The organism is Vreelandella sp. 2A-K22 (assembly GCF_054065485.1).
On sequence record NZ_JBSUGC010000001.1, the window covers coordinates 399,230 to 455,407 of the forward strand.

Below are 56,178 nucleotides of genomic sequence, written 5' to 3' on the forward strand. Positions count from 1 at the left end.
TTCCGCTTTGCCAATGGCGAGTGGCTCAAGGTGCGCGGGAATTTTCGCACCTGGGCCGGTGCCACGGGGGTAGCGCACAGCAGCAGGACCAGGGTGGTGATAGGCGGCACTGAGCATGGCGCGGCACTCGGCTTCATCCGCCGGGGCCAGAATCACCATGCCGGGCACGCAACGCAGAAAGGAGAGATCCATGCTGCCGTGGTGCGTGGGGCCGTCTTCGCCCACCAGGCCCGCGCGATCAATCGCAAAGGTGACATCCAGGTTCTGTACGGCAACGTCATGAATCAACTGGTCGTAACCGCGCTGCAGAAAGGTGGAGTAAATCGCCACCACGGGTTTCATGCCTTCGCAGGCCATACCCGCCGCGAGCGTTACCGCATGCTGCTCAGCAATCGCCACATCGAAATAGCGCTGAGGGTACTCTTTGGAGAAGCGAATCAGGTCGGAGCCTTCGCGCATGGCGGGGGTAATGCCCATCAGGCGCTTGTCGCTTGCCGCCATATCGCACAGCCAGTCGCCGAACACATTGCAGTATTTTTTCTTAGCGGGTGGCGGGGTAACCACCGGTTTCTTGACTGTCGTCGCGTTGGCTAACGTTTCGGGCTTTTCCAGCTTAGTAATAGCGTGGTAGCCAATCTGATCCGCTTCGGCGGGCAGAAAGCCTTTGCCTTTCACCGTTTTGATATGCAGAAACTGCGGGCCGTCGAGGTCGCGCAGGTTTTCGATCGTATGGGTTAACGCGTCTAGGTCATGGCCATCAATGGGGCCTACGTAGTTAAAACCCATCTCTTCAAATAGCGTGGCGGGGCTGACCATGCCTTTCATGTGCCCTTCAGTGCGCCGGGCAAGTTCCAGGGCGCCGGGCAGGTGCGAAAGCACTTTTTTACTCTCTTCGCGTATTTTCAGGTAGGGCTTGCTGGAGAGCACCCGGGCTAGGTAGGTCGCCATGCCGCCGACGTTCTCGGAAATCGACATCTCGTTGTCGTTGAGCACTACCAATAGATTGGCATTCACGTGGCCAGCGTGGGCGAGGGCTTCAAAGGCCATGCCGGCGGTCAATGCGCCGTCGCCAATAATCGCGCACACGTGACGCTTATCGCCCTGTGCCTTCGCTGCCAGTGCCATACCCAATGCCGCCGAAATCGACGTGCTGGAGTGGCCGACGCCAAAGGTGTCGTACTCGGACTCGGCGCGGCGTGGAAATGCTGCCAGACCGCCGTGCTGGCGAATACTTAGCATGGCCTCGCGGCGGCCGGTGAGAATCTTGTGCGGGTAGGCCTGATGGCCCACGTCCCACACTAGTCGGTCGTGGGGCGTTTGGTAGACATGGTGCAGGGCAACGCTCAGCTCGACCACGCCGAGCCCAGCGCCAAAGTGACCGCCGGAAACACCCACGCTATAGAGCAGGTAGGCGCGTAGCTCGTCGGCCAGTTGGGCGAGCTGGGAGGCATTCATGGCCCGCAGCGCGGCGGGGTGGTCAAAGGAGTCGAGCAGCGGCGTCGTTGGGCGCTCGCGGGGGATTTCGTCGAACAGCTTCATGGGCATCTTTAGTGGTCGCGCTCGATCATGTAGTGGGCTAAGTCGGCCAGCGGTGCAGCACGCTCGCCTAATGGGGCGAGTGCGGCAATGGCCTCGTCAATCAGGCTGTGCGCTTTGCGTTGAGCACCCGCTAACCCCAGCAGGCTGGGGTAGGTGGGCTTGGCGCGTGCGGCATCGGCGCCTGACGTTTTGCCTAGGGTAACGGTATCGCCGGTCACATCTAGGATGTCGTCGTGAATCTGAAAGGCTAGACCAATGGCGCGGGCGTAGCGAGTAAGCGCGTCTAAGCGCGGGTCATCGTCGTCGACGGCTACCAGGCCGCCCAAACGCACTGCAGCGACGATCAGTGCGCCGGTTTTATGGGCGTGCATATGGGCCAGGGCATCGACATCTGGGTGATCGCCGACGGCGTCTAAATCCAGCGCCTGCCCCGCCACCATGCCATCACGGCCAGAGGCGGAGGCCAGGGTGTGCACCAAATGGCTCAGCCGGGGGTGCGCATTGCTGGCCAACACTTCGAAGGCCAGCGCCTGCAGGGCGTCTCCGGCCAGAATCGCACTCGCTTCATCAAAGGCTTTATGCACAGTGGGCTGACCACGACGCAGGTCGTCGTCATCCATGGCTGGAAGATCATCATGGATCAACGAGTAAGCGTGGATTAGCTCAATGGCCGCGGCGGGGGCATCCAGAGCATCGTCTTTAGCACCGAGTGCCTGACCAGCCATATACACCAGTAGCGGTCGCAGGCGTTTGCCGCCGGCCAGCAGGCCATGACGCATTGCCGCCTCGAGGCGTGGCGCTACCGCTGGGCGGTTATCAAACAGCGCCGCTAGGGTGGCATCTACGCGGGCATTGCTGGTCTGACGCAGGGTGGCAAGCTGGCTAGGCTGCATGGCTACCATGGGGGCGTCTCCTTGCTCTCATCCTCGGCCGCATCCTTAGGGTCGTCGGGGCCAGTAAAGGGCGTTACGTTTAAACGTCCTTCGCTATCTTCACTCAGCGCCCGCACCTTGAGTTCGGCGCTATCCAGGCGCTGCTGGGCATCGCGGGTCAGCCGCACGCCCTGTTCAAACGCGGTCAGTGCATCTTCCAATGAGAGCTCGCCTGACTCGAGACGTTCAACGATGGTTTCGAGTTGCTCAACCGTCGCGGCAAAGTCCTGTGGGGGTGATGTCGTGTCACTCATTGGGGGGTGCCTGTAAACCGGTATTTTTAAAATAAGCCCACAGTATACACCGAGGCTGGGGGGCGGCGTCTGCCCTCTTCAATACAGCTTGTTGCGCGACTTGCGATCCATTCATTGTCACCACGCAGACTTTTCATCATTCACACCCGGCCTGAACGATGCGGGCTGTGCTACGATATGCGCCTCCCGTGAACCGATACACGGCGCATGCCGCCGACCATAGAGGTTGATTCAGCCATGGCCAAAACGTCCCTGGACAAGAGCAAGATCAAGATCCTGCTACTCGAGGGCGTCCACCAAAGTGCGGTGGACAATTTTCACACGTCAGGGTACGCCAATATTGAGCACCTGCCGACGTCCCTTGATGAGGATGCGCTGATCGAAAAGATCCGCGATGTTCACTTCATTGGTATTCGTTCCCGCACCCAGTTAACGGAGCGCGTGTTCGAGGCGGCAGAGAAGCTAGTCGGCGTTGGCTGTTTCTGTATCGGCACCAATCAGGTCGATTTAACCGCTGCCCTCACCCGCGGTATCGCGGTATTTAACGCGCCGTACTCCAATACCCGTTCGGTGGCCGAGCTGGTGCTGGCAGAAGCGATTATGCTACTGCGCGGTATCCCAGAGAAAAACGCCCGCGCTCACCAGGGTGGCTGGCTGAAGTCAGCGAAGAACTCCCACGAAGCGCGCGGTAAAACGCTGGGTATCGTTGGCTACGGCAGCATCGGTGCGCAACTTTCGGTGCTGGCCGAATCGCTGGGCTTTAACGTCATTTACTATGATGTCATCGCCAAGCTGGGTATGGGTAATGCAAACCAGGTAGCAAGCCTTGAAGAGCTGCTGGGTCGTTCCGATGTCATTAGCCTGCACGTGCCTGACCTTGCCTCTACCCGCTGGATGATCGGCGCAAAAGAGATCGCTGCCATGAAGCCCGGTGCGATCTTTATTAATGCCTCCCGCGGTAGCGTCGTTGAAATCGAACCGCTTGCCGAAGCGCTTAAAGCGGGCAATCTCAACGGCGCGGCGATTGACGTCTTTCCGGTAGAGCCGAAAGGCAACGAAGAAGAGTTTGAGAGCCCGCTGCGTGGCTTGGAGAATGTGATTCTGACCCCGCATATCGGTGGCTCTACCCTGGAAGCTCAGGAGAATATCGGTATCGAAGTGTCAGAAAAGCTGATTACTTACTCTGATAACGGCACCACCGTGACCTCGGTCAACTTCCCCGAGGTGGCGCTGCCCGCTCACCCGGACAAGCACCGTTTGCTGCATATTCACGATAACGTACCGGGCGTGCTGTCGCAGATTAACCGCGTGCTGTCTGAAAATGACATCAACATCTCCGGTCAATACCTGCAGACCAACGAAAAAGTCGGTTATGTGGTCATTGATGTAGATAAAGCCTACGGCCCCCAGGCGCTGGAAGCATTGAAGCAAGTGGATCACACGCTGAAAATTCGTGCGCTCTACTCGGCGCAAAATAGCTAACGCAATTGGTTAAAAAAATAGCTAACGCAATTGGTTAAATAAGTTGGCTGTAAAAACGGCGCCTCTTGCGAGGCGCCGTTTCGGTTTAGGCAGTTTAGTAGGTTCGGTCTTTAAGCAAGATCAAACAGCAGCACTTCGCCTGCTTCCTTGCCGGTAAGGTTAATCGCCTCATCCGGTTGGAACGCCGCGGCGTCGCCTGCGCTCAGCGTCTCACCGTTAACCTCCATTTCGCCGTTCACTACATGCAGCCAAGCGTAGCGCGAAGGCGGCGCTGTTGCCTGTTCGCCAGCGTTAAACAAGCCTGCGTAAAGGTTCACATCCTGGTTGATGCTCACAGACCCGTCGCGGCCTTCTTCAGAAGCCACTAAACGCCATTGCCCTTGACGCTCAGCGACAGGGAAAGCCTTCTGCTCGTAGCTAGGCTTGATACCGAGCTGCTTGGGTTCAATCCAGATCTGCAGGAAGTGCAGCTCATTCTCCTTGGAGTGATTGAACTCGCTGTGCAGTACCCCGGTGCCCGCCGACATGCGCTGCACATCGCCTGGGCGCATCACCTCGCCATTGCCCATGTTGTCTTTGTGCTCCATTTCACCTTCAAGCACATAGGAGATAATCTCCATATCCCGGTGAGGGTGGGCGCCAAAACCATGGCCGCCCGCTACGCGGTCTTCATTGATCACGCGCAGAGCGCGGAACCCCATATGGTTGCGGTCAACGTAGTTGGCAAAGGAAAAGGTATGGAAAGAACGCAGCCAGCCGTGGTCGGCGTAGCCCCGCTCGTTTGAACGACGAATAATCATGGTGTGCTCCGCAGGTTGCGTGAGATTGAATAATGACAATATACGCCTTACTGACGCCCCGTGGGGTGAAGCTTTCTGCACGTTCCTGTCGAATAAATCGATGTATTAAATGTGATTGCCAGCGCTAAACTTTTGGTTAGCTTTCGAGTAAAATCCTGGCCTCTTCTAACCCGGTCCGCCCTTTGCGAGGGTGACTACCAGGAGTTTTGCATGTCAGTAACTGTTCAAACGCCGCCCATTGTGGTCGCTGCGCTGTACAAATTTGTCACCCTCAATGACTTTGAAGCGCTGCGCGAACCGCTGCGCCAAACCATGCTCGATAACGATGTAAAGGGCACGCTGCTGCTCGCCAAAGAGGGCATTAACGGCACGGTGGCGGGTAGCCGCGAAGGTATCGACGCACTGTTGACTTGGCTGACTGCTGACCCACGCTTGGCTGATATTGATCACAAAGAGTCTTTTTGTGACGAAACGCCGTTCTACCGCACCAAGGTCAAACTCAAAAAAGAAATCGTCACCCTCGGCGTGCCGGATATCGACCCTAACGATACCGTGGGCACTTACGTCGAGCCGGAAAACTGGAACGACATCATTGCCGATCCGGAAGTACTGGTGATCGATACCCGCAATGATTACGAAGTGGCGATTGGCAGCTTCGAGCGGGCGATCGATCCTAAAACCACCACTTTCCGAGAGTTTCCTGAGTACGTGCGCGAGCACTACGACCCGGAAAAACATAAGAAAGTAGCGATGTTCTGCACCGGCGGCATCCGCTGTGAAAAAGCCTCCAGCTTTATGCTTAAAGAAGGCTTTGAAGAGGTCTACCACTTAAAAGGCGGCGTGCTGAACTACCTGGAAAAAGTCCCGGAAGAGCAGTCGCTGTGGCGCGGTGAGTGCTTTGTGTTCGATAACCGGGTCACGGTGCGCCACGACTTAAGCAAAGGCGAGTTCGAGCAGTGCCACGCTTGCCGCATGCCGATCTCCGCCGAGGATATGCAGTCTTCTGCTTACGAGCCAGGGATTAGCTGCCCCCACTGCATCGACTCGTTGCCGGAGAAGACCCGCGCGGCGGCCCGTGAGCGCCAACGCCAAATCGATTTAGCCAAACAGCGCGGCGAGCCGCACCCCTTAGGCCGTGACACCCGCCTAATGAAAAAATGAAGTAGCGCACTTGTAGGTAAGATTTTTAAACAAAAACGTACGTAAAGCTTGTGCGCTAGACTGATGGGCAAAGTGTTACTCAACCTCAGGAGTTCACCATGCCCATCACCACTGATGACCTTTCCACAACGGCCTCCCTCCTACAACGTTTTGACCAGCAAGGCGTCACAACGCTGACGATGAGCGCGCCAGAGCGCTTTAACGCGCTCTCGGAAGCCATGTTGCAAGCGCTTCTCGACGCGTTAGCCGAAATTGCCGACGATAGCAGCGTGCGCTGTGTGGTACTTGCCGCCGAAGGCAAAGCCTTCTGCGCCGGGCATGATCTGAAGCAGATGCGTGCCAACCCCGATAAAGCCTACTATCAAGCGCTGTTTGCCCGCTGTAGCGAAGTGATGCAGGCCATTGTGCACTTGCCTGTGCCGGTCATCGCCAAAGTGCAGGGCATAGCCACCGCTGCGGGCTGCCAACTGGTGGCGAGCTGTGATCTGGCTGTGGCGGCGCGCAGCGCACGCTTTGCTGTTTCCGGTATCAATGTTGGCCTGTTTTGTTCTACTCCAGCGGTAGCGCTTTCCCGCAACGTTGCGCGTAAACACGCCATGGAGATGCTGATTACCGGGGAGTTTATAAGCGCGGATCAAGCCGCTGAGTGGGGGTTGATTAACCGCGTGGCAGATGATGACGCGCTGGACGAAGCAACTGAAGCCCTGACCACCAGTATCTGCGCGAAAAGTGCTGTTGCAGTGCGCACCGGAAAAGCCATGTTTGCCCGTCAGTTGAGCATGCCGCTCGACGAAGCCTACGCCTTTGCCGGGGAAACCATGGCCTGCAATATGTTGGCCGAAGATGTGGGGGAGGGGATTGATGCGTTTATAGCCAAGCGGCTACCGCGCTGGAACCATCGCTGAATGGAATTCGTTTCCGTAAACGCGACAATTGCCATGTTGTCACGTTATCCTGACACCCTTTGTATTTTCAGGGAAGCCGTCGTCAGCAAGGGCGCTTTTAGTAAGTAGTAGGAGCGCTTTTGGGAGCGTCTTTTAGTAGTGCCTATTTGGAGAAAGCCAAGTGAGTGAAGCCAAACGCAGGACGGTCGGTCGTCCGGCGAGTACCGCCAAAGCTAGCGGAGGCCATAGCCAGTCGTTGGTGCGTGGCTTAACGCTGTTGGAGTACCTTGCGGCCAGCCCGCTTGGGTTGGCCCTTTCCGATGTGGCGGAAATGGCCGAGTTGGCGCCCTCTACCACCCACCGCTTGCTGCAAGCCTTGCAGAGTCAGGGGTTTGTGACCCAGGAGAACGAGCAAGGCCTATGGCGCATCGATGTCAAAACCTTCCGTATCGGCAATAGCTTTCTTGAAGCCCGCGACGTGGTGGCCACAAGTCGCCCTTTTCTACGCCGTTTAACCGCTGAGACCGGCGAGACCGCTAATTTGGGCATTCGCGATGGGGTCACGGCGGTATTTTTAGCGCAGCATGAATCACCGCAGATGATGCGTATGATCACCCGCCTAGGCTCCCGCGCGCCGCTGCATGCCTCTGGTGTAGGTAAAGCACTGCTGGCGTGGATGCCCGATGACGAACGTGCGCAATTGCTGGATGGCAGCGAGTTGGCAAGAGTGACCGCCAATACGCTCTATCAATCCGACACACTTCAAATGGAAACGGAGCAGATTCGTGCCCAAGGCTTTGCCTGTGACCGTGAAGAGCATGCCATTGGCCTGCACTGCGTGGCCGCCTGTGTGTTTGATGAGCACGGCACGCCGTTGGCGGCGATCTCAGTGTCTGGCCCGGTGGCGCGCATCCCGGAAGCTCGCTTACTCACCCTGGGGGCGCTGGTTCGCCAAACGGCCGATGAGATAACCCAGCAGTTGGGTGGGCAGGTGCCCCGTTAACGTCGCTCACTGAGTCTATGCTAAGCCTGTTTTTTGTCGCCCTGGTCAGCGCCACGCTGCTTCCCGGTGGGTCTGAAGTGTGGTTAGCGCGGCTGTGGTGTCTCGGTGAGCCGCCTCTGGGGCTGTGGGCGGTGGCCACGGCGGGCAACACTCTCGGCAGCATGATCAACGTGGCGATGGGCCGCTATGCGCGTCAGTTTCAAGATCGCCGCTGGTTTCCGGCCTCGCCACGCAGCTTAGCCCGAGCGGAGCGCTGGTATCATCGCTTTGGCGAGCTAAGCCTGCTGATTTCCTGGGCACCGATTATTGGTGACCCTCTCACTGTACTGGCCGGCGTTTTCCGGCTGCCCTGGTGGCGGGCGCTAGCGTGGATTGTGGTCGCTAAAGGTGTGCGTTACGCGGTGGTGTTACTGCTGGCACAGCAGTGGCTATTACCGCTTTGCCAGTGAAACGCCTTATTAATCAAGTCATGTTAACCTGTACAACTTTTTCACAAGCGGCGCTGGCAGTGTAGAGTGTAAGCAACTTGGGCTGCCTATTATTGGCTTGCGTAAAACTAAGCAGCCGTTAGATTGAACAGAACACTCACCCAAAAGGAGGTTTAGGTGTGAAGCCACTTCGTTTATTACCCTGGCTAGGTGTCTGGCTATTGGCAATGATTGCCTTAATAGCCACGCCAGCAATGGCGCAGAGCGCGCCAAGTGAGTCGGCCAGCGCCGATGGTGCAGCATCCTCTGAAGAAGCAGCGCCTACGTCCTATGAGGCGCTGGCGAACCTGCTAGAGGATGAGCAGTCGCGGCAAGAGTTGATTGAGATGTTGCGCAATCAAGCCTCAGCGCTGCCCAATGGCGTTGCTACCGAACTCTCCCCGGAAGCGGCCGCTCAAGGCAGTGAGATAGCGCCGGAGGATGTCTCGCTGCCACGCCAACTCGCTGAGCTCACCAGTCGTGTGGTAAGCGATGTGGGGGGCCAGTTCGAGCAAGTGGTAGGCATTGTCGGCGGTCTGTTTTCTGGCCAAGAGGCAGACAGTGTCTTTGATATGGCCGCCTTCACCAGTGCGGCGATTAATCTGGGTATGGTGATTGTCGCCACCTTTGCACTGTTTATGATTGTTCGGCGGTTGGCTAAGCCGCTGTTTACCAAAATCAGCGGCTGGTCGCTGAATGGTAAAAATTTAACCCCCGTTTTACGTTTGGTTTTCTGCGTGGCGATTGCGGCAGTCATCGATGTGCTGATTGTCGGCTTGGCCTATGTGGGTGGTAATCTGCTGGCCACCTTTGCGATTGGTGAAGCAGGGGAGCTCTCGACCCGTGCCTCGCTGTTTTTAAATGCGTTCTTGATTATTGAACTGCTCAAAGCCGGTGTGCGGATGCTGTTCTCTTCGCGCTACGAAGGGCTGCGGCTACTGCCTATCTCTGCCCAGGAAGCCTCCTACTGGAACCGTTGGTTAGCGCGGCTGATCGGCATGGTCGGTTATGGCCTGATGGTGGTAGTCCCGCTGGTTAACTTCTATGTGGCGGCCTCGCTGGGTCAAGCGGTCGGTACGCTGATTATGCTGTTGGCGTTTATCTATGCGGTGGTTGTGGTGCTAAGAAACCGCGCCCGTCTGCGCGATAACCTGAACGAGATGGCGGCAAAATCAACGCTGACTGCCAGCCGCGTCTCTCTGCAGCTATTTGCACGTACCTGGCACCTGTTCGCGCTGTTCTATTTCTTGATCGTATTTGTGCTGACGTTAACGCGCCCTGGCGATGCGCTGCCGTTTGTAATGTTTGCCACCTTGAAGTCCCTGGCTGCCATTGTTGTGGGGTTATTGGTCTCCTCGCTTCTTACCCAGACCATTGGCCGTCGGATTACCCTGTCGGACGATCTGCGGCGCAAACTACCGCTGCTTGAAAAGCGCTTGAACAGCTACGTGCCCAATGCGCTTCGCGTGCTGCGCACGATCATTCTGATTGTGGTCATCATGATGGTGCTGAACGCTTGGGGCGCCTTTGACCTAGCTGCCTGGTATGCCTCTGAAGGTGGCGCCGTGCTGGTCGGTAACCTGACCAGTGTTGCGGTGATTTTGATCGTGGCGCTCGCCGTGTGGCTGGGTCTGGCAAGCCTGATCGAGCATAAGCTCAATCCGGAAACCGGCTACGGTGAGCCCTCGGCGCGGGCAAAAACCCTGCTCAGCCTGTTTCGTAATGCCCTGGCAATCGCTATGGTCACGATTACCGGCATGATCGTGCTGTCGGAAATTGGCATTAATATTGGCCCACTGATTGCCGGTGCCGGTGTGCTTGGTCTAGCGATTGGTTTTGGCGCCCAGAAACTGGTGCAGGACGTTATCACCGGGGTGTTTATCCAGGTTGAGAATGCCATGAACACCGGTGACGTGGTGACAGTAGGCGGCGTGACGGGCACCGCCGAGCGGCTCAGTATCCGCTCTGTAGGGATTCGTGATCTATCCGGTACTTATCACATCGTGCCGTTCTCCAGTGTGGATACCGTATCTAACTACATGCGTGAGTACGGCAACCATGTGGGCGAATACGGCATTGGCTATAACGAGAGCATTGACGAAGCCATTGAGCAGCTCAAACTGGCCTTTGAGGATCTCAAAGCCAGCGAAGAGCACGGCAACAAGCTGCTGGCTGATCTCACCGTTGCGGGGGTTACTGCCCTGGCAGATAGCTCTGTAAATATCCGTGTGGTCATTAAAACCACGCCGGGTGATCAGTGGGCCGTCGGCCGTGCCTACAATCGTCTGGTTAAACTGCGCTTTGATGAGGCGGGTATCGAAATACCCTTCCCGCACACCACGCTTTACTTTGGCGATAACAAAAACGGCAACCCACCGCCTGCCCATGTGCGGGTATTGGAGTCGACCGCTAAAGAGAAAAAGGTGGAGGAGTCAGCGGTGGCTACACCGGCTGCTAAGAGCGACACCCAGCAGGACGTGCAGAAGATTAGCGAACCTGACCATCTAAAGCCCGACCACGACGATGTTGATGAAACCTAAACGGTGCTCATCTTAGCATTCAGCGGGGCCGCCTTCGGGCGGCCCCGCTGCATTTGGAGCAGAAGAAATTTTAAAGCCAAGTTCTTAAGTAAAGTTCTTTAAGCCGAGTAATTTTCCGAGTGACGCCCCTCTAGGTTGATTGACTCTCCACCATCGACAAACAGAATCTGCCCCGCTACAAAGGGGTTGTCCAACAAGTAGTGCAGAGCTTGTACAAGGTGGTCGGGGTGCCCCTGGCGCTTGAGCGGAATGCCTTCAATACGCCACTCAATATAGGCGCTAGTGCGCTGGGAAGCGGGCAGTACCACGCCAGGGGCGATGCCGTTAATGCGAATGCGCGGTGCGAACTCCAGTGCCGCCATACGAGTCATCTCCGCTAGGCTCTTTTTCGATAGCAAATAGGCTGCATAGGGATACTGGTGATAGGCCACCTTATTATCGATGATATTGATCACCTGGCCCTCTTGAACGGTTTCGGCAAAGTAACGGGTGAGCAGTAGCGGGGTAAACATATTGACCCTGAACTGTGTCTCCAGCATCGCCAGCTCGGTCGTCGAGATCGGCGCTGGTTCATAGGCAGAGGCGCTGTTCAGCAGCAAATTAAGCCCTGGGAAGCGCTGCTTGGCCGACTGGAGTAAGTCGTTTAAGTCTTCGTTTAAAAAATCGCAGGAAAATATTTCGCACTCCCGCCCTTTAGCGCGGATACCGCTGGCGACCTCTTCGGCCTCTTTGCGGGAGCGATTAACGTGTAGAGCAATATCAAAACCGGCATCAGCCAACGCTTCGGAGAAGAATCGGCCCAAGCGGGTAGCACCGCCGGTTACCAGAGCAGCCTGATGATGCATAAAGCGTTCCCTACTGTTTTATTGGTATAGGAAGACTTTCTGCGTGAGTGTAGCGTTTGTCAATAACTTATACACAGCTTGCACGTGGCACGTGCTTAGAGGTATTGATAGATGAGTCCTGCTTACAGGGCCATTCAAGAAGACGTCACTTTTAACAGGATGTCGCTATGCCACCAACGACGTTGTTTACCAAACAATCTGAAGCGCTCCATGAGTGCTTGATCTCTTTAGGTTCTAACATCGACCCAGACCACTATGTGGCTCAGGCGGTCGATATCATTAACCGTGAGTGCAATCTGTTGGCTCGTTCCAAAACGATTCGCACCCAGCCGGTGGGGTACCAGCAGCAACCCGACTTCCTAAACGCCGCGCTATTGGTGAGCACACCGCTTGAGCGTGAAGCGTTTCGTGCTTACCTCAAAGGGGTGGAAGATCGTCTGGGCCGTGTTCGGGGAGCGATTAAATCGGGGCCACGTACTATGGATCTAGACATTGTGGCTTGGGATGGAGAGGTGGTCGACGACGGTTACTACCTGCACGACTATGTAAAAAAACCTGTTGATGAAGTGCTGGCGAGTAGTGGTCGCAGCCTTGAGCCTCAAAAGTGCTCATGATTTTTGCGTTTAGGCCGATAGTAACGTTGTAGCCGCCATCAATCGGGCGCGCTAACTTCCCTGGAGGCGTGCGTTGCTCAGCCTAAATACCAATGTGATGTCGCTAACCGTGCAGAACAATCTGCGCGGCAGTCAGCAGGCCATGCAGACCGCCATGCAGCGCCTCTCTTCTGGGCTGCGCATCAATAGTGCCAAGGATGACCCTGCCGGCCAGGCGATTGCCAATCGTATGACGGCGCAAATCAAAGGCATGACCCAGGCGATCCGCAACACCAATGATGGCATATCAATGGTGCAGACGGCGGAAGGCTCGCTTAATCAGATTAACGACAACCTGCAGCGCATCCGTGAGCTGAGTGTACAAGCAGCTAACGGCACCAACTCTTCCGACGACCTGGATTCTATCCAAGACGAAATTGATCAACGTTTAGAAGAGATTGAGCGCATCGCCGGGAAAAGTAACTTCAATGGCATTGGACTGTTTAACGACTCTAAATCACTGAACATTCAAGTGGGTGCTAACGTTGGTGATACCATTGCCGTTCGTTTTGAAGCCATGAATTTACAGGGGTTGGGTCTTGATGGCTTGGACGTGACGGAGGATGTCGGCGGGGCGGATAAACCGATAGATAGAGTGGATGAGGCGATCAAGCGGTTAGATCGCCAACGTAGCTATTTGGGGGCGGTGCAAAACCGTTTTGAAAGCGTAATTGATGGCCTCAATAACAGTATTGTTAACACCTCCGCTGCCCAGTCGCGTATTCAGGATGCCGATTATGCTAAGGAAGTCTCCAACCTTGTACGCGCCCAGATCCTGCAGCAGGCAGGCATTGCTATGTTGGTTCAGGCCAACCAGCAGCCGCAGATGATTCTGCGCCTGCTGGAAGGGCTATAAGGTAAGCACTGTAGCGCAGCTCTCTTAATCAATAATGCCCTGTTCCCGTGCCATGGCGTAGGCCGCTTTAGGGCCATCCCACAGTGAGGGCAATAGAATGAACGATACTGGGATGGCGGTTATCACAATAAATTGTTGAAGGGCCGAAATTTGGCCAGCTCCCATATATAACAGCACCGCCGCCATAACCGCCATGGCGATCCCCCAGAAGGCGCGTATATAAGGGCTTGGATCGTCGTGGCCTGCGCCAACAACCGCAATGGCGTAGCTCATCGAGTCACCGGTGGTGGCTACGAATATCGTCGTCAGCACTAAAATGGCTAGCGTCATCCAGGCCCCGCCCGGCAACGCTTGGGCAACCGTCAAGGTGGCGACATCAAACTGGAAGTTATTAAGCGCCTCGCTTAGCTCAATGGCGCCCGTCATTTGGTAGTAAATACCCGACCCGCCGAGCAGGGTAAACCACACGGTGGTGGCAATGGGGGCGAGAACTGCCACTGCGATGATCATCTCGCGGATGCTGCGGCCGCGGGAAATACGCGCCACAAAAATCGCCACCAGCGGGCCAAATCCGATAAACCACGCAAAGAAGAATACCGTCCACCACTGCATCCACCAGGCGGGAGCGGTTTCTGCTGTGATGGTTGCCATGGGGAAGAATTCACTAATATAAACACCCATGCTGGAAAGGTAGCTATTGAATAAAAATAGGCTAGGGCCAAACACCATAATCACGCCGCCCACAGCAAGGGCCAGGAACACGTTGAAACGGCTAAGCATCTGCATCCCTTTATGGACGCCACTCATGGCTGAAAGCACGTACATGCTGGCTAACACCGCTAATATGACCAATTGACTGGCGTAACTATTGGGAAGACCGAACACTTCATGCAGGCCAAAACTGACCTGTGTCGCTAAAAAGCCAATAGGGCCTACCGTACCGGCGACAACCGCGATGACACAGCAGGCATCAATGATTCCACCCAGAGGGCCACGCATTAGCCGCTCTCCCAATAGCGGATAGAGCAGGGTGCGTGGCTGTAACGGCTGGCCTTTCACATAGTGAGCATGGGCCAGCACGATCGCGGTTAGCGATCCCAATACCGCCCAGCCAATGAACCCCCAGTGCATAAACGACTGCCCCAAGGCGTTGGAGACGGCTTCCACCGTACCTGCTTTGCTACTAAAAGCGGGCGGCGTGACGATGAAATGGTAAACCGGCTCCCCGGCGGCAAAAAATACCCCGCCGCCTGCAAGTAACGTACACAAAATAATCGAGAGCCACTTAAACGTGCTCATTTCTGGTGCATCTAAGTTGCCGATTTTGGCTTTTGCTGCGGGTGTGACCGCCAATCCCATCGCAATAAAGAAAGTGAGCAGCAGAAGCAATTGGAAGTAACTACCCAAGGCTAACGCCGTCCAGGCGAAGCCTCTGCTGATGGACTCAGCGACTAGCGTCACGTCGTAAAGTGATAGAGACAAAAAAGCGACGATAAAGCCGATGCTCAAGAGCAGAACAATAGGATCGCCGAGCGAAAGCCGCCCAGAACTGTAAGTGTCAGGGGCTTCGCCGATAGAGGCGGGGTGATTCATGTTAAATACCTTGTAGGGGGGAGGGCCAGCTAAAACAGCAGCCTATTAACACCTTTTGTTAAGCGGCGTAGTGCTGGTTAACGTGCCAAATAACAGGTAAAAAAAAGCGCCATTCAAGGAATGGCGCAAGACAGGAAACTGAGCTTAGTATATCGCCAATTTAGACCAACGTCTAATATGTTTTAACTTGGTGCGTTGCTCAGGGGCAAATGCACCGTTTTGGCCATATAGCGGAGGGCGGCGGCACTTAACTGTCTACCTAATAGCATGAAAATTAAATAAAAAATCAATAATGGCAGTATTGCTGCAATGCTAAAGAATATTTTGTATACAAGGTATGCTCACGATGATGACCTCCACTTCTAAACGCCGTTTTCCCACTGCAACACCAGGTTTTTCTACGGTGCGCCTGCTCACCGGCTGCGCGGCAGCGCTGATGTTAATACCGGCTATCAGTTACGCCGACGATACCCAAATACGTTTTCAGCTGGATTGGCGCTTTGAAGGCCCCTCCGCGCCGTTTTTGATGGCTGAAGAGAAAGGCTACTTCGCCGACGAAGGGTTGGACGTTCAGATTGATTCCGGCAGCGGCTCGGCGGGTGCGATTAATCGCGTGGCGTCCGGGGCCTATGAAATGGGCTTTGGCGATCTTAATGCGCTGGTCGAGTTTCTCGCCGAAAACCCCGATGGCCCCGGTATCCAAGGCGTCTATATCGTCTACGACGGCACCCCCGCGGCGGTGTTTGCCCGCAAAGACCGCGGCATCGAGAGCCCGGCTGATTTAGCCGGTAAAACCATCGCCGCTCCCACCTTCGATACCGGCTACCGCGCCTGGGGCGTGTTTGCCGCGGCTAATAATCTGGACGCCGACGCGGTGGAGTGGCAAAACGTCGACCCTACGCTGCGCGAAACGCTGCTAACCCGGGGCGATGTGGATGCAATCACTGGCTTCTACTTCACCAGCCTGCTCAATCTTGAAGAGCGGGGAATGAGCGAAGACGAGCTGACTATTATGCCGTTCCCAGACTACGGCGTGCCCCTGTACGGCAACGCCATTATCGCTAGTGAATCCTTCGCCGAAGAAAATCCGGAAGCCGTGCAGGGCTTTCTGCGCGCCTTCAACCGCGCCCTGGGCGACACTATTGCCGATCCCGAGGCTGCCATTGAGTATGTTAAAAACCGCGATGGCCTGATCGATGTGGAAATGGAGACTAGGCGCTTAAAACTCGCTCTGGATGGCATCGTCGACACTCCTGAAGTGCGCGAAAATGGCGTGGGCGGAGTGGATGACGAGCGCCTGGCTCAGGCGATTCAACTGGTTGCCGATGCTTACGACCTCACGTCAATTCCTTCGCCCGATCAGGTGTTTAGTTCAAACTACTTACCTGCCCAGGAAGAACGCATGCTGTTTCCGGCCGAGGGCGAATAAGCATGTCGGCAGCATTTGTCACCTTTGATGACGTTAGCCTGGCCTACGATGCGTCGGGTAACGCCATTGAGGATATCAACCTGAGTATCCACGAAGGCGAGTTCGTCGCTTTCGTGGGCCCCTCCGGCTGCGGTAAATCGACCTTTATGAAGCTCTGCACCGGGCTGCATGCGCCTACCACTGGTGCCGTGCAAGTGGATGGAGAACCGGTCACCGGGCCGTTGAAGATCTCCGGCATGGCGTTTCAAAACGCCAACCTGCTGCCCTGGCGCACCACACTGGATAACGTCCTACTGCCGTTGGAGATCGTTAAACCCTACCGCCATCAGTTTCGTAAACGGCGCGAAGAGTTTGTCGGCTGGGCGCGCAAGCTGCTCAAGACCGTGGGGCTTGAAGGCTACGAAGAGCAGTATCCGTGGCAGCTTTCCGGTGGTATGCAGCAGCGGGCATCGATCTGTCGGGCGCTGATTCACCAGCCGCGCCTGCTAATGCTGGATGAACCCTTCGGCGCGCTGGATGCGTTTACCCGCGAGGAGCTGTGGTGCGTGCTACGCGATCTGTGGGAAGCGCAGCGCTTTACAGTGGTACTCGTGACACATGACCTCCGCGAGGCGGCGTTTCTGGCCGATACCGTCTACATCATGAGCCGCCGCCCCGGACGGGTGATTGAGCGCCGTGAAATAGAGTTGCCGCGACCCCGTGCACTGGAAACCACTTACCAAAAACCCTTTATTGATCTGGTTCAGGAGCTGCGGGCTCAAATTGGCGAAGTGCGCAGCACTTAATAAAAGCCCCCAGCACCTGATGAAAGGCGCACTTATGACGAAAAATAATCAGTTAATTGAACGACTGGCGCCGTGGATAGCGGTGGTCGCGTTGGTTGTTATCTGGGAAGTAACGGTGCAGGTGTTTGATGTGCCCAGCTTTATCTTCCCCAGTGCCTTGGAGACGGCCCAGGCGCTGGTAACTTATTCCGGGCCTATCGCCATGCACTCCTGGCAAACCTTCTGGACAACGCTGATTGGCTTTGGATTGGGTGTGGCCGTGGGGCTGGTGTTGGGCTTTATTATCGGCTCGTCACGCTTTCTATATAACGCTTGCTACCCACTGTTAGTCGGCTTTAATGCCATTCCCAAAGTGGCTTTCGTGCCCATCCTGGTTGTCTGGTTTGGGATTGGCTCGGTGCCGGCGATACTCACCGCCTTTTTAATCTGCTTCTTCCCTATTGTGGTGAACGTGGCTACCGGTTTAGCCACGCTGGAGCCTGAGATGGAAGACGTACTGCGAGTGCTGGGCGCGCGGCGTATGGATGTGTTGCTGAAAGTGGGCCTGCCACGCTCGCTGCCGTATTTCTTTGCCTCGCTAAAAGTCGCTATTACTCTGGCGTTTGTAGGCACAGTAGTGTCAGAAACGGTCGCCTCCAATCAGGGCATTGGCTATCTGATGATGAGCGCCGGTTCGCAAATGCGCATGGGGCTGGTCTTTGCCGGGCTGCTGGTGATCAGCGCCATGGCCATGGTGATGTACGAGCTATTTGCCCAACTGGAAAAACGCATGACCGGCTGGGCGCACCGTGGTCAGAATCGCTAGGGCCAGTGCGCAACTCACCAGCGGTAAAGCAGTGAAGCGCTGGTGGTGTTGTCGGTGCGCTCGCTGGTGTCGTCAGGCGGTTGGGAGTTGTGCTTGATTTCATGAGATAAGCGCAGCGACAGCTTTGAATTGAGCCTTGCCGTGAGCGCTGTAAGCGACCGCGACGTGGTATTTTGGTCGGTGTACTCAAACGACATTTCCTGCTGAATATCGGCGTAGTCAGAAAAAAACCATTGATAATCCAACGCTGTATAAGCCACTGCTAACCGATAATCGCCATGTTCGCGTAGTCGGTCATGACGATAGCCTGGCCCTGCCTCCAGCGAAAAAACATGGGTATCGTTCTCTAAAATCTGACGCCCATAGCCACCGATGGCAGAAAGCTGCTGGTCGTAACCGGCAAAGCGATCCTTCTCCCAGCGGGCAAACCCAAACAGATAGTGGGGGCCATCCAGTTCATAGCGTTCGCGTCCTGCGACTAAGTACTGCTCGGCGCTGGTTTTGTCATCCTTGGTGACGTTACGCACTTCACCACGCAGCGAGTAGGTGAAGTTACCGGTAAGCCACGTCAGCAGCGTTTTACCGATCAGCGTCTGGCTATCGGTATTGCCCGAGAGGCGGGTAAAGCCCAGTTCAGCATCGCCACTGAACACGGGCGCATCTTCCTGGGGAGGCGGTGGAGCGTAGAACGGGTTGGCATATGCCACGGTTAGCCATAGCGGCCAGCAGGCCAGCAAGAGTATCCATCTAACGATCGCCACTACATCCCTCCTTGATTTCGGCATTGGGCCATTATATCAGCGAACGATGACTCTGGGGTGACGGCGATTAACGCCGTTGGCTGGCGCGTGCCATAATGGCGCGGTCACGCATTTCGAGTCTACCTATGAGCGCTTCCCGCCCCCGAACGTTAGCCGACCTGCAGCGCTGGCGCCGCACTCGCGCAAGGCGCAGCTGGTATAAACGCAGTTTTCGCCTTCAGGTAATGCTGTTAGTCGGACTACTGTTGGCAGGCATGCTACTGGCGCAGGGCACCTACCTCAATCACCGCAAGGCAGAAATTATTAGCCAGCAGATGGGCGAGCGAGCGCTGGCGGTGGCCAAAACGGTGGCGTCGATGCCGCAAATTATCAACGCCTTTTCAATTCCCGACCCCTCTTTCATTATTCAGCCCCTCGCAGAGCGCGTTCGCCATGAAACGGGCGCGCGCTATGTCGTTGTAGGCAACGCCCAAAGTATTCGCTATTCCCACCCCGTGCCGGAGCGGATTGGGAAGCCAATGGTGGGGGGCGATAATGACCAGGCGCTGATTCATGGCCAATACTATGTATCCGAGGCAACCGGGTCATTGGGCACTGCCATTCGTGGCAAAGCGCCCATTTGGGATGAAGAGGGCAATATCATTGGCCTGGTGTCCGTCGGCTTTATGATGGATCGCGTGGCCATGGACGTAGCCCGCTACAACAGCTTTGGCTGGGCGCTGGTGGCGCTGATGATTTGTCTCGGCTTTGCCGGTGCTTACTGGCTATCGCAGCATCTTAAAAAGGTCATTTTAGGCCTGGAACCCTACGAGATTGCCCGCTTGGCTATGGAGAAAGAGGCCATTTTGCAGTCGATCCATGAGGGCATTCTGGCGGTTAATCGTGAAGGTCATATTACCTTGGTCAACCAGCAGGCGCGGCGCTTTCTCAACCTGGACGATGAGCATGTGCTGCTGGGGCAGCCCATCCGCGAGGTCGTGCCCAATTCGCGGCTATTGGAGGTGCTCCGACGCGGAGAGCAGGAGTTCGACCAGGAGATGTGGCTGGGCGATCACCCGGTAGTGGTCAACCGCGTGCCGATTCTGCACGAAGGCGAGATTGAGGGGGCGGTGGCCACTTTCCGCAGCCGTCGCGAAATTGTCGATCTTTCCCACGCGCTTACCCAAGCCAGCCGTGATGTGGATATGCTGCGTGCCCAGGCCCACGAGTTTTCCAATAAGCTCTATACCATCTCAGGATTACTGCAGTTAGAACGCATCGAGGAAGCCCTCGCGCTGATCCATCAAGAAACCGAGCGCGCCCAGGCGCAGATGAGCTTTTTAATGCGCAACGTGGCCGACGCCGTGCTTAGCGGTACGCTACTGGGTAAACTTACCCGGGCGCGGGAGCTGGGCGTAGCGTTGGAAGTCGATGAGCAAAGCTCGCTCTCCTGCCCGCTAACGCCCACCGGCCAAGAAGTGATGATGAGCGTGGTGGGTAACTTGCTGGACAACGCCTGCCATGCAGCGCTGAATGGGCCGAGTAAAGCGCCCAAAGTACGCCTGTTTTTCACCGATTTGGGCGAGCAGCTGTTGATCGAAGTGGAGGACAACGGGCCCGGAGTTCCTGCCCAGCTCGCCGAATCGATTTTCCAGGAAGGCTTTTCGACCAAAACGGGCAAACACCAGGGCATTGGCCTGGCGCTGGTAGCCAGGCTCTGCCGCCAGCACGGCGGCGCCGTGACTCTGGAAGAGAGTGAACTAGGCGGGGCGTGCTTTATCGCGGTGCTCGATCGCTCGCTCTGCGCGCAGCCAGACCAGCAGCAGTCTCAACAGCGCTCTCAACAACAATTCCAAAGCAGTACCAAAAACAGTGACCACGACAGCTAGGGAGGCAGGCAATGTCTGATGGGCAGTACGGTATTTTGGTCGTTGAAGACGATTTTCGCATTGCCGATATTCACAGGGCCTTTATTGAACAGAGCGATGGCTTTTATGTGGTGGGCATGGCGCGCAATGGCAGTGAGGCCAAAGCCATCATGGCCGAGCAGGCCGCTAGCATCCATTTGATTTTGCTCGATGCCTACCTGCCTGATGTTGAAGGGCTGGAGCTGCTATGGGCGATTCGCCGCGACTATGTGCATGTGGATATCGTCATGGTCACCGCCGCACGAGAAGTGGAAACTATCAGCGAGGCGCTGCGTGGCGGGGTGTTTGACTACCTTATTAAGCCCATTGAAGCCACACGCATGACCCAAATGCTGACCCGCTTTCGTCGCGAGCGTGAAGCCTTGGCCAACCGTGCCGAGATGAATCAGGATGAACTGGACTCCGTGCTGGCGCGCCTGAAGCCCGGCGAGCCGTTGCGTGCTAAAAGCCAAACCCTGCCTAAAGGTATTGATCGGCTGACGCTGCGCCGGGTGATTGATGCCCTGGCCGACGCACCCGACTCGCTCACCGCCATGCAGATGGCACGCATCATGGGGGCCAGTCGCTCAACCGCCCGCCGTTATTTAGAGTTTTTAGTTGCCGAGCAGGCGGTGAGTGCTGAGCTGGGCTATGGTGATGTAGGGCGGCCTGAGCGCCGCTATCGGCTGTTGGAGGCAGCACACGAGTGGCTGGCTTCTCTATAAGCGCATGCTATAAGTAAGTCGGCGTGAACAAAATGAACAAAATGCCCATAAAGAACATTTTGTCTTTTATGCGCACAAGCTTGTCGGTCAGGGGCGTGGTCTTCTAACGTTCGCGGCGTGCAGTCTCACAATAAGAAGCTTTAAACAACAAACTCATCACACAACAAAACTGATACGTGGAGAACGCCATGATTCTCAAGCCTGCCTTTAAATATATAACCCTGCTGGCCCTTCCACTAGCGGCTGTTACAGCCTTCTCTAGCACTGCCGCTGCCTTCGAACCGGAGGGTAAGGTGGAATGTATCGCTCCGTCCGATCCCGGCGGCGGCTGGGACTTTACCTGCCGCAGTGTGGGTAATGTCATGCAGGAGCTTGATCTAGTACCGGCGAATGTACAAACCATCAATATGGCTGGCGCTGGTGGCGGTGTGGCGTTTGCTCATACTATAAGCAAGCGCGCCGGTGACGACCATCTGCTGGTAGCGGCGTCCACGGCTACTACGACTCGTCTGGCTCAAGGACAATTCCCTGGGCTGACTGCCGATCAGGTCAATTGGATCGGTGCTCTAGGTGCGGATTACGGGATTATCGCCGTAGCCGCTGATTCCGAGATCGATGACCTGAATGAATTGATGGACTCACTTAAGGAAGACCCGCGTAGTGTCAAGTTCGCCGGCGGTAGCGCTAAGGGCGGTTGGGATCATCTTAAAGTGTTGATTGCTGCTCAGGCAGCCGATGTCGAGAATCTTCCGCGCATTGCCTACCTTTCGTACAACAATGGTGGTGAAGCGTTAACCCAAGTGATCGGCGGGCACGTAGACGCCTTTACCGGTGATATCACCGAAGCCCAAGGGTTTATGGAGTCTGGCGACTTGCGCGTCCTAGCGGTACTCTCCGAAGAGCGCCTACCGGGAGACCTGTCTGATATCCCCACCGCACGCGAGCAAGGCATCGACGCCCTTGGCCCCAACTGGCGCGGCTTTTATATGCCTGCGGATGTCTCCGAAGAAGCTAAAGCGTATTGGACCGATGCCATGGACACTATTTACCAGAGTGAAGAGTGGCAGAATGTCATGGCTCAAAACGGTTTGATGCCTTTCCACATGACCGCTGGTGAGTTTGAAGAGTTTGTACTCAACCAGATCAGTGACATTGAACAGCTCTCTAAAGATATTGGATTGATTCAGTAATGACTTTCAATGACCGCATCTTTGGGGTCTTGATGATCGTCCTGGCCGTTGCGTACGGCTGGGCCGCGACTCAGTTCCCGGAGCCGTTTGGTGGGGCCGAAGCCGTCGGCCCTGACACTTTTCCGAAATTGCTGGCCGTGGTGCTGGCAATTTCCAGCCTTTATTTGATTGTACGCCCTGATCCCGACAACGCCTGGCCTTGGAGCCGTACGGGTGTCGAGCTAATCATCGCCGTGGTGGTGCTGATCTTTTACGCCATGCTGCTTCAGCCGCTGGGCTTCATTATTAGCACTACGCTTGCCGTGGGAACGCTTTGCTGGCGCATGGGGGCTCGGCCGTTCAATGCTTACATGACCGGGGCAGTCTCGGCAGTAGTCGTGTACTTTCTGTTTAGTTTTGCACTTGATCTCGCCTTACCGCTGGGTCTGTTGTCATTCCTGGAGGTGAACTGATGGAAACTCTAGGTTACCTAATGGATGGTTTTGGCGTTGCTCTGCAACCCCATAACCTGATGTTCGCCTTGCTAGGTGCTTTTCTTGGCACGTTGATCGGCGCTTTGCCGGGGTTAGGCCCTGCCAATGGCGTGGCCATTCTGATACCGCTGGCATTTAGTTTAGGGCTCGCTCCAGAAACGGCTCTGATTATGCTGACGTCAGTGTATGCGGGTGCCATGTACGGTGGGCGTATCTCATCGATTCTGTTAAATATTCCCGGCGATGAACCGGCCATGATGACCTGTCTTGATGGTTATCCTATGGCCCAGAAGGGCAAGGCTTCCGAGGCGCTGGCGATCTCTGCGGTGGCCTCTTTTATCGGTAGTCTTATCGCCACTATTGGTTTGATCTTGCTGGCACCATTGTTGGCTAACTTTGCTTTAACGTTCGGCCCTGCGGAATATTTTGCGCTCTTCCTGCTGGCGTTCGCTACCTTAGGCGGTATTACCGGTAAAAACCCCATCAAAACAGTGGTTGCCGCCTGTATTGGTCTAATGATCGCCACGGTGGGTATCGACAATACCGGTGTGCAGCGCTACACCTTTGGGGTGCTCGAACTTTTTGAAGGCGTGGACTTCATCATTGCTATCGTCGGTCTGTTTGCCATTTCCGAGCTGCTCTTCTTCATCGAAGAGCGTGCAGGCGGTGGTAAAGAGAAGATGAAGGTCAACAAACTTTCGCTCTCCTGGAAAGATATCCGCGAAATTCTTCCCACCAGTTTTCGCGGTGGGGTGCTAGGGTTTGTCGCCGGGGTGCTGCCTGGTGCTGGTGCTTCGTTGGGTAGCTTCATCAGCTATACCCTTGAAAAACGTGTGTTGGGTAAGAAAGGCTATTTTGGACAAGGCGACCCGCGTGGTGTGGCTGCTCCAGAATCTGGCAACAACGCTGCTTCGAGCGGTGCTCTGGTTCCCATGCTAACCCTAGGTGTGCCGGGTAGTGGTACTACTGCAGTACTCTTAGCGTTGTTGATTTCGCTCAATATTACCCCTGGGCCGCTGATGTTCACCCAGAATGCCGACATCGTCTGGGGCGTGATCGCAGCACTATTGATCGGTAACTTTTTGCTGCTGATCCTTAATATTCCGTTGGTGGGCATCTTCGTCAAGCTGCTGTCCGTGCCGCCGATGTACTTGCTGCCGATCGTCACGATGATTGCCTTCGTGGGTATCTACTCGATCAGTAACACCATCTTTGACCTCTACTTTATGGTGGCCTTTGGGGTGGGTGGTTATGTCCTGCGCAAGCTTGAGATTCCGCTGGTGCCAGTGATTCTTGGCTTGTTGTTGGGGCCAGAGATGGAGAAGAATCTGCGCCATGCCATGGATATTTCCGATGGCGACTGGATGATTCTTTGGGATAGCGGTCTGGCTATCGGCCTTTGGGTTTTTGCTGGATTGGGCTTGATCCTGCCTTATATTGTGGGCCCTCTGCTGCGTCGTGGTATGAAGGCAACCCCCAATTCAGGTTCGCCTGAAAGCGATTAAATACTTAAAGAAGTAATGTTGAGCAACGGGGCGCCGACGAAAGTCGGCGCTCTTTTTTTATTTCCGTTTTTGACGGGTAACAAAGAGTGGTTCTGTAACTGATAAGTAATCACTGGGTTGCTGTTATGTATTTTAAAAGCCCGCGTATCTAATTGGTGCACCGAATCTTATTGGTGCATTGGCAGGGTGCTTTAGCTGCTTTTCTGCGCTTTATTTTGGTGCATATTGAGAAAGTCGAGATTTTCTGATGATTATTAAGTGGCTGATTAGATAGCTATAAGACAACTTTGTGCCAATCTGGCGCACCCCTTGCAAGAGCTGTTGGCTAGTAGACGTATTGGGGGGAGCTAACACAACCACCCCAAGTGCGAAGCCAATCATCAAGCCCTGGTCATAACAAACCCCAGTCATAAGGGGCGCAAGGAGATTAACAATGCACACTCTCAAACGCTCGACACACCCTCGCCCATACCTTTCAAGTGGCCGTTTCGCGACCGCTTTACTCACCACTGCCATCATGGGGGTCAGCACCCAGGCTATCGCCCAGGACGACGACCCGATCAAAGTTGGTATCCTGCACTCCCTCTCCGGCACCATGGCGATTAGTGAAACTGTCCTCAAAGACACCGTCGAAATGCTTATCGAGCAGCAGAACGAAGCCGGTGGTTTGCTGGGCCGTCAGTTAGAGGCCGTGGTGGTTGACCCGGCGTCTAACTGGCCGCTGTTTGCCGAACGCGCCCGGGAGCTGCTGGATCAGGAAGAAGTGGACGTGATTTTTGGCAACTGGACGTCGGTTTCGCGTAAATCCGTGCTGCCCGTCGTAGAGGAGCTCAACGGGCTGCTGTTCTACCCGGTGCAGTATGAAGGCGAAGAATCCTCTGAAAACGTCTTCTACACCGGCGCGGCGCCTAACCAGCAGGCGATTCCTGCGGTTGAATACCTTATCAACGAAGTCGGTATCGAGCGCTTTGCACTAGTGGGTACTGACTATGTCTATCCGCGGACCACTAACCGTATCCTTGAAGCCTTCCTCAAGGATGAACACGGCATCGCGGATGAGGACATCATGGTCAACTACACGCCGTTCGGTCACTCCGATTGGCAGAACATCGTGGCAGAAATTCGCCGCTTCGGTGAAGAGGGTAAACCGACCGCCGTAATCTCGACGGTTAACGGCGACGCCAACGTGCCGTTCTATACCGAGCTCTCCAACCAGGGTATCGACGCTGCCGATATTCCCGTCATCGCCTTCTCTGTGGGTGAGCAGGAGCTTACCGGTATTGATACCGGCCCGCTGGTAGGCCACTTGGCTGCCTGGAACTACTTCATGAGCGTCGATAACGATGACAACTACGACTTTATCGATGCCTGGATTGAGTACACCGGCGACGATATGGCAGTGACCAACGACCCAATGGAAGCGCATTACATCGGCTTCAATATGTGGGCCGAAGCGGTTCGCAAAGCGGGCACGACAGACGTCGATACGGTGAAAGACGCCATTATCGGTGTGACCGTACCTAACCTCTCCGGCGGTTATGCGGCGATGATGCCCAACCACCACATCACCAAGCCGGTGCTGATCGGTGAGATTCAGGACAACGGTCAGTTCGATATCGTTTGGCAGACGCCGTCTACCGTGGCGGGCGACGCCTGGTCTGACTACCTGCCTGGCTCCCGTGACCTGATTGCCGATTGGCGCAAGCCGATGGAGTGCGGCAACTTCAACGTCGTGAACGGCTCGTGCGGTGGCAGCACCGCAGCAGAAGAAGCCGAAGCGGCGCTCGCTGAGTAAGCACGTCTATCGCAGTGGAAATAACTTCTTTTAAAACTGCCCGCTCGCTGGTGCTAGGGCAGGCTGAAGCGAGGGTCTTTTGCCATGGATGGCAAAAGTAGCGCCCAAGGATGGGTTTACAGCGCCCTCGCGGAAGCCTGCGCTGGCACCGATATATTCAGTTACCCTCTTAGATAACCAAAGGAAGAACCCCATGAGGCGTTTCCTTTCCTTAGGGCTGCTGTGCCTACTGTTGTTAAGCATCACAGTGACCGCCCAAGCACAAACGAGCTCCACGAATACTGCCGACGATGCGGCCGCGCTCGAACTGTTGGAGGCGCTGGACGTTGAGTCTTACGCCGCCAAAGGCGAAGCGATCACCGCGATTTTGCAAAGCGACGACGAACGCGCCCGAGACTGGTTGCAGGCCTTGCTGGATGGCCGCTTGCAGCGCACCGAAGACGGCCGGTTCGTGCTGGTGCTAGAGAACCGCGGCCGCGACTGGCCGGTGGCCGATGTCCTAGCCGGCGAAGCGCTGGGCGAGATGTCCCGTCGTGATCTGGAGCGTATCGGCATCAACAACAACCTGCGTAATCAGTTGCGCAGTGCCATCGCGGTAGTTGACCTTTACTCGCCTAATGTGGAGCGCCGCCGCACCTCGGCCGAGCGCCTGTTAGGGGAAGTAGATGGTGAGCTGGTGCCCACTCTCGACGACTTGATCGAACAGGAAGAGGACGAGCAGGTGCGTTACCGGCTGACCCAGGCCGTGGCGATCTACCGCGCCGAAGCGGGCGAAATGGCTGGGGTCGAAGCGCTGGACGGCAGCCTTCACCCCCGCTCCCGCGTGGCATTGAGCCGGGCAGCCAATAGCGATGATCCCGTCGTCGCCAACGCCGCTGCCGCTTCCCTGGCGGGCATTGAGCAGCAGCTCAAAATCAATCGCGGCCTGGAAACGCTCTATTTCGGCTTGAGCCTTGGTTCGGTACTGGTGCTCGCGGCCATTGGCCTGGCGATCACCTTCGGGGTCATGGGTGTGATCAACATGGCCCACGGCGAGCTGATGATGCTGGGCGCCTACACCACCTGGGCAATGCAGCAACTGCTGCCCGGCCAACCGGGGCTGGCGTTGATTCTATCGATTCCTGCTGGCTTTATGGTCGCCGCCCTGGCCGGGGTGGCGATCGAGCGCGGTGTTATCCAGTTCCTCAAAGGCCGCCCGCTGGAGACGCTGCTGGCGACCTTTGGTATCAGCCTGATTCTGCAGCAGCTGGTGCGCACGGTGATTTCACCGCTTAACCGTACCGTGATTACCCCCGAGTGGATGAGCGGTTCATTGGTAGTGAACGATGCGCTGTCATTAACGCTGAATCGTATGTACGTGCTCGGCTTTGCGCTGGTGGTGTTTGCTGGCCTGATGCTGATCATGCGTCGCACGCGGCTGGGGCTTGAGGTGCGTGCGGTGACCCAAAATCGCGCCATGGCTCGCTCTATGGGCATTCGCGCAACTCGTGTGGATATCATGACCTTCGCGCTGGGTTCCGGCGTAGCCGGGCTTGCCGGAGTTGCGCTCTCCCAGCTCACCAACGTCGGCCCCAACCTGGGGCAGAACTACATCATCGACTCCTTCATGGTGGTGGTGTTCGGCGGCGTGGGTAACCTGTGGGGCACGCTGGTGGCCGGGCTATCGCTGGGGGTCATTAACCAGGTGCTGGAACCCTGGGCAGGCGCGGTGTTGGCCAAAATTATCGTGTTGGTCTTTATTATCCTATTCATTCAGAAACGCCCGCGTGGACTCTTCCCGCAGAAGGGCCGGGCTGCGGAGGGCTAAACGATGTCTTTAACGACCGAATCATCGACGAATTTTTGGCTAACACGCCCATTCAGCGAGCGCTCCACGCAGATTTTTCTCGGCGTGCTACTGGCCGCGCTGGCGCTGGTCACCATCCTGCACGTGGCAGTGCCGCCGGATAACCCACTGCATGTGGGTGCCTATACGGTCAACCTGTTCGGTAAGTACCTAAGCTACGCGTTGCTGGCCGTGGCGGTGGATCTGGTGTGGGGCTATCTGGGCATTTTGAGCCTCGGCCACGGCGCCTTTTTCGCCATTGGCGGTTACGCCATGGGCATGTACCTGATGCGCCAGATTGGCGATCGCGGTACCTACGGCCACCCGGTGCTGCCCGACTTTATGGTGTTCCTGAACTGGGACAGTCTGCCGTGGTTCTGGCACGGCTTCGATATGGCCTGGTTCGCCTTTGCCATGGTGCTGCTGGCCCCCGGGCTGCTGGCACTGGTATTCGGCTTTTTGGCGTTTCGCTCACGGGTCACCGGTGTATATCTGTCGATTATCACTCAGGCACTGACCTTTGCCTTGATGCTGGCTTTCTTCCGCAACGAGATGGGCTTCGGCGGTAATAACGGCCTGACTGACTTCCGCGAAATCGTCGGTTTTGACCTGCGCAGCGACGCCACGCGCCTAGGGTTGTTCCTGGCCACCGGCGTTGCGCTGGCGCTGGGATATATCCTGTGCCGTGCGATTGTCACCAGCAAGCTGGGTCGGGTGAGCGTGGCCACTCGGGATGCCGAAGCGCGTACGCGCTTTCTCGGCTACCGAGTCGAGCGCTTTCAGCTGTTTGTGTTTGTGGTCTCGGCGATGCTCGCAGGCCTGGCGGGGGCGCTTTATGTGCCGCAAGTGGGGATTATCAACCCCAGTGAATTCTCGCCGATTTTCTCCATCGAGATTGTGCTGTGGGTAGCGTTGGGCGGTCGCGCCACGCTATATGGCGCGGTGATAGGCGCCATTTTAGTTAACTACGCCAAAACCATCTTTACCGGCGTCATGCCCGATGCCTGGCTGTTTGCCCTGGGCGCGATGTTCGTACTGGTCACGGTGTTTCTGCCCAAGGGTGTCGCGGGGCTGTTTCGCTATCTCAAGCGTCGTAAGCGCGATGATACGGCGAATTCTGACCCTAATAATTCCCATAGCACGCCCGAGGAGGCCTCCGCATGAGTTTGCTGCAATCGCTGTCCCAGCGTGACCGGGTGTTCGATTTTATGGCGCCCCAAGCCTCGCCGGTGGACGTTCGCCATGGGCCGATACTTTACATGGAAGATGTCACCGTGAGCTTCGATGGCTTTAAAGCCATCAATAACCTCAACCTAACCATCAACGACGGTGAGCTGCGCTGCATTATCGGCCCCAACGGGGCGGGCAAAACCACCATGATGGATATCATCACCGGCAAAACCCGCCCCACCAGCGGCAGCGTATGGTTCGGGAGCCGTCATAACCTGCTGCACATGAACGAGCCCGATATTGCCAGCCTGGGCATTGGCCGCAAGTTTCAAAAACCCACGGTATTCGAAGCGCTCTCGGTGTTTGAAAATCTGGAGCTGGCCATGGCGGCGGACAAGCGGATTTTTCCTACCCTGACCGCCCGCATGACCGGCGAGATCAAAGACCGCATTGATGAAGTACTGGAAACCATCGGCCTGACAGAGCTGCGTCACCAGCCCGCGGGTATTCTTTCCCACGGCCAGAAGCAGTGGCTGGAGATCGGCATGCTGCTGATGCAGCGCCCGCGTCTACTGCTTGTGGATGAACCGGTGGCGGGCATGACCGAGCAGGAGATGGAGCGCACTGCCGAGTTGCTCACCGGGCTGGCCGGTAAACAGTCCGTGGTGGTGGTCGAGCATGACATGGGCTTTGTGCGTTCGATTGCCCGCCAGGTGACGGTCTTGCATCAGGGCAGCGTGCTGGCGGAAGGCACCATGGATCAAGTCTCCAGCGACCCCAAAGTAATCGAGGTCTACCTGGGAGCCGATGACGAGGAGGCCGCCTGATGCTAGCGATCGAAAAGCTCAACCAGTTTTACGGCGAAAGCCACACCCTCTGGGATCTCGATCTTGAGGTACCCGCCGGTCAGTGTACCTGCGTGATGGGACGCAACGGCGTGGGTAAAACCACGCTGCTGAAAGCCGTGATGGGCGAAGTGGCCGTCAAAAGTGGCGAGCTGCGCTACACCTCCGAGACCGGCGAGATCGAGCTGACTAAAAAAGCCGTTGAGGCGCGCTCGCGGTTGGGAATTGGCTACGTGCCTCAAGGGCGACAGATATTTCCGCTGCTGACCGTGGAGGAGAACCTGCGCACCGGTCTTGCCGCCCGCAGTGACGGGCTAAAAAAGATTCCCGAGCGGGTCTATGAGCTGTTCCCCGTGCTCAAGGAGATGAAACACCGCCGTGGCGGCGACCTTTCCGGTGGGCAACAGCAGCAACTGGCGATTGGCCGTGCGCTGGTCATCGAACCCAAACTGCTGATTTTGGACGAGCCAGGTGAGGGCATTCAGCCCAATATCGTCGCCCAAATTGGTCAGGTGATTCGTCAGTTGATCAACGAGGATGGCCTTACGGTACTACTGGTGGAGCAGAAGCTGCCCTTTGCCCGTAAATACGCCGACCGCTTTGTGATTATGGATCGCGGCCGACCGGTGGCCAAAGGGGAGATCAGCGAGCTCTCCAATGAGCTGATCAAGCAGCATCTGACGGTTTAAGTTATCCACACCCGGTTACCGCCTGCCCGGCCAAGCGGTTGTCGAAAGGCGGTCGCTTTTTTGCGCGCGGATGAGCGGTGTTTCCAAAAGCTGGGCTTCAAACGCTGGGCGGCGGTTCCACCGGCGCCTGGCGTGCCCGTTGGCGTTTGACCAGTTGGGTAATCACGCCGTAGCGTGGCCCTGCTAGAAAGGCGAGCATCAGGAATACGCCGGTCATGACGGCCATCATGCCGCCAATGGAGACGTTGAGATACACTGCGAGGTAGTAGCCAGAAATACTCGAGGCGATAGAAATTAGCGCACCGATGATAAACATCATCCACAGCCGGTCGGTCAGCAAATAGGCGGCGGAGGCGGGAACAATGGCAAAGGCGATAAACAGCACCGCGCCTACCGCATCAAAGGCCGCTACGGCAGTGGAACTAGTTAGCATTAGCAGTACATAGAAAAGAATCGAGGGCATAAAACCGAACGTTTTGGCCAGCGCCGGATCGAAGGTGGCCAGCTTCAGCTCCTTATAAAAGAGTCCGATAAACGCGTAGTTGAGCAGCGTCATCACGCTCATCGATACCAGCGCCTGAGGGATGGGCAGGCCGAAGATGTCGAGTGTATCCAGCCAGACAAAACCGATCTCCCCGAGCAGCACAGTATGCGTGTCGATATGCACATCATTGGCATAAATATTCAACAGCAGCACGCCGATAGAGAACAGCGCCGGGAAGACCAGGCCGATAGCGGTATCCTGCTTGACCCGTTTGGTGCTTGCTAAGGCTTCGGTGAGCAGGACGGTTAACAGCCCGGTGAGGGCGGCCCCGATCAGTTGTACCGGCCCGCTCTGTTGCTTGGTCAGCAGCCAGACGATGACGATGCCAAACACAATCGAATGGCTGATTGCGTCGGATAACATGCTGTTGCCGCGCAGCACTAAAAAGGTGCCCACCGCCGAGGAGGCGATGCCTACCATCGCGCCCACTAGCATAATGGGCAGGGCAGTTGTGGTCAGTAGCTCTGCCATCATGATGCTAATTCCTCAAAGGCCGCGACCACTCTTCTAGCCTCCGCCTGGCCCTGTGCCGTTAGCCCCCAGCAGTCCTCGCTGAGAGTGGCGCTGCTGCGTGGAGAGCGGATTAGGTAGCCTTGCTGCTTAAGCTTGTTGAGCATCCTGCGTGAACCGAGTGTTGAGGGGGCGCATGAGGGATCGGCCGAGTGTTTATATAGCGCATAAAGTAGCTGCTGTTTCTGCAGCGCTGACTTCTGGCGATAGTGCTTTATCACACCCCACAGCAGGCCACGGCCGGGCGCCAATGCCAACGATATAAGCACGATGGCGGTTGCGGTAAGGACAATCAGCGGGCCGGTTGCCAGGCCACGCGATAGGGTGCTGATGGTTGCCCCTGAAACACCACTGACAATACCGACGCCTGCGGCGATGGTGAGCATGCCGCCTAGGTGGCGGCTCCACTGTCGGGCGGCGGCCGCGGGTGCCACGATCATGGCGGCCATCAAAATCACACCGACCATCTGCAGGCCGACGACGACCGCTAGCGCAACCATAGCGGTGAGCGATGCTTCAATCACGGTGATAGGCATGCCGAGCGTGCGGGCGTACTCCGCATCAAAGGTGACCAGCTTGGCCTGTTTCCAGAAGACGGCAAGCAGCAGCAGTGTGACCAGCGTAATGCTGCCCATCACCCATAAATCGGAGCGCAGCGTCGCGGCGGCCTGGCCGAAAAGAAAGGCCTCAAGACCGCCCTGGGAGGCGTTATTGGTACTCTGGATATAGGTGAGCAGAACGATACCCACGGCAAAAAAGATACTCAGGCAGGCGCCCAGGGCTGCGTCCGTTTTCAGGCGGCTTAAGCGCGTCAGCATCAGCATAATCAGCGCGGCGGCGGAGCCGGTGATCAGTGAACCAATAATAATCCCGCCAATATCCCGGCTGCCGGTGATGATAAAGCTTAAACAGATGCCGGGAAGGGCTGCGTGGGAAATTGCGTCTCCCAGCAGGCTTTGGCGACGCAGCACCGCAAAACAGCCCAGCGGGCCGCTGATCAGCCCCAGCAGCGAGGCGCCAATGACTACATTCTGAAAGGTGTAGTCAGATAAAAGCTCAAGCCACACCATGGGTTACTTCACCTTTGAGGCGGAAAACATTAACGATTCATTGTCGTTAAGTAGCGCGATTTGGCCGCCGTAAGCCTGGCGCAGGTGATCGATCTTGAACACCTCCTCGGCCTTGCCGCTGGCGATGACTCGCACGTTGAGTAGCAGTAGCCAGTCAAAGTAGGTGCGAACCGTTTGCAGATCGTGGTGTACCACAATCAGCGTTTTGCCCGCGTCGCGCAGGTGGCGCAGGATATCGATAATGGCCCGCTCGGTGGTGGCATCGACGCCAGCCATGGGTTCATCAAGAAAATACACATCGGCCTGCTGCACCAGCGCGCGAGCCAGAAACACGCGCTGCTGCTGGCCACCAGAAAGCTGGCTAATCTGTCGTTCAGCGAAGGCGCTCATACCGACCATTTCAAGTGCTTCCTGCGCTTCATGGCGCTCTTTGCGACCCGGTCTCTTGAGCCAGCCCAAGCGCCCGTAAAGCCCCATGGTGACCACATCCAGCGCCGTGGTGGGAAAATCCCAGTCAACGCTTGAGCGCTGGGGCACGTAGCCCACCCGTTTACGCTGTGTGGCGTAGGGCCGTCCATGCACCATCACCTCTCCCGACAACGACGGCACCAGCCCAAGCAGGCTTTTGATCAACGTACTCTTGCCCGCCCCGTTAGGGCCGACAATGCCCGCCATGACACCGGCGGGGATATCCAGATCGATATCCCATAGCACGGGCTGGTTATGGTAGCTCACCGTCAGGTTTTTAATGCTCAGTGCGGTGTCTGTAGGGTTGAATATCGCCATGGATGCACTGCCTTATCGAATGCTTATTGAGCGAGTTGCCACTCGCTGGCCCAGTCATCCAGTGCCTTTGGCAGCGGGGCCAGCGAACCGCCTAGCGCCTCGACAATGTGCTGGGTGTTACGGTAGATCATGCCCATATAGGTACCATCTACCGTGCCTTCATCGCCCATGGCGTCGGAATAAAGCTGGCCGCCGATGGTCACATCATGGCCTTGCTGCCTTGCGGCATCGATCACTGCCTGAATGGTGCGCGGGTTGATGGTGCTCTCGACAAATATGGCGGGCACGTTACGGGCAACAACGCTATCCGCCATGCTGCGAATATCGGCGATCCCAGTTTCGGTTTCGGTACTGATGCCCTGAATCCCTTCCACCTCAATGTCATAGGCACGACCAAAGTAGCTGAAAGCGTCGTGGGCGGTGACGAGAATACGCTGCTCTTCGGGGATGCTGGCAATGCTCTCTTTAACCCACTCATGCAAGGCTAGCAACTGAGCCTGATAACGCTCGGTATTGGTTTCAATCGTCGTGGCGCACTCAGGGCGTGCTTCGCTCAATGCATCGCTTAGGGTGGGCAGTGTTTGGGCCCATAAAGAGACATCCATCCACAGGTGAGGGTCGACTCCGTAGACATCCTGAGCGGTGATCAACGACGCCGGATCAATGGAAGCGGGTGCCACGGCAAGCGTGGGTGTTCGTGCCGAGAAATTCTCCAGCACACTCCCCAGCTGCCCTTCCAATGAGTAGCCTGAATAGAGAATGTGTTCGGCGCCCCGCAGCAAGGCCACGTCGCTAGCGCTTGCCTGATACAGGTGGGGGTCTACGCCGGGGCCCATCATGGCTTCCACATTAACGCATTCGCCGCCTACTTCCTGCGCTACATCGGCAATCATCCCAATCGTTGCCACCACGTTTAAGGGCGTTTCATCGGCAGTTGCCAACGCACTAAAAGGCAGCGTTCCCAATAGAATCACGGCATATTTTGTTGCCATTATTTAGCTCCAGACTCGTCATGAGGTAGATGGGCTGAAATTGCTTTGTGTAAACTGATTGTCCCGAGGAAAGAAGTATAGCCTTGGCTAAGTTTGTGGCGCTATTCATGAAATGTCAAGCGGATAAAAGACGCTGAGGTGAGCTGAAAGGGGTATCTGAGTATTGCGGGAATAAACGTAAGACGGGCTACTAACGCGCCTTTGAAATCTGCTAAGAACGGTTTAAGTTATCCACACCCGGTTCAAAGTCCTGGATCGGGTTGAAATGGCAGTGCCTCGGCTGTCGCGACGATTTGATCGAATAAGGGGTGTGCCGGGTTGAGCATGTAGTTGAGCTCTCTCGGCACGACCACGCTTGGCACTGCCAGTGCCAGACTTTGGTCTGAGGCCAGCCAGCCATCGCCAAGTTCAGCGGTCTCTGCTGGCGCTGGGGCTTCCTGCCAGTTTTCTGGTAGATCTTCTGCGCCAACGCTTAGAATACTGTCGGCTGGTAGCGTCAAGCGCAGCAGCGCATACGCATTGAGCAGCCGATAGCTTTCCAGATTCACCATAATTTCCAGTAGTGCCAGCGACTCGGAGCTTGCCACATACACACAGGCATTCCCTGGGCTGTTCCAGCGCCCACCGTAAAGCCGTGCGCCCTCGCCATCAAACGCTGTCTCCTGAAACTTACGCTTAACCAGCCGATAGGCGGTGACCTCGCTCATACCGAGACACCATGCTCCAGCCGCCCGATCAGATTCAACACCGTTTGATACTCCGCCGATGTGGCGTTCATTTCGACGGGGCGACGCCCGCCTAACCCGGCATTGGGTTTGAGTAGCCAGGCGCGAGCCCCCTCTATGTCACCCTCGAACAGATCCAGCGCCGCCTTGAAAAGCTCAGCAAAGCGATACAACCGGTCACTCTCTGCCATTTTGAAACGGCCCGATTTGGCGCGACGGCTAAGCGTAGCAGAGGGAATATCCACGTAACGCGCCAGCGCCTTCTGCTCAATACCTGATACCTTGGCAATCTGGGGATAAACACGATACTCCACCCCTTCATGCAACAGCTCATGCAACTTGCGGCCTCTGGCTGGCAAGCCAATTTGTTGCCAGAAACCGGACGCCAAAGCTTTGGGTGGCTGGTATTGAGTGAAGTGGATATCCATAACGTTACCCTCATTTGATACTTCAAAAGCCTATCATTTGATATACATGATGCTTTTACCGCCGTCAAGTGATGCACATGGCAGAAGGTATCTGGCGGGCTTATTCGCTAAAACCCTGTTCTGTGTTTGGTTAACAGAACTGCTTGGCGTGTAATATCGGCTGTTGATCAATAAGAAGCAGGTGGGGTATGCGCTATAAAGATAAACATCAGCTCGCCGCCGAGTGGCAAGCGTTTCTGGAGCGCTAAATAAGCAGTGAGTGCATTTATTTGGTGCATGCTGGGCCTGATACCGTTCTGTTTTGGTGCGCCTAGATGCGTAGTACTGTAAGCCACCGCCGTTCATCCCTACCATTGACCGCACAGCAGGGCTTTTCACCATTTTGGCGCATTAATTGCTTACCTATGTCAAAGGCTTAGTGAAAAGGAAGCGGTAGCAACCCATGATCCTGTGCGAACTCGCCAAACCACACGTTGCCTCTGGCCACCGCTTCGATGCAGGCCGCCACTGGGCGGCTTCGTTGGCGCTCACCTTCGCCCATCGCGGTGGCGCCACTCGCATGGTGAAGGCGCGCCATCAGGGACCACTGCGGGTGCAGCGCCCTTTCTATCCCGAAGGAAGCGGTGAGGCTTGCCATGTTTATGTGCTTCACCCGCCGGGCGGGCTAGTCAGCGGCGATGCGCTTACCATTAGTGCCCATGTAGAGAGCGGTGCCCATGCGCTGCTGACGACCCCGGCTGCCAATAAACTCTATAAAGCTGACAGCCAGGGCGTAGCCTGGACGCAGCATACCCGGTTGAGCGTTGAAGATGGCGCGACTCTGGAGTGGCTGCCCCAGGAGACCATCGCCTTTGATGGTTCCAAGGGTGAACAGCGCACCCAAATTGACCTTCACGGCAGCGCCCGTTGCCTGGGCTGGGAAGTGATGGCACTGGGCCGCCCGGCCAGCGACTTACCCTATGTTTCCGGGCGTATTGAGCAGCACTTCCGCTTAACCCTGGATGGCAAACCTCTGTGGCTAGAGCGCCAACCGCTAGACCCACTACACCCACGCTTTGCCGGGCGCTGGGGGCAGGGCGGTGCCACGGTGCAGGCCACGCTCTGGGCAGTGGGGATTGCCGACGCGCCTGCTGCCATTGAAGCCTTGCGTGAAGCGCTGCCGGATAACCCGCGCTGGGCGGTCACCGTCCGCCACGGTGTTCTGCTGCTGCGCTATTTAGGCAACTCGCGTAACGAAGCCTGGGCGTTATGCGAACAGGCCTGGCAACTGCTGCGCCCCCGCTGGATTGAGCGTGAAGCACATACACCACGAATTTGGCTAACCTAATTAGGCATCACTGTGATGCACTGCTGGAGACACATTCCATGGAATTAACCCCGAGAGACAAAGACAAGCTGCTGCTGTTCTCAGCCGCCCAGTTGGCGGAGCGCCGCAAGGCGCGTGGTTTAAAGCTCAACTACCCCGAAGCGGTGGCGCTGATCAGCTTCGAGATTATGGAAGGCGCCCGGGATGGCCGCAGCGTGGCGGACTTAATGAGCTATGGCCGCGAGATCCTTAGCCGTGAGGATGTGATGGATGGCGTGGCTGAAATGGTCGACGAGGTTCAGGTCGAAGCCACCTTCCCTGACGGTACCAAGCTGGTCACTGTCCATACGCCTATTGTTTGAGGGGGGAGGGGTGAATGGTGAGTAGTGAGATGAATGGTGTTACTCCTCACACCTCTCGCCTTACTCCTTACAGCAAAGAGACGAAGGAGCAAGTAGATGATTCCCGGTGAGTACAAGTTAAAAGAAGGTGAAATCGAGCTGTGCGCGGGGCGTGAGCGGATTAGCGTCGAGGTGGCCAATACCGGCGACCGCCCGATCCAGATCGGCTCCCACTACCACTTCGCCGAAGCCAACCCGGCACTGGTGTTTGATCGCGACAAAACCCGAGGCTTTCGCCTGGACGTGGCCGCAGGCACGGCGATTCGCTTTGAGCCTGGCCAGACCCGTGAAGTCACGTTGATTCCCTTTGTGGGCAAGCGCGAAATTTACGGTTTTCGCGGCGATGTCATGGGCGCGCTCGACGGAGGTAAACAATGAAACCGGTTAACAAGATCAGTCGGCAAGCCTATGCCGATATGTATGGCCCCACGGTGGGCGACCGCGTACGCCTGGGCGATACCGAGCTTTGGATCGAAGTCGAACAGGATGCCACCCACTACGGCGATGAAGTGAAGTTCGGCGGCGGCAAAGTCATCCGCGACGGCATGGGCCAGAGCCAGCGCGCCGACGACACGGTGATGGATACGGTAATAACCAACGCGCTGATTTTAGACTGGTGGGGTATCGTCAAAGCCGACGTAGGCATTCAAAACGGTCGCATCGCCGCGATTGGCAAGGCAGGCAATCCTGACGTACAGCCTGATGTTGAAATCGTCATTGGCCCCGGCACCGAAATCATCTCCGGCGAAGGTAAGATCCTGACCGCGGGCGGCATTGATTCCCATATTCACTTTATCTGCCCCCAGCAGGTCGAAGAAGCGCTGATGAGCGGTGTGACCACCATGCTGGGCGGCGGCACCGGCCCGGCGACTGGCACCAACGCTACCACCTGTACTCCCGGCGCATGGCACATCGGCAAAATGCTCCAGGCGGTGGACGATATGCCCATGAATATCGGCTTTCTGGGCAAAGGCAACGCCAGCCTGCCTGAGTCCCTAGAGCTCCAGCTCCAAGCAGGCGCCATGGGCCTCAAATTGCACGAAGATTGGGGCACCACGCCTGCCTCGATCAATAACTGCCTTAACGTCGCTGATGCCTATGATGTGCAGGTGGCGATCCACACCGACACCCTAAACGAATCGGGCTTTGTGGAAGACACCCTGGCCGCGTTCAAAGAGCGCTGTATCCATACTTACCACACCGAAGGTGCTGGTGGTGGACACGCCCCAGATATCCTCACTGCCTGCTCGAAAGCCTATGTACTGCCGTCATCCACTAACCCAACGCGGCCCTACACCGTCAACACCATCGACGAACACCTCGATATGCTGATGGTGTGCCACCACCTGGATCCCAATATCCCTGAAGACGTGGCCTTCGCCGACTCACGCATTCGCCGGGAAACCATCGCCGCCGAGGATATCCTCCACGATTTGGGCGTGATCTCAATGATTGCCTCGGATTCCCAAGCCATGGGGCGGGTCGGTGAGGTGGTCTGCCGCACCTGGCAAACCGCCCATAAAATGAAGGTGCAGCGCGGCCTGTTGCCGGAAGACGAAGCCCTGGGTGCCGATAACCTTCGCGCCAAGCGCTATATCGCCAAGTACACCATCAACCCGGCGATCACTCACGGCATCGCTCACGAAGTAGGTTCCATCGAAGTCGGTAAGCTGGCGGATCTGGTGCTTTGGAAACCGGCCTTCTTTGGCGTCAAGCCAGCGATGATGATCAAAGGCGGCATGATTGCGGCGGCGCCCATGGGTGATCCTAATGCCTCGATTCCCACCCCGCAGCCGGTGCATTACCGCTATATGTTCGGCGCTTTTGGCCGTGCGGCCAGCCAAACCCGGCTCAGCTTTGTCAGCCAGGCCGCGCTGGATGCGGGCATCAAAGAGACACTGGGGCTAAATAGCGAACTGGCGGCGTGCAAAAACGTGCGCCAAGTGCGCAAAAAGGATATGAAGCTAAACGATGCCTGCCCAGAACTAACCGTCGACCCGCAAACCTACGAAGTGCGCTGCGATGGCGAAATTTTAACCTGCGAGCCCGCCACCGAACTGCCGCTGGCTCAGCGTTATCATTTATTTTGAATAGCGCACTATGACCGCCAGCAAGTGCAGTGCCGGGGGTAGGTCTACGTGAGGGCGCTGTAAATACATCCCTGTACGCTACTTTTGCCATCCATGGCAAAAGACCCTCACTACGACCTACCCCCGGCTCGGCTACTGGGTGCTTAACTGCAGGTTCTGAACAGGATGATACCAATGCTTAAACTCATAGAACGCTTAGGGCCGATAGAGGAAAGCGCGGCGAGCGATACGCTCACGCTACCCTTTGAGCTACGTATTCGCGGGCGCTTAAAAGCCCAAAGCGATAGTGGCCGTGAGCTGGGGTTGTTTCTTGATCGCGGCCCGGTGCTGCGCAGCGGCGAAGGTCTAAAAGCCGAAAGCGGCGAAGTGGTGCGTGTCTGCGCCGCGGTAGAACCGGTGGTTACCGCGCGAGTGAGTACTGGCTTACCGCTGGCACGGCTGGCCTACCATCTTGGCAATCGCCACGTACAGCTGGCGCTGGGTGAAGATGAAAAGGGCGGCTGGGTGCGCTTTCCGCCGGATCACGTGTTGGAAGAGCTCGCCGAGCTGTTAGGTGCCGAACTAGAGCACCACAACGCAACGTTCGACCCGGAGCCGGGTGCTTATAACCAAGTAGGTGGCGGACATTCACATGGTCATTCACACGACCACGATCATGACCACTCGCATGAGCACCACCATGCCCACTGAACTCACTACGCTAGAAAGCCAAAGTGACGAGCTAGCGCTGCTAGGTCTGATGCAGTTGGTGAGCCCAGCGTTGCCCATCGGCGCCTTTGCCTTTTCCCAAGGGCTGGAAAGCGCCTTTGAGCTGGACTGGGTGCGTGATGAAGCCAGCCTCGCCGAGTGGCTAAACGGTGTGCTGGAAGATGGCTTAACCCGCTGCGAACTGCCAGTGCTGGCGCGGTTGCATGATGCGTTTGGTCAGGCGTTTGGCCAGGCGGACATGGCAGAAGGTCGTAAATCAATTGCCGCGTGGGATGAGTGGCTGGCTGCTACCCGGGAAACCGCCGAGCTCGCCGCCGAAGATAGCAGGCTGGGCGCCTCGCTAAAACGCCTACTGGGCAGCTTGAACTTGTTGCCGAGAGAGCAGCAGTTGCAAAGTGAGGGATTACTCCCACCCTTGCTTCCGCCCCAAGCAGGTTATGTAACGCTGTTTGCCTACACGGCCCACGTCCGTGGCGTGTCTGTTCGCCAAACGCTGCTGGGGTTTGCCTGGGCGTGGATGGAGAACCAGCTAGCGGTGGCCTGTAAAGCCTTGCCGCTTGGCCACACCGCTGCCCAGCGAGTAATTGAACAACTGCGCCCCGCGCTAGTGAATGCCGTTAATCAGGCACTTACGCTGGATGATGAAGAGCTGGGCCCGGTGCTGCCCGGTCTGGCACTGGCTAGCGCCTTGCACGAAACCCAATATTCGCGCCTGTTTCGAAGTTAGATGGCCTAGAAGTTAACGAGGAGAGAACAATGACTCACTGTTTACGCGTTGGTGTGGGTGGCCCGGTTGGTTCCGGCAAAACTGCACTGCTCAAGCAACTCTGTTTAGCGCTGCGTGATTACTACGATATCGCCGTAGTCACTAACGATATCTACACCCGCGAAGACGCCGACTTCCTGCTCAAGCACGATGCCCTTCCAGCGGACCGTATTCTGGGCGTGGAAACCGGCGGCTGCCCGCACACTGCCATTCGTGAAGACGCCTCGATGAACTTGGCGGCCATTGATGAGCTCCAGGCGCGTCACCCGAAGCTGGAACTGGTCATGGTCGAGTCGGGCGGCGACAACCTCTCGGCGACCTTCAGCCCCGAGCTTTCCGACCTAACGCTCTACGTCATCGACGTCTCGGCAGGCGACAAAATCCCCCGCAAGGGTGGGCCGGGCATTACCAAATCGGATCTACTGATTATCAATAAAATCGATATCGCCGAGCAGGTGCACGCCTCACTAGAGGTAATGGAGCGCGACTCCAAGAAAATGCGCGGCGAGCGGCCCTTCGTGTTCACCAATCTTTATGACGGAGTAGGGCTTGAGGAGATTATCCGCTTTATTCTTGATAAAGGGATGTTGGACGAGCGCCGAACGGCCATCGCGGGCTAACCTAAGGCGGCCCCTGTTCGCCTTTCCCGATCTGGTAGACAACGTCGCCCTGACCCTGCGCGAGGCTCAGGGTGCCTATACCCTCAACCTCTACCGAGGGCGGGAAGTGAGCCCGTTCGACGATGACGACCTGGTCTCTCTCAACGTCCTGGTGCCGTTGCTGGCCAACCTGATCGACATTACCGCCAGGCTTGCCCCCTATCACAACGCCCCGAGGGTGCAGTGAGTTTACTGTCTCCCAGCGAGTCGAGGCGACAAGGGCTTCTCGCCGCAAGCCTCAGCGGGCTTCGGACTAATGTTATTTTCCGGGGTGCTCAACGCAGCGAGGCGTCGTATAGATCTGTTCGGCTTCAAGGGTAAAAAGCGACTCGACTCCACATCGTTCATCTGCACGATGTCAGGCCCTTCCAGCTGGGGCTAAGATGGTGTCATGGCTCTGGTTCCCGGCCACCTTCTAACAACAATGGTACCCGACGATGACCAAGCTTGATGCCGCGGCGTCTGACGACTTACTGGGCTCCTTCAGCCAACTGCTCTGGGACATTAACCAACTTGCCCAGAGGCTTCCTCTGCCCGACTTCCACCCCGCTGCCCTAGCTCGGCTACAGAGACTGCTGGCCTTCGACTGCGCCTGGTGGGGGCGCTCGGTACTGATCGATGGGCGGATCGAGGAGCACAGCCGTTTCTTCTACGAACTCCCCGAGACGTATCTGGCCGACTGGCGCTCCATCGAACATCAGGACGTCACCGTGGAGCGTAGCCACCGCGAGCCGGGTCAGGCGGTGATCGTCGACATGCGTGCCACCACACCGGGGCTCGCCTGGCTGGGAGAGCGCCATAACCTCAGCGAGCTGCTCTGCGTGATTCACACCAGCCCTCGCACCCGGCTCAGTGACCATCTCTCGCTCTATCGCCGCCCCGGCTCGGCCCGCTTCGGCGAGCGGGAGCGCCAGCTACTGACCCACCTGATCAGCCACCTTTCGATAGCAGTGGATGCCAGCCAGATCCGGACTCTGGTGGCGCGTCGCGAGTGCCTGGAAAGCCAGCCGCACTTGGCCCTGGCGGTTTGCGACCGCCAGGGCGTGCTACATAGCGCCGAACGAGGCTTCAGCGACCTGCTCGGCGATGAGTGGCCCGACTGGCAGGGGCCGACGCTTCCGGTGCACCTGGACGAGGCTGGCTATGAAGGTGCCAGGATCAGCATCCAGTGCCTTCCGGTTCTCGATCTCTGGCTACTCACCGTCTGCCGCCTGGGCCCTCTCGCCTGTCTCAGCGAACGGGAACTGGTGGTCGCCCAGCACTTCGGCAGCGGGCTTACCTACAAGGAAATTGCCCGAGAGATAGCGATCGCCCCCAGCACCGTGCGCCACCATATACGCAGCATTTACCAGAAACTCGACCTCCACGATAAGGCCAGCGTGGCCACTCTGCTCAACCGCTCGCCACCTGGCTGATGCCCGTCGGGCCCCGCGCCCCACTTCATTCCCACTATGCCGACCATCGCCCGAGCGGGTGACGGTGTCGCATACCTGCGTCTTGACCAAACCAGAGGCTATACAATGACAACATCTCTCATGCTACAGCGCTTCATCACCGGTCTGTCTGCGGCTCTGGCACTGAGCGCCACTGCCTCTCAGGCCGCTGATCTCAATGCCAGAGACTTCCTCTCTGCCCCGGCCGGCACCTCGATAGGCGTGCTCTACCTGGGCAACGAGCAGGCCAATCGCTTTCACGGCGCAGCCGACCCCGAGGGCAACGCCCGCCTCGACGTCAATGCCCTGGCCTATCGCCAGATTTGGTTCAGTGATATCTGCGGGCGCCTGTGCACGCCCCAGTTCGTCATGCCTCTGGTGGAGGTGGATGCCCGCCTGCCCGGTGCCGCCGAGCGTGAACGCCAGAGTGGTCTGGGGGATCCCCAGGTGGGCGGCACGTTGTTCTTCGTCGACCGCCCCGAGGATCGCGTTGCCAGCGGCTTGTTGACGATGCTGACCGTCCCCGTGGGCGAGTACGATAGCCAGCGCCCTGGCACCTCTCCCGGAGCCAACCGCTGGGGGGCCACCTTCGTGTTCAATTACACCCGCGGTGTAGGCGAGAAGTGGGTTCTGGAGGCCAGCCTCGAAGCCCAACTCTACGGTGACAACGACGACTACCTGGGCATGACCCTTGAGCAGGATCCGCTCTACCGCCTCCAGGCGTTCGCCTCCTACGACCTCACGGACAATACCTATGGCGCCCTGCGCTTGATCCATGCCGAAGGCGGTGCGCTGCAGCTGGATGGTCGAGTGCTGGAAGACACCCGCCAGCGCTATACCCAACTGGGCGTAGAGCTAGGCCATCAACTCTCTCCCCGCCATCAGGTAATGCTGGCCCTCTCGCATAACGTCGACACCGACAACGCCTTCCACGGCAGTCAGGCCCTGCTGCGCCTGGCCCGTGTGTGGTGAACCGTACGACAACCGGAGATTCCCCATGACTCTCGAGACATCGGCTACCGAAGGCGCCTCGTCGCGCTGGATGATCGTCGCCCTCGTCGCCCTGGCCCCGGTGGCTCTGATGGTGGCTCCCGCCATCGCCGGACAACTGATCGAGGCCCAGGGCCACTACACCGGTATGCTGCTGATCACCGCCCTGTTCGGCCTGCTCTCCCTGATCCTCATCTTGATTTCCAGCGCCACCTCGACAACAGTGCGGGGCGCTCGAACCGCCCCTTCCCAAGGAGTGAACTCATGACCCGCCGTACCGCCTTCTTCTTCGATGAACACTGCCTGTGGCACAGCGCTGGCCAGCACGCCCTGGTCATGCCGGTAGGCGGCTGGGTGCAGCCCCCCGCCGCCGGGGGGCTGGCCGAGTCGCCGGAGTCCAAGCGACGCCTCAAGTCCCTGATGGATGTCTCGGGGCTGAGCCGGGCCCTGGATCTTCGCACGGCTCCCATGGCCAGCGAGGAGGACCTGCTACGTATTCATCCCGCTGAGTACCTGGCACGCTTCAAGACGCTGAGCGATGCGGGCGGCGGCGAACTGGGCGACCACGCCCCCATCGGGCCGGGCAGCTACGAAATCGCCCGGCTCTCGGCTGGGCTTGCCATTGAGGCGGTGGCCACGGTGCTGCGCGGCGAGGCCAACAACGCCTATTCGCTGTCGCGCCCGCCGGGCCACCACTGCCTGCCGGACCGCGCCATGGGTTTCTGCACGCTGGCCAATATTGCCATCGCCATCGAGGCTGCCAGGGCGCGCTTCGGGCTAAAGCGGGTGACGGTGATCGACTGGGATGTGCACCACGGCAACGGCACCCAGCACATCTACTATGAGCGCGACGATGTGTTGACGATATCGCTGCACCAGGAGGGCTGCTTCCCACCGGGCTACAGCGGAGCCGAGGATCGCGGCAGCGGCAAAGGCCTCGGCTACAACCTCAATATCCCGCTGCTACCCGGTGGCGGCGAGGACGCCTACCAGCATGCCATGCAGCGACTCGTGATACCGGCACTGGAGCGCTTCGTCCCGGAGTTGATCATCGTCGCCTGCGGCTTTGACGCCAATGGCTTCGACCCCCTGGCGCGGATGCTACTGACCAGCGAGTCCTATCGAAAGATGACCCGCACGCTGCGCCAGGCCGCTGAGCGACTCTGCGGCGGGCGCTTGGTGATGATCCACGAGGGCGGCTACTCCGAGGCCTACGTTCCCTTCTGCGGCCATGCGGTGGTGGAGGAACTCAGCGACGTGCCTACCGATGTGGCGGATCCGATGCTCGAGTTCTTGCGCCTGCAACAACCCAATGCAGACCTGCAGGCCTTCCAGCGTGAGCGCTTGGACGCCCTGGCGGACAGTTGGAGGCAATAGCGCGACCGGACTCAGATGCGAGGCGAGCCTTGCGCTCGCTTCGTGCCGGGCATCACGCTCATCATGACGATGCACGCAGGAGACGCTCCACGACCATCGCTCTCCACCACTGCGAAGATGTCAACGAACATGCCCTGCGGCTCGATGGTTGGCATCAAGAATTCGATCAGATCGAGGAGGGGCTCTGCTCTGGTGATACCATCGCTATCGCCGTTTCTGTGCTTGGAGCGCGATTCGAAGAAAATGCGCGGCGAGCGGCCCTTCGTGTTCACCAATCTTTATGACGGAGTAGGGCTTGAGGAGATCATCCGCTTTATTCTCGATAAAGGGATGCTGGATGAGCGGCGTCCGCAGGCCGAAGTGACCGCTAGCTAACGTCAATCGACCCGCGTAATTGGTTGGCGATTGGGGTCGACGTGCCATGGCAAGCCAAGGCGGGTATTGCGTTCCAATTCGGCAATCACCTGGGCGCCCAGCAGTAAAATGATGGCGCCCACTTCCAGGCTAATCAGTACGACCACCAGCGCTGCCAGCGAACCGTAGACGGCGTTAACGAACGAGAGATTGGCGAAATAGTAAACCAGCAACAGGCGAACCCCCTCCCACAGCAGTGCTGCCACAAAGCCCCCTACGATTGCCCGACGTAAGGCGATGCGCACCACCGGCAGCACTTTGTAGATAGCGCTGAACAGCAGGAACACCCCAGTGAAACTGGCCAGGTTAAGCACCGGCTCGGAAAATCCCGCCAGCGGCAGTTCCCGTTCAAATAGCAGCATCACCAGCGTATTAAGCGAACTGGCCAGGGTGACTACCAGCGTGAGAACCATAAGCGCCGCCCCCAGTACCACCATAAAGGCGTAGGGCAACATTACCGAAACCCAAACGCTGCGTTTGATATGCGGGCTATCCGGCGCATGGAAAATGATCGCCAGGGCGTCTTCCAGCATACGAAAGGCGAATGAGCTGAACAGGAGCAGAATGGGAAAGCTCAGAATGCCAATCACATCTCGCGATTCCAGCAGGCTGCGAACGGCCTCCAGCAACACTTCCGCGTGGGCAGGCGCCATATGGCGTGCCTGTACGGCCAGCACATTGAGTAAGTGCTGCTGATCGACGACTTGGGTTAACAGCACAACGAGCACGGCGAAAAGCGGCACGATAGAGAGCAGGATGTTGTAGCCCACTCCGCCGGCCAGCAGGACACCGTGATTTTTCAGGAAATTGCGTAATACGCGCCAAGCAAAGTGAACCAACCTAGGGAGCAGGAGCAAGACAGCGCTAACAAATGGGTGGTTTCGAACCATGCTTGCTATTCTCCTTGGACATTAGGCCCTATCGCCATGATACGCTGATGGCAATGGCAAATAACAAGGGCAAATATCAAGGAAGTCCCGAATTGCCTGATCTGGCTTCAGGAGAGAGTAGTAAGAGGTAGAAGCTAACTCACCGCCCAACAAACAAAAAGGTCGCCCTGACCAGGCGGTAGGGAGGTCAGGGCAACCGAAGATTGTGGTTAAGCGACTTGCTTAAAACGGGCCATCCCTGGCCACCACATCCTCACAGTGAACCTTTACTTTATGAATAACCTTAACTTAGGTTATGAACCTAACTATTAGTTGCTAATTATTTGAATCTTAAGTAAAAAAATAAAAAACTGGTAAAGTTCGTGCACTTTAGGTCGATAAGGCTCCTATAACTACTAAAAACTCTTCACTCAAGACTGACTCTGGAGCTTGCTCACATATGTCCACTCCTTCTGCTCCCAAACGAGCCCTGGGTTTACAAACCAAGGTGCTGATGCTTGTACTGCTCCCTCTTCTGTTAGTGACGGTTGTGCTGGTCGGGTTTAAAGCCTACAGCAGCGCCCAAGACACCCGCGATACGTTGGCAAACCAGCGTGAAATGCTGATTGAAGAGCGCCGCCATGCGGTGCGCGATATCGTCCAGATGGCGACTTCTGCCATCGAGCCCATTTACGAACAAGCCGGTGCCAACGATGAGGCAGCCAAGCAGCAGGTAGCCGAGCTGGTGCGTTCCATGCGCTTTGAAGATAACAACTACATTTTTATCTACGACTATGACGGTAACAATATCGTCACGGCGCCTGCACCGGAGCGTGAAGGTACCAACATGATCGACGCGCAAACCCCCGATGGCACTTATCTGATTCGCGAGATCATTCAGCTTGCTCAGAGTGGCGGGGGCTTCTACAGCTATATGTGGGATTACCCAGGTACCGACAGAATTGAACCCAAGCACTCCTTCGTTGACCGCCTTGAGAAATGGGACTGGCTCATTGGTGCAGGCGTTTATGTCACCGATGCTGACGATGCTATTGCCGAACTTGAAGCCGCGGCTGCCGCCGATTTGCGCCAGGGCATTATATTTGCCTCCTTGTTGGGTCTGGGTCTATTTGTTGTGATTGCACTGATAGCGTATGGCTTGGTGCGTCGCACGCTGGGGCCGATCAAGCGCACTACTGCGGCTATGCACGATATTGCCCAGGGACGCGGTGATTTAACCCGTCGCTTAGCGGTTGAAAGCGGTGACGAAATTGGCGAGCTTAGCGTTCAATTCAACGCCTTTGTAGCGCGGATGCAGAACACGCTTCGTGATGTACGCAGCAGTACGCTCAGCGTGCACCAGGCCGCGGGGGAGATATCACAAAGCTCTGATGAGCTTGCCACCCGTACCGAGCAGGCGGCCGCGAACCTGCAACAAACCTCAGCTTCCATGGAAGAGATCACCTCGACCGTTAATCACAGCGCCGACAATGCCCAGCAGGCCAATACGCTGGTGCAGTCTACTGCTGATGTAGCCCGCGAAGGTGAGACCTCGATGGGGCAGGTGGAAAGCACCATGAGCGATATTAACGACTCCGCGTCGCGCATCAGTGACATCATCAGCATGATCGATTCGATTGCCTTCCAAACCAATATTTTGGCGCTTAATGCCTCGGTGGAAGCCGCAAGGGCAGGTGAGCATGGCCGCGGCTTTGCCGTGGTGGCACAAGAAGTTAGGGTTCTGGCCAGTCGTTCCAGCGATGCTTCCAAAGAGATTCGTGCGCTTATCGATGCATCGGTTCAGCACACTAACTCCGGTGCAAAGCTGGTGCGCAGTGCCGGTGATACCATGCGTGAGATTGTCTCCAGCGTAGCGAAAGTCACCGATGTGATCGGTGAGATCACCGCTGGCGCTAAAGAGCAGAGCAGCGGTATTGGCCAGATCAACACTGCCGTGGCTGAAATGGACACCATGACCCAGCAGAACGCCGCCATGGTGCAGGAGTCCACCACCGCCGCCGCCAATATGCGCCGCCATGCGGAGCACCTGAGCCAGTTAATCAACTCCTTCGTACTTGGTGACGATGAGCCCACGCCGCGGCACGAAGCGCTAGCGTCTCCGGCCCCTCAGCAACGTGGCAGTGCTAGCGCCATGAAGCGCCCTGCGCTTTCATCGCACTCCTCATCACAGCCATCGTCAAAGCCCTCACCGGCAAAGCATGCTGCAGATGAGTGGGAAGAGTTCTAACGTTCGCTACCAGTGCTTGTGATATCAGCGCTTGGGAAAGATGGGTATAAAAACGGGGCTTGCCATTTGGCAAGCCCCGTTGCGTTAACGATAGTGATGCTTATCCGGCATGCCGCCTGGCCAGTCCTTCAGCCAACAAGATGACGGCCCGCTTTGCCAGCGGTGAAAGCGGGGCATCCTCGCGTTCCAGTGTGGCGACCAGGCGATGCTTCATTGACCGTGCCCAGAAGGTTTCCAGGTGGCGGCAGGTGGCCGCGGCGGCCGTTTCTTCATCACGACCGCCGCCCAGGTTAGCGGCGATCTGGTTGGTCATGTGAATCAGCTGGTTATCGTGGTGCGACGACATGGTGTATCTCCTAAGCCGTGGCCATTGCCGCCGTAGCGGGTCGATGGTAGATCAAATGGCGACCGGGCCGTGCAAAGCCTGCTAACAGCAGCCCTGACGCCTGAGCCTGTTCCACCGCCAGGGCGGTGGCCGCCGAGACCGCCACCAGGGCACCAATGCCGGCACTGGCGCACTTGTGAACCATCTCGTAGCTGGCGCGACTGGTGACCAGTGCGAATCCTTCCCCGAGGGGAAAGGCCTCGTGGGCGAGCGCACCGATCAGTTTGTCCAGGGCGTTGTGCCGACCGACATCCTCGCGCAGTTGTCTAATGTTCCCCCAAACATCGCACCAGGCGGCACCGTGGCTGGCGCCAGTGGCCGCCTGCAGCGGTTGGTGGGCGGACAGCTCCCGCAGGGAACGCTGGATGGCGGCATCACTCAACGGCGGCGCCATGACATGGGGAATCGGCCGTATGGCCTGCTCCAGGGCTTCGGTGCCGCATAGCCCGCAGCCAGTGCGTCCTGTCAGGCTTCGCCGCCGCTGTTTGAGCTCGGCCATTCGCTGGCTGGCAATAGTGAGATGAATGGTGAGGCCTTGAGGCTGTTCGTGGATGTCTAGATCGTAGCACTCGTCAACGTTTGCCAGGATACCTTCGGAAAGGCTGAAGCCCAGGGCAAACTCCTCAAGATTCGTCGGGCTGGCCATCATCACTGCGTGGGAGATGCCGTTGTAGACCAGTGCCACTGGCCTTTCCAATGCCAGTAGATCCTCCTGGGCATCGGCGTACCAGCCGTTGGTACCCCGGTGCACTTCCACCCGCTGGCGCATCAGGGCTGCTTGCGGCGCTGGCGCCGTGCCGTTCATAGGTGAACTCATGGAACCTCCTGCTGGGCCTTGGCCAGGTAATCACGCTGGGCCAGGTCGAAGGCGCTAAAGCGTTGCTGCCAGGCCGAAGGTTGGCTGACCTTCTCCACCTGCACTGCCGTGACCTTGTACTCCGGGCAGTTGGTGGCCCAGTCCGAGTTGTCCGTGGTGATGACGTTGGCGCCACTGCCGGGGTGGTGGAAAGTGGTGTAAACCACGCCTGGCTGCATACGCTCGCTGAGCCGGGCACGCAGCACCGTCTGGCCAGCACGGCTGGTGATGCCCAGCCAGTCGCCGTCGCGGATGCCGCGCAGCTCGGCGTCAGAAGGGTGTAGCTCCAATACGTCCTCGTCGTGCCAGCGCTGGTTGTCGGTGCGCCGGGTCTGAGCTCCGACGTTGTACTGGCTAAGGATCCGGCCGGTGGTGAGCAGTAGCGGGAAGCGGCGGTTGGCCCGCTCCTCGGTGGCCACGTACTCGGTAATCGCAAAGCGGCCCAGCCCGATGGGGAACTCAACCTCGTGCATGGTCGGCATGCCCAGCGGGTACTCGGCGTTGCAGGGCCACTGCAGGCTGCCGTGTTCCTCCAGCTTGGCGTAGCTGACGCCCGCGAAGCTTGGCGTCAACTGAGCGATCTCGTCCATGATTTCGGAAGGGTGGGTATAGTGCATCGGGTAGCCCAGCGCATTGGCCAGATCCTGGGTGACTTGCCAGTCTTCCTTGCCTGCCAGCGCCGGCATCACCTTGCGCACCCGGTTGATGCGCCGCTCGGCGTTGGTGAAGGTGCCATTCTTCTCCAGAAAGCTTGAACCCGGCAGCAGTACGTGGGCGAACTTGGCCGTTTCATTGAGGAAGATATCCTGCACGATCAGGCAGTCCAGCGACGTGAGCGCCGCCTCGACGTGCTGAGTGTTGGGATCGGACTGGGCAATATCCTCGCCCTGAACATAAAGCGCCTTAAAGGTGCCTTCGATGGCAGCATCGAACATGTTGGGAATGCGCAGCCCCGGCTCGTCGTCCAGTTTCACGCCCCACACGGCCTCAAAGCGGCCGCGGGCGATAGGGTCGGCCACGTGCTGGTAGCCAGGCAGCTCATGGGGGAAGGAGCCCATGTCACACGAACCTTGGACGTTGTTCTGGCCACGCAGCGGGTTGACACCCACGCCTTCGCGACCAATGTTGCCGGTGGCCAAGGCCAGGTTGGCAATGCCCATCACCATGGTCGAACCCTGGCTGTGTTCGGTGACGCCCAGCCCGTAGTAGATGGCACCGTTGCCTGCCATGGCGTAGGTGCGCGCGGCTTGGCGCACGGCCTCGGCGGGTACGCCGGTAATCGCTTCGGTGGCCTCCGGGGAGTGGCGCGGTTCAGCAATAAACTCACGCCAGCTGTTATAGGCATCGGTGTCGCAGCGCTTGGCCACGAACGCCTTGTCTTCCAGACCTTCCGTCACCACCACGTGACCCAGCGCGTTGACCAGCGCCACGTTGGTGCCCGGGCGCAGCGGCAGATGTTGGGCCTCGCTCATGTGCGGGGTCTTTAAAAGGTCGATACGGCGAGGGTCGGCGACGATCAGCTTCGCCCCCTGGCGCAGGCGTTTGCGCATCAGCGAGCCAAACACCGGGTGGGCATCGGTGGGGTTGGCGCCGATCACGATAATGGCGTCCGCCTTCATCACCGAATCAAAGGTCTGGGTACCAGCGGATTCGCCCAGCGTGGTCTTCAGGCCGTAGCCGGTGGGCGAGTGGCAGACCCGTGCGCAGGTGTCGGTATTGTTGTTGCCGAATGCAGCGCGAATCAGCTTCTGCACCAGATAGGTCTCTTCGTTGGTGCAGCGCGACGAGGTGATGCCGCCGATGCTCTCGCGGCCGTGCTCGGCCTGAATCGCCTTGAGACGGGTTGCGGCAAAGCCGATCGCCTCTTCCCAGCTTACTTCGCGCCATGGCTGGTCGATGCTGTCGCGGATCATCGGTGTGGTCAGGCGATCCGGGTGGGTGGCGTAGCCAAAGGCGAAGCGCCCCTTCACGCAGGAGTGGCCGTGGTTGGCGTCGCCGCCCTTGTAGGGCACCATGCGAACCAACTGATCGCCCTTCATCTGGGCTTCGAACGAGCAGCCCACCCCGCAGTAGGCGCAGGTGGTCACCACGCTTCTATCCGGCACGCCGTGATCGATCACGCTTTTTTCCATCAGCGTGGCCGTGGGGCAGGCCTGCACGCAGGCCCCGCAGGAGACACAGTCCGAGTCCATGAAGGCGTCGTTCTGGCCCGCCGACACCTTGGAGTCGAACCCGCGGCCATCGATGGTTAGCGCGAAAGTACCCTGGACTTCGTCGCAGGCGCGCACGCAGCGTGAACAGAGGATGCACTTGCTGGGATCGAAGCTGAAGTAGGGGTTAGAGTCGTCCTTGACGGATTTCAGGTGGTTCTCGCCCTCAAAACCGTAGCGTACTTCGCGCAGGCCCACGCTACCGGCCATATCCTGCAGCTCGCAGTCGCCATTGGCGGGGCAGGTCAGGCAGTCCAGCGGGTGGTCGGAGATGTAGAGCTCCATCACGTTGCGACGCAGCTTGGCCAGCCGTTCGTTCTGGGTGGTCACCTTCATACCTTCAGCAACGGGCGTGGTGCAGGCGGCGGGCAGGCCGCGGCGTCCCTCCACCTGCACGGCGCACAGCCGGCAGGAACCGAAGGGCTCCAGGCTGTCGGTGGCGCACAGTTTGGGAATGTTGATATCCGCCAGCGCCGCCGCGCGCAGTACCGAGGTGCCTTCCGGCACATTGATTGTCACGCCGTCGATATCAAGGCTCACCGAGGCAGTGCCGACGGCCTGAGCAGGGAAGGGCGTGCCGAGGTCTTTGCTATGCCCGGCGTTGCTGGCATGCTGGCTGGGGTCGAAGTGCTGAATCATGATTTGTCTCCGTTCGCCGCTCGCTGGAAATCCTCAGAAAAGTGTTTCAGGGCGCTCTGCACCGGGAAGGGGGTCATGCCGCCCATGGCGCAGAGCGAGCCGTCTACCATCGTTTCGCAAAGATCACTCAGCAGGGCGAGGTTGGCCTCGCGATTGTCGTTGGCGCGAATGCGATCGATCACCTCCACGCCACGGGTCGAGCCGATACGACAGGGTGTACACTTGCCGCAAGACTCCTCCTTGCAGAACTCCATGGAGAAGCGCGCCTGCTCGGCCATATCGACGCTGTCATCGAACATCACCACGCCGCCGTGACCGACGCCTGCACCGACCTCGGCGAATGTTTCGTAATCCAGCGGTATATCCCACTGGCTTTCGGGCAGGTAGGCACACAGCGGGCCGCCGACCTGCACGGCGCGCAGCGGTCGGCCGCTTGCCGTGCCGCCACCGAACGCTTCCATCAGGGTGCGCAGGGTGGTACCAAACGCCAGCTCTACCAAGCCGCCGCGCTGAACGTTGCCCGCCAACTGAAGCGCCAGGGTGCCCCGGGAGCGGCCCATGCCATGGGACGCGTAGGCCTCGGCACCTTCGGCGAGGATAAACGGCACTGCAGCTAAAGAGAGCACGTTGTTGACCACGGTAGGGCGGCCGAACAGGCCCTCAATGGCGGGCAGCGGTGGCTTGAAGCGCACCAGCCCGCGCTTGCCCTCCAGGCTTTCCAGAAGCGATGTCTCTTCGCCGCAAATGTACGCCCCGGCGCCCAGACGTACTTCCAGATGGAAGGCGCGGCCGCTGCCGCGGAGGTCGTCGCCGAGATACCCGGCCTGTTCGGCGCGGCGGATGGCCTCGTCGAGGATCTCTTTCGCTAGCGGATACTCCGAGCGTAGGTAGATATAGCCTTGGGTGGCGCCCACCGCGAGGCCGGCAATCGCCATGCCCTCGATCAGCATGTAGGGGTCGCACTCCATCACCAGACGGTCGGCGAAGGTGCCGGAGTCGCCTTCATCGGCATTGCAGACGATGTACTTCTGATCGGCTGGCGTATCGAGCACCGTCTGCCACTTGATGCCGGTGGGGAATGCCGCCCCGCCGCGTCCGCGAAGCCCCGAGGCTTTGACTTCCTCGACGATATCCTGGGGCTCGCGTTGCAGCGCAGCCTCCAAGCCGCAAAAACCGTTATGGGCGCGATAATCCTCAATCGATAACGGGTCAGTAATACCGATGCGCGCGAAAGTCAGCCGCTGCTGGCGGGCGAGGTAGTCAATTTCTTCCGTGGGGCCCTGCGCCAGTGGGTGGCTGACGCTGCCTTCCAGCAGGCCGCTATCGAGCAGCGCGGTGACATCGCCGGGGGCTACCGGGCCGTAGGCGAACCGGCCGATGGGGGTGTCGACTTCCACCAGTGGCTCAAGCCAGCTCAGCCCGCGGGAGCCATTGCGCACCAGCGTGATGGGTTGGCCGCGTGCGGCTGCCTCCCTCTCCAGTCGGCTGGCGATCGTATCGGCGCCCAGCGAAAGCGCGGTGGTATCGCGGGGTACATAAACGCGGACGCTCATCCCATCACCTCCAGCGGCCGGGTTTGTAGCTCATCTATCAATTCATCGAAGGCTTCCGGCGTGACGCGGCCGCGTACGCTGTCGTCCACGCGGATCGACGGGCCGCAGGCGCAGTTGCCCAGGCAGTAAACGGCTTCAAGGGTAATTTCGCGATCCGCCGTGGTCTGGTGGTAGTCGACCCCCAGACGCGCTTTGGCGTGGGCCTCGAGCTGGCGCGCCCCTACCGACTGGCAGGCCTCGGCGCGGCAGATCTGCACTACGTGGCGCCCCGGCGGCGTGGTGCGAAAGTGGTGGTAGAAGCTGATGACGCCGTGCACTTCGGCACGTGTCTGGTGGAGGCTATCGGCGATGATCGGCACTGCTGCCTCAGGAATAAAGCCGATGCGATCCTGAAGGGCGTGGAGGATCGGCAGTAGGGCGCCGGGCTTGTGCTTCAGGGCGTCGACTGCGGCCTGAATCGCCTGCGGCGCCCACTCCTGGGAATGGTTCATGATGCCTTCCTCACTACTGTTTATTATGTTTTAAATATGCACTACTTTTCATATTTAAAAAGACGTGCATCACGGTTGATCTAACGCTAGCATCAAGTTAATCACTGCAAAATATGAAATTGTTTGCCTATGAAACGGATCAAGGTAACGCCCACCTGGTGCTTTAGCGATGAAGATGGGCACCGTCTCGATACCAACCTTCTGCGCCTGCTGGGGGCGGTGCATCGTCATGGCAAGTTGACCCATGCTGCCGAAGAGGCGGGTATTTCCTATCGCCATGCGTGGAATTTGCTGCGCCAGGGCGGAGAGTTTTTTGGTGTCACCTTGGTAGAAATGGCGCGTGGGCGAGGGGCGCGGTTATCGCCGCTGGGTGAAAAGCTGCTATGGGCCGAACAACGCGCCACCGCTCGGTTAAGCCCGCAGCTTGATAGCCTGAGCTCAGAGCTTAACCTTGCCATCCAGCAGCACCAGGAAGGTGTGCACCCCGTACTGCGTCTCCACGCCAGCCACGGTTTTGCGATAGAGCTGCTGCCGCAGCATTTGGGGGATCTGCAGCTTGACCTGCAGTACTGCAGCCCTCTGGAAGCGTTGGCGGCGCTTAACCGCAATAGCTGCGATCTGGCGGGTTGCCATCTTCCCAGAGGCGCGGTGGGCGAGAGCATGCGGCGCAAATACCGCCGACTGCTCAAGCCTCGCTATCATCGGCTGGTAGGTTTTATCGCCCGCCAACAGGGGCTAATGGTGGCGCCGGGTAACCCGTTGGGGATTGATGGCGTTGCAGCGCTGGCCGACAGGCCGGTCACGTTTATAAACCGGCAGGCGTCGTCGGGAACCCG

54 protein-coding genes and 1 pseudogene (2 of these 55 only partly in view) are annotated in these 56,178 nt (G+C 57.8%); 36 read left to right on the forward strand and 19 right to left on the reverse strand.

What is annotated here, in order from left to right:
- The 3 genes in view from dxs to ACW17M_RS01890 are tightly spaced (at most 2 nt apart) and all read right to left on the reverse strand, a layout consistent with a single transcriptional unit that may run on beyond the window.
- Positions 1–1,545: the 5' portion of a 1-deoxy-D-xylulose-5-phosphate synthase gene (gene dxs, locus ACW17M_RS01880; protein ID WP_400669588.1), read on the reverse strand. The gene continues 381 nt to the left of window position 1, outside the view; the window shows 1,545 of its 1,926 coding nt (coding positions 1–1,545); its start codon is at positions 1,543–1,545; its stop codon lies beyond the left edge, outside the window.
- 2 nt (positions 1,546–1,547) lie between these two features.
- A complete protein-coding gene (gene ispA, locus ACW17M_RS01885) occupies positions 1,548–2,441 on the reverse strand; it encodes a (2E,6E)-farnesyl diphosphate synthase (RefSeq protein ID WP_009286173.1) in 894 nt (297 codons plus the stop codon).
- Positions 2,435–2,725, reverse strand: coding sequence for an exodeoxyribonuclease VII small subunit (locus ACW17M_RS01890; protein ID WP_022521324.1), 291 nt, complete (start codon positions 2,723–2,725; stop codon positions 2,435–2,437). The genes ispA and ACW17M_RS01890 overlap by 7 nt, the downstream gene beginning before the upstream one ends.
- 237 nt (positions 2,726–2,962) lie before the next feature.
- Between ACW17M_RS01890 and serA the strand changes: the two genes are divergently transcribed.
- A complete protein-coding gene (gene serA, locus ACW17M_RS01895) occupies positions 2,963–4,207 on the forward strand; it encodes a phosphoglycerate dehydrogenase (protein WP_039857612.1) in 1,245 nt (414 codons plus the stop codon).
- Between the two features lie 110 nt (positions 4,208–4,317).
- Here the strand turns inward: serA and ACW17M_RS01900 are convergent, their stop codons facing one another.
- Positions 4,318–5,007 (reverse strand): pirin family protein, encoded by a 690-nt coding sequence (locus ACW17M_RS01900; protein WP_041157278.1) that lies wholly within the window; start codon positions 5,005–5,007, stop codon positions 4,318–4,320.
- Between the two features lie 210 nt (positions 5,008–5,217).
- Between ACW17M_RS01900 and trhO the strand changes: the two genes are divergently transcribed.
- The 5 genes from trhO to ybiO all read left to right on the forward strand — a co-directional run bounded on the left by trhO (position 5,218) and on the right by ybiO (position 11,062).
- A complete protein-coding gene (gene trhO / locus ACW17M_RS01905) occupies positions 5,218–6,168 on the forward strand; it encodes an oxygen-dependent tRNA uridine(34) hydroxylase TrhO (protein WP_041157277.1) in 951 nt (316 codons plus the stop codon).
- Positions 6,169–6,266: 98 nt separating this feature from the next.
- Positions 6,267–7,073, forward strand: coding sequence for an enoyl-CoA hydratase (locus tag ACW17M_RS01910; RefSeq protein WP_457546808.1), 807 nt, complete (start codon positions 6,267–6,269; stop codon positions 7,071–7,073).
- A gap of 160 nt (positions 7,074–7,233) precedes the next feature.
- Complete coding sequence (locus tag ACW17M_RS01915; protein WP_400669581.1) at positions 7,234–8,055, forward strand: IclR family transcriptional regulator domain-containing protein; 822 nt, start codon at positions 7,234–7,236, stop codon at positions 8,053–8,055.
- A 17-nt stretch (positions 8,056–8,072) separates the two neighbouring features.
- Positions 8,073–8,504 (forward strand): YqaA family protein, encoded by a 432-nt coding sequence (locus tag ACW17M_RS01920; protein WP_027957914.1) that lies wholly within the window; start codon positions 8,073–8,075, stop codon positions 8,502–8,504.
- 158 nt (positions 8,505–8,662) lie between these two features.
- A complete protein-coding gene (gene ybiO / locus ACW17M_RS01925; RefSeq protein WP_457546809.1) occupies positions 8,663–11,062 on the forward strand; it encodes a mechanosensitive channel protein in 2,400 nt (799 codons plus the stop codon).
- 98 nt (positions 11,063–11,160) lie between these two features.
- Here ybiO and ACW17M_RS01930 read toward each other — a convergent pair whose 3' ends face one another.
- The gene (locus ACW17M_RS01930; protein WP_027957912.1) at positions 11,161–11,907 is read right to left on the reverse strand and encodes an SDR family NAD(P)-dependent oxidoreductase; all 747 of its coding nucleotides are present in this window, start codon (positions 11,905–11,907) and stop codon (positions 11,161–11,163) included.
- Between the two features lie 167 nt (positions 11,908–12,074).
- Here ACW17M_RS01930 and folK point away from each other — a divergent pair, with 167 nt between their 5' ends.
- Positions 12,075–12,521: a 2-amino-4-hydroxy-6-hydroxymethyldihydropteridine diphosphokinase gene (folK, locus tag ACW17M_RS01935; RefSeq protein WP_027957911.1), complete on the forward strand. Its 447-nt coding sequence runs from the start codon at positions 12,075–12,077 to the stop codon at positions 12,519–12,521.
- A 73-nt stretch (positions 12,522–12,594) separates the two neighbouring features.
- Positions 12,595–13,416, forward strand: coding sequence for a flagellin N-terminal helical domain-containing protein (locus tag ACW17M_RS01940; RefSeq protein ID WP_457546810.1), 822 nt, complete (start codon positions 12,595–12,597; stop codon positions 13,414–13,416).
- 24 nt (positions 13,417–13,440) lie between these two features.
- On the opposite strand, the gene ACW17M_RS01945 is transcribed toward ACW17M_RS01940, so the two are convergent.
- On the reverse strand, positions 13,441–15,009 hold the full coding sequence (locus ACW17M_RS01945; RefSeq protein WP_278371032.1) for a BCCT family transporter: 1,569 nt from the start codon (positions 15,007–15,009) through the stop codon (positions 13,441–13,443).
- A 346-nt stretch (positions 15,010–15,355) separates the two neighbouring features.
- Between ACW17M_RS01945 and ACW17M_RS01950 the strand changes: the two genes are divergently transcribed.
- Genes ACW17M_RS01950 through ACW17M_RS01960 form a run of 3 tightly spaced genes read left to right on the forward strand, consistent with a single transcriptional unit; the run spans position 15,356 to position 18,028 of the window.
- Complete coding sequence (locus ACW17M_RS01950) at positions 15,356–16,438, forward strand: ABC transporter substrate-binding protein (RefSeq protein ID WP_457546811.1); 1,083 nt, start codon at positions 15,356–15,358, stop codon at positions 16,436–16,438.
- Positions 16,439–16,440: 2 nt separating this feature from the next.
- Complete coding sequence (locus ACW17M_RS01955) at positions 16,441–17,223, forward strand: ABC transporter ATP-binding protein (RefSeq protein ID WP_022521336.1); 783 nt, start codon at positions 16,441–16,443, stop codon at positions 17,221–17,223.
- Positions 17,224–17,257: 34 nt separating this feature from the next.
- Positions 17,258–18,028: an ABC transporter permease gene (locus tag ACW17M_RS01960; RefSeq protein WP_457546812.1), complete on the forward strand. Its 771-nt coding sequence runs from the start codon at positions 17,258–17,260 to the stop codon at positions 18,026–18,028.
- Between the two features lie 14 nt (positions 18,029–18,042).
- Here the strand turns inward: ACW17M_RS01960 and ACW17M_RS01965 are convergent, their stop codons facing one another.
- On the reverse strand, positions 18,043–18,813 hold the full coding sequence (locus tag ACW17M_RS01965; RefSeq protein WP_009286167.1) for a DUF481 domain-containing protein: 771 nt from the start codon (positions 18,811–18,813) through the stop codon (positions 18,043–18,045).
- 101 nt (positions 18,814–18,914) lie between these two features.
- Here ACW17M_RS01965 and ACW17M_RS01970 point away from each other — a divergent pair, with 101 nt between their 5' ends.
- The 10 genes from ACW17M_RS01970 (at position 18,915) to urtE (ending at position 30,892) form a co-directional block, all read left to right on the forward strand.
- A complete protein-coding gene (locus ACW17M_RS01970) occupies positions 18,915–20,657 on the forward strand; it encodes a sensor histidine kinase (RefSeq protein ID WP_342584472.1) in 1,743 nt (580 codons plus the stop codon).
- Between the two features lie 11 nt (positions 20,658–20,668).
- Entirely contained in the window at positions 20,669–21,400 is a 732-nt protein-coding gene (locus ACW17M_RS01975) for a response regulator (protein WP_089691174.1), read from the forward strand.
- Positions 21,401–21,588: 188 nt separating this feature from the next.
- A complete protein-coding gene (locus ACW17M_RS01980; protein WP_051430621.1) occupies positions 21,589–22,590 on the forward strand; it encodes a Bug family tripartite tricarboxylate transporter substrate binding protein in 1,002 nt (333 codons plus the stop codon).
- Positions 22,590–23,042, forward strand: coding sequence for a tripartite tricarboxylate transporter TctB family protein (locus ACW17M_RS01985; RefSeq protein ID WP_027957904.1), 453 nt, complete (start codon positions 22,590–22,592; stop codon positions 23,040–23,042). The genes ACW17M_RS01980 and ACW17M_RS01985 overlap by 1 nt, the downstream gene beginning before the upstream one ends.
- A complete protein-coding gene (locus tag ACW17M_RS01990) occupies positions 23,042–24,568 on the forward strand; it encodes a tripartite tricarboxylate transporter permease (RefSeq protein WP_027957903.1) in 1,527 nt (508 codons plus the stop codon). Before ACW17M_RS01985 ends, ACW17M_RS01990 begins: the two co-directional genes overlap by 1 nt.
- Positions 24,569–25,001: 433 nt before the next feature.
- Positions 25,002–26,363, forward strand: coding sequence for an urea ABC transporter substrate-binding protein (gene urtA, locus ACW17M_RS01995; protein WP_027957902.1), 1,362 nt, complete (start codon positions 25,002–25,004; stop codon positions 26,361–26,363).
- Positions 26,364–26,556: 193 nt separating this feature from the next.
- Positions 26,557–28,170 (forward strand): urea ABC transporter permease subunit UrtB, encoded by a 1,614-nt coding sequence (gene urtB / locus ACW17M_RS02000; RefSeq protein WP_457546813.1) that lies wholly within the window; start codon positions 26,557–26,559, stop codon positions 28,168–28,170.
- A gap of 3 nt (positions 28,171–28,173) precedes the next feature.
- On the forward strand, positions 28,174–29,352 hold the full coding sequence (urtC, locus tag ACW17M_RS02005; protein WP_457546814.1) for an urea ABC transporter permease subunit UrtC: 1,179 nt from the start codon (positions 28,174–28,176) through the stop codon (positions 29,350–29,352).
- Entirely contained in the window at positions 29,349–30,185 is an 837-nt protein-coding gene (urtD, locus tag ACW17M_RS02010) for an urea ABC transporter ATP-binding protein UrtD (RefSeq protein ID WP_022521345.1), read from the forward strand. Before urtC ends, urtD begins: the two co-directional genes overlap by 4 nt.
- Positions 30,185–30,892: an urea ABC transporter ATP-binding subunit UrtE gene (gene urtE / locus ACW17M_RS02015; protein ID WP_027957898.1), complete on the forward strand. Its 708-nt coding sequence runs from the start codon at positions 30,185–30,187 to the stop codon at positions 30,890–30,892. The genes urtD and urtE overlap by 1 nt, the downstream gene beginning before the upstream one ends.
- Positions 30,893–30,989: 97 nt before the next feature.
- On the opposite strand, the gene ACW17M_RS02020 is transcribed toward urtE, so the two are convergent.
- The 6 genes from ACW17M_RS02020 to parS form a co-directional block, all read right to left on the reverse strand.
- Positions 30,990–31,910, reverse strand: a complete 921-nt coding sequence (locus ACW17M_RS02020) for a metal ABC transporter permease (protein WP_180093649.1) — start codon at positions 31,908–31,910, stop codon at positions 30,990–30,992.
- On the reverse strand, positions 31,907–33,016 hold the full coding sequence (locus ACW17M_RS02025) for a metal ABC transporter permease (RefSeq protein ID WP_022521347.1): 1,110 nt from the start codon (positions 33,014–33,016) through the stop codon (positions 31,907–31,909). The genes ACW17M_RS02020 and ACW17M_RS02025 overlap by 4 nt, the downstream gene beginning before the upstream one ends.
- 3 nt (positions 33,017–33,019) lie before the next feature.
- Entirely contained in the window at positions 33,020–33,802 is a 783-nt protein-coding gene (locus ACW17M_RS02030) for a metal ABC transporter ATP-binding protein (RefSeq protein WP_041157262.1), read from the reverse strand.
- Between the two features lie 23 nt (positions 33,803–33,825).
- Positions 33,826–34,794: a metal ABC transporter solute-binding protein, Zn/Mn family gene (locus tag ACW17M_RS02035; protein WP_009286156.1), complete on the reverse strand. Its 969-nt coding sequence runs from the start codon at positions 34,792–34,794 to the stop codon at positions 33,826–33,828.
- Positions 34,795–35,036: 242 nt separating this feature from the next.
- A complete protein-coding gene (locus tag ACW17M_RS02040; RefSeq protein ID WP_457546815.1) occupies positions 35,037–35,501 on the reverse strand; it encodes an RES family NAD+ phosphorylase in 465 nt (154 codons plus the stop codon).
- On the reverse strand, positions 35,498–35,947 hold the full coding sequence (parS, locus tag ACW17M_RS02045; protein ID WP_342584465.1) for a type II RES/Xre toxin-antitoxin system antitoxin: 450 nt from the start codon (positions 35,945–35,947) through the stop codon (positions 35,498–35,500). The genes ACW17M_RS02040 and parS overlap by 4 nt, the downstream gene beginning before the upstream one ends.
- A gap of 442 nt (positions 35,948–36,389) precedes the next feature.
- Between parS and ACW17M_RS02050 the strand changes: the two genes are divergently transcribed.
- From ACW17M_RS02050 to ACW17M_RS02110, 13 genes and pseudogenes are all read left to right on the forward strand, one after another.
- Positions 36,390–37,274, forward strand: coding sequence for an urease accessory protein UreD (locus ACW17M_RS02050; RefSeq protein ID WP_457546816.1), 885 nt, complete (start codon positions 36,390–36,392; stop codon positions 37,272–37,274).
- A 38-nt stretch (positions 37,275–37,312) separates the two neighbouring features.
- Positions 37,313–37,615 (forward strand): urease subunit gamma, encoded by a 303-nt coding sequence (locus ACW17M_RS02055; RefSeq protein WP_022521353.1) that lies wholly within the window; start codon positions 37,313–37,315, stop codon positions 37,613–37,615.
- Positions 37,616–37,711: 96 nt separating this feature from the next.
- Positions 37,712–38,032: an urease subunit beta gene (locus tag ACW17M_RS02060; protein ID WP_457546817.1), complete on the forward strand. Its 321-nt coding sequence runs from the start codon at positions 37,712–37,714 to the stop codon at positions 38,030–38,032.
- Entirely contained in the window at positions 38,029–39,744 is a 1,716-nt protein-coding gene (gene ureC / locus ACW17M_RS02065) for an urease subunit alpha (protein WP_141440407.1), read from the forward strand. The genes ACW17M_RS02060 and ureC overlap by 4 nt, the downstream gene beginning before the upstream one ends.
- A 174-nt stretch (positions 39,745–39,918) precedes the next feature.
- Complete coding sequence (ureE, locus tag ACW17M_RS02070; protein WP_457546818.1) at positions 39,919–40,434, forward strand: urease accessory protein UreE; 516 nt, start codon at positions 39,919–39,921, stop codon at positions 40,432–40,434.
- Positions 40,424–41,179 carry an urease accessory protein UreF gene (locus ACW17M_RS02075; RefSeq protein ID WP_423841385.1) on the forward strand — a complete coding sequence of 252 codons (756 nt, stop codon included), beginning with the start codon at positions 40,424–40,426 and terminating at the stop codon, positions 41,177–41,179. Before ureE ends, ACW17M_RS02075 begins: the two co-directional genes overlap by 11 nt.
- Positions 41,180–41,208: 29 nt before the next feature.
- Positions 41,209–41,838, forward strand: a complete 630-nt coding sequence (ureG, locus tag ACW17M_RS02080) for an urease accessory protein UreG (RefSeq protein ID WP_138799483.1) — start codon at positions 41,209–41,211, stop codon at positions 41,836–41,838.
- Complete coding sequence (locus tag ACW17M_RS02085; protein ID WP_457546819.1) at positions 41,792–42,064, forward strand: hypothetical protein; 273 nt, start codon at positions 41,792–41,794, stop codon at positions 42,062–42,064. The genes ureG and ACW17M_RS02085 overlap by 47 nt, the downstream gene beginning before the upstream one ends.
- Positions 42,065–42,314: 250 nt before the next feature.
- On the forward strand, positions 42,315–43,292 hold the full coding sequence (locus ACW17M_RS02090; protein ID WP_233975266.1) for a helix-turn-helix transcriptional regulator: 978 nt from the start codon (positions 42,315–42,317) through the stop codon (positions 43,290–43,292).
- Between the two features lie 105 nt (positions 43,293–43,397).
- On the forward strand, positions 43,398–44,282 hold the full coding sequence (locus ACW17M_RS02095) for a transporter (RefSeq protein WP_457546820.1): 885 nt from the start codon (positions 43,398–43,400) through the stop codon (positions 44,280–44,282).
- Between the two features lie 25 nt (positions 44,283–44,307).
- Entirely contained in the window at positions 44,308–44,568 is a 261-nt protein-coding gene (locus ACW17M_RS02100; RefSeq protein WP_457546821.1) for a hypothetical protein, read from the forward strand.
- The gene (locus tag ACW17M_RS02105; RefSeq protein ID WP_457546822.1) at positions 44,565–45,677 is read left to right on the forward strand and encodes a class II histone deacetylase; all 1,113 of its coding nucleotides are present in this window, start codon (positions 44,565–44,567) and stop codon (positions 45,675–45,677) included. Before ACW17M_RS02100 ends, ACW17M_RS02105 begins: the two co-directional genes overlap by 4 nt.
- A 222-nt stretch (positions 45,678–45,899) precedes the next feature.
- A pseudogene (locus tag ACW17M_RS02110) lies at positions 45,900–46,052 on the forward strand (urease accessory protein UreG); the annotation flags it as partial.
- A gap of 2 nt (positions 46,053–46,054) precedes the next feature.
- Here ACW17M_RS02110 and ACW17M_RS02115 read toward each other — a convergent pair.
- Entirely contained in the window at positions 46,055–46,981 is a 927-nt protein-coding gene (locus ACW17M_RS02115; RefSeq protein WP_022521358.1) for a YihY/virulence factor BrkB family protein, read from the reverse strand.
- A 439-nt stretch (positions 46,982–47,420) separates the two neighbouring features.
- On the opposite strand from ACW17M_RS02115, the gene ACW17M_RS02120 reads away from it, so the two are divergent.
- Entirely contained in the window at positions 47,421–49,208 is a 1,788-nt protein-coding gene (locus ACW17M_RS02120; RefSeq protein ID WP_457546823.1) for a methyl-accepting chemotaxis protein, read from the forward strand.
- Positions 49,209–49,308: 100 nt separating this feature from the next.
- Here ACW17M_RS02120 and ACW17M_RS02125 read toward each other — a convergent pair whose 3' ends face one another.
- The 5 genes from ACW17M_RS02125 to ACW17M_RS02145 are packed head-to-tail and all read right to left on the reverse strand — an operon-like array spanning position 49,309 to position 55,342.
- The gene (locus tag ACW17M_RS02125) at positions 49,309–49,554 is read right to left on the reverse strand and encodes a formate dehydrogenase subunit delta (protein ID WP_027957890.1); all 246 of its coding nucleotides are present in this window, start codon (positions 49,552–49,554) and stop codon (positions 49,309–49,311) included.
- Between the two features lie 10 nt (positions 49,555–49,564).
- On the reverse strand, positions 49,565–50,410 hold the full coding sequence (gene fdhD / locus ACW17M_RS02130) for a formate dehydrogenase accessory sulfurtransferase FdhD (RefSeq protein WP_457546824.1): 846 nt from the start codon (positions 50,408–50,410) through the stop codon (positions 49,565–49,567).
- Positions 50,407–53,298: a formate dehydrogenase subunit alpha gene (gene fdhF / locus ACW17M_RS02135; protein WP_457546825.1), complete on the reverse strand. Its 2,892-nt coding sequence runs from the start codon at positions 53,296–53,298 to the stop codon at positions 50,407–50,409. The genes fdhD and fdhF overlap by 4 nt, the downstream gene beginning before the upstream one ends.
- Positions 53,295–54,851, reverse strand: a complete 1,557-nt coding sequence (locus ACW17M_RS02140) for a formate dehydrogenase beta subunit (RefSeq protein WP_457546826.1) — start codon at positions 54,849–54,851, stop codon at positions 53,295–53,297. The genes fdhF and ACW17M_RS02140 overlap by 4 nt, the downstream gene beginning before the upstream one ends.
- Entirely contained in the window at positions 54,848–55,342 is a 495-nt protein-coding gene (locus ACW17M_RS02145) for a formate dehydrogenase subunit gamma (RefSeq protein WP_457546827.1), read from the reverse strand. Before ACW17M_RS02145 ends, ACW17M_RS02140 begins: the two co-directional genes overlap by 4 nt.
- A 129-nt stretch (positions 55,343–55,471) precedes the next feature.
- Between ACW17M_RS02145 and ACW17M_RS02150 the strand changes: the two genes are divergently transcribed.
- Positions 55,472–56,178: the 5' portion of a substrate-binding domain-containing protein gene (locus ACW17M_RS02150; RefSeq protein ID WP_457546828.1), read on the forward strand. Its footprint extends 349 nt past the window's final position; only the first 707 of its 1,056 coding nucleotides appear in the window; its start codon is at positions 55,472–55,474; the stop codon falls past the right edge of the window.

What these genes read in the sequence shown, in the direction of transcription:
- ispA (WP_009286173.1), bottom strand. Translation starts at nt 2,441, where the DNA reads ATGGTAGCCATGCAGCCTAGCCAGCTTGCCACCCTGCGTCAGACCAGC.
- ACW17M_RS01890 (WP_022521324.1), bottom strand. Translation starts at nt 2,725, where the DNA reads ATGAGTGACACGACATCACCCCCACAGGACTTTGCCGCGACGGTTGAG.
- serA (WP_039857612.1), top strand. Translation starts at nt 2,963, where the DNA reads ATGGCCAAAACGTCCCTGGACAAGAGCAAGATCAAGATCCTGCTACTC.
- ACW17M_RS01900 (WP_041157278.1), bottom strand. Translation starts at nt 5,007, where the DNA reads ATGATTATTCGTCGTTCAAACGAGCGGGGCTACGCCGACCACGGCTGG.
- trhO (WP_041157277.1), top strand. Translation starts at nt 5,218, where the DNA reads ATGTCAGTAACTGTTCAAACGCCGCCCATTGTGGTCGCTGCGCTGTAC.
- ACW17M_RS01910 (WP_457546808.1), top strand. Translation starts at nt 6,267, where the DNA reads ATGCCCATCACCACTGATGACCTTTCCACAACGGCCTCCCTCCTACAA.
- ACW17M_RS01920 (WP_027957914.1), top strand. Translation starts at nt 8,073, where the DNA reads ATGCTAAGCCTGTTTTTTGTCGCCCTGGTCAGCGCCACGCTGCTTCCC.
- ACW17M_RS01930 (WP_027957912.1), bottom strand. Translation starts at nt 11,907, where the DNA reads ATGCATCATCAGGCTGCTCTGGTAACCGGCGGTGCTACCCGCTTGGGC.
- folK (WP_027957911.1), top strand. Translation starts at nt 12,075, where the DNA reads ATGCCACCAACGACGTTGTTTACCAAACAATCTGAAGCGCTCCATGAG.
- ACW17M_RS01945 (WP_278371032.1), bottom strand. Translation starts at nt 15,009, where the DNA reads ATGAATCACCCCGCCTCTATCGGCGAAGCCCCTGACACTTACAGTTCT.
- ACW17M_RS01950 (WP_457546811.1), top strand. Translation starts at nt 15,356, where the DNA reads ATGATGACCTCCACTTCTAAACGCCGTTTTCCCACTGCAACACCAGGT.
- ACW17M_RS01955 (WP_022521336.1), top strand. Translation starts at nt 16,441, where the DNA reads ATGTCGGCAGCATTTGTCACCTTTGATGACGTTAGCCTGGCCTACGAT.
- ACW17M_RS01960 (WP_457546812.1), top strand. Translation starts at nt 17,258, where the DNA reads ATGACGAAAAATAATCAGTTAATTGAACGACTGGCGCCGTGGATAGCG.
- ACW17M_RS01965 (WP_009286167.1), bottom strand. Translation starts at nt 18,813, where the DNA reads ATGCCGAAATCAAGGAGGGATGTAGTGGCGATCGTTAGATGGATACTC.
- ACW17M_RS01970 (WP_342584472.1), top strand. Translation starts at nt 18,915, where the DNA reads ATGAGCGCTTCCCGCCCCCGAACGTTAGCCGACCTGCAGCGCTGGCGC.
- ACW17M_RS01975 (WP_089691174.1), top strand. Translation starts at nt 20,669, where the DNA reads ATGTCTGATGGGCAGTACGGTATTTTGGTCGTTGAAGACGATTTTCGC.
- ACW17M_RS01980 (WP_051430621.1), top strand. Translation starts at nt 21,589, where the DNA reads ATGATTCTCAAGCCTGCCTTTAAATATATAACCCTGCTGGCCCTTCCA.
- ACW17M_RS01985 (WP_027957904.1), top strand. Translation starts at nt 22,590, where the DNA reads ATGACTTTCAATGACCGCATCTTTGGGGTCTTGATGATCGTCCTGGCC.
- ACW17M_RS01990 (WP_027957903.1), top strand. Translation starts at nt 23,042, where the DNA reads ATGGAAACTCTAGGTTACCTAATGGATGGTTTTGGCGTTGCTCTGCAA.
- urtA (WP_027957902.1), top strand. Translation starts at nt 25,002, where the DNA reads ATGCACACTCTCAAACGCTCGACACACCCTCGCCCATACCTTTCAAGT.
- urtB (WP_457546813.1), top strand. Translation starts at nt 26,557, where the DNA reads ATGAGGCGTTTCCTTTCCTTAGGGCTGCTGTGCCTACTGTTGTTAAGC.
- urtC (WP_457546814.1), top strand. Translation starts at nt 28,174, where the DNA reads ATGTCTTTAACGACCGAATCATCGACGAATTTTTGGCTAACACGCCCA.
- urtD (WP_022521345.1), top strand. Translation starts at nt 29,349, where the DNA reads ATGAGTTTGCTGCAATCGCTGTCCCAGCGTGACCGGGTGTTCGATTTT.
- urtE (WP_027957898.1), top strand. Translation starts at nt 30,185, where the DNA reads ATGCTAGCGATCGAAAAGCTCAACCAGTTTTACGGCGAAAGCCACACC.
- ACW17M_RS02020 (WP_180093649.1), bottom strand. Translation starts at nt 31,910, where the DNA reads ATGATGGCAGAGCTACTGACCACAACTGCCCTGCCCATTATGCTAGTG.
- ACW17M_RS02025 (WP_022521347.1), bottom strand. Translation starts at nt 33,016, where the DNA reads ATGGTGTGGCTTGAGCTTTTATCTGACTACACCTTTCAGAATGTAGTC.
- ACW17M_RS02030 (WP_041157262.1), bottom strand. Translation starts at nt 33,802, where the DNA reads ATGGCGATATTCAACCCTACAGACACCGCACTGAGCATTAAAAACCTG.
- ACW17M_RS02035 (WP_009286156.1), bottom strand. Translation starts at nt 34,794, where the DNA reads ATGGCAACAAAATATGCCGTGATTCTATTGGGAACGCTGCCTTTTAGT.
- ACW17M_RS02040 (WP_457546815.1), bottom strand. Translation starts at nt 35,501, where the DNA reads ATGAGCGAGGTCACCGCCTATCGGCTGGTTAAGCGTAAGTTTCAGGAG.
- parS (WP_342584465.1), bottom strand. Translation starts at nt 35,947, where the DNA reads ATGGATATCCACTTCACTCAATACCAGCCACCCAAAGCTTTGGCGTCC.
- ACW17M_RS02050 (WP_457546816.1), top strand. Translation starts at nt 36,390, where the DNA reads ATGATCCTGTGCGAACTCGCCAAACCACACGTTGCCTCTGGCCACCGC.
- ACW17M_RS02055 (WP_022521353.1), top strand. Translation starts at nt 37,313, where the DNA reads ATGGAATTAACCCCGAGAGACAAAGACAAGCTGCTGCTGTTCTCAGCC.
- ACW17M_RS02060 (WP_457546817.1), top strand. Translation starts at nt 37,712, where the DNA reads ATGATTCCCGGTGAGTACAAGTTAAAAGAAGGTGAAATCGAGCTGTGC.
- ureC (WP_141440407.1), top strand. Translation starts at nt 38,029, where the DNA reads ATGAAACCGGTTAACAAGATCAGTCGGCAAGCCTATGCCGATATGTAT.
- ureE (WP_457546818.1), top strand. Translation starts at nt 39,919, where the DNA reads ATGCTTAAACTCATAGAACGCTTAGGGCCGATAGAGGAAAGCGCGGCG.
- ACW17M_RS02075 (WP_423841385.1), top strand. Translation starts at nt 40,424, where the DNA reads ATGCCCACTGAACTCACTACGCTAGAAAGCCAAAGTGACGAGCTAGCG.
- ureG (WP_138799483.1), top strand. Translation starts at nt 41,209, where the DNA reads ATGACTCACTGTTTACGCGTTGGTGTGGGTGGCCCGGTTGGTTCCGGC.
- ACW17M_RS02090 (WP_233975266.1), top strand. Translation starts at nt 42,315, where the DNA reads ATGACCAAGCTTGATGCCGCGGCGTCTGACGACTTACTGGGCTCCTTC.
- ACW17M_RS02095 (WP_457546820.1), top strand. Translation starts at nt 43,398, where the DNA reads ATGACAACATCTCTCATGCTACAGCGCTTCATCACCGGTCTGTCTGCG.
- ACW17M_RS02100 (WP_457546821.1), top strand. Translation starts at nt 44,308, where the DNA reads ATGACTCTCGAGACATCGGCTACCGAAGGCGCCTCGTCGCGCTGGATG.
- ACW17M_RS02105 (WP_457546822.1), top strand. Translation starts at nt 44,565, where the DNA reads ATGACCCGCCGTACCGCCTTCTTCTTCGATGAACACTGCCTGTGGCAC.
- ACW17M_RS02115 (WP_022521358.1), bottom strand. Translation starts at nt 46,981, where the DNA reads ATGGTTCGAAACCACCCATTTGTTAGCGCTGTCTTGCTCCTGCTCCCT.
- ACW17M_RS02120 (WP_457546823.1), top strand. Translation starts at nt 47,421, where the DNA reads ATGTCCACTCCTTCTGCTCCCAAACGAGCCCTGGGTTTACAAACCAAG.
- ACW17M_RS02125 (WP_027957890.1), bottom strand. Translation starts at nt 49,554, where the DNA reads ATGTCGTCGCACCACGATAACCAGCTGATTCACATGACCAACCAGATC.
- fdhD (WP_457546824.1), bottom strand. Translation starts at nt 50,410, where the DNA reads ATGAGTTCACCTATGAACGGCACGGCGCCAGCGCCGCAAGCAGCCCTG.
- fdhF (WP_457546825.1), bottom strand. Translation starts at nt 53,298, where the DNA reads ATGATTCAGCACTTCGACCCCAGCCAGCATGCCAGCAACGCCGGGCAT.
- ACW17M_RS02140 (WP_457546826.1), bottom strand. Translation starts at nt 54,851, where the DNA reads ATGAGCGTCCGCGTTTATGTACCCCGCGATACCACCGCGCTTTCGCTG.
- ACW17M_RS02145 (WP_457546827.1), bottom strand. Translation starts at nt 55,342, where the DNA reads ATGAACCATTCCCAGGAGTGGGCGCCGCAGGCGATTCAGGCCGCAGTC.